Origin of the sequence: Clostridium ragsdalei P11 (assembly GCF_001675165.1) — a bacterium.
Lineage (GTDB): Bacteria > Bacillota > Clostridia > Clostridiales > Clostridiaceae > Clostridium_B > Clostridium_B ragsdalei.
Genome location: NZ_LROS01000044.1, coordinates 115,343 through 173,013, shown reverse-complemented (window position 1 = coordinate 173,013; position 57,671 = coordinate 115,343). Strand labels below are relative to the sequence as shown.

Genomic DNA, 57,671 nt, shown 5'->3' with positions numbered 1-57,671 from the left:
TTCAGATGAGGACTGGGGAATATTTTCATCGGCCCGTTCTGGCTATAAGGGAATAAGGGCAGGATATTATGATGACTGGTTTAAGAGTATACAGACAGGCTTGCAGAAAATGAAAGATGCAGGGGTAACTGCTCGGGATGTAAAGATGACGGAATGGGAGAAGTTAGTTCTGGCAATTACTGCTATAGGCTATGATCCAAGAGATATAAAAGCTTATGATTTAATAGACATAATTTCAAATAAGGAGTATGTGAAAGCATCAAATCAATATTTTACGCCGCAGTATGCAATTTATGCATTAACTTCTCGTAATTATATTAATCTTATTCCTAATGATGGAAAGCACATTACTAAAGATGATTTAGATGGATATATACATGAATGGGCCAAGGGTGCACTTGGGTCAAAAGGTGCTGATGGGTCAGCAGTAATAGGAAATACTACTCCTGATATGTGGACTATGAAATTACAACCAATTGCAGCTTATTATAATCCAGATGCAAAACCAGGAGACAAGTACTATGACGTAAAACAGGCTATGGATCATGTATTTGCACAGTTTTCAAATGCCCAGACTTATAAGGGATCTTTCTGGGGCGGCAGTGTAGATCTTGATGGCAAAATTGATTTAAATAATGCGTGGACCAATGCCCAGGTGTATATGACACTTGGAATGGCACATGCCAATATTTTTGACAAGATGTATATAAAAGACGGCAAGACTATTTTGGATGGTGTACTTGAGAAGTTTGATGTGAAAAATGGTACTACTGATTTTGATAATTCATCTTATGAATCTGCACAAATATGTAGGGGATTGGATTCGCTTGTACGTGCAGCTGAAGGCAGAGTCTCGATTTTTGATTGTACAGATGTCAAAGATTCTACAGTCCCTGTAAACAATGCCATAGCAGCACTGCCGGATGTATATAAAATTACTTCAGCTGATAAGGAAAAGGTTGATGCCGCAAGAGCTGCATATGATGAATTAAGTGATGTTAAAAAAGCTTCAATAAAACAGGAAACGATGGATAAATTGACTGACGCAGAGAAAAAGCTGTCACAATCACAGCCAGTAAAAGTAACAGGAATAGGTCTTGATAAAACGAGTGCAGATCTAATGAAAGGAGATACACTGCAGCTTACAGCGGCTATAACGCCTAAATATGCAACTAATACAAAAATAGATTGGTCAAGCAGTGATCCTACAGTGGCATCAGTGGATGAAAATGGAAAGGTAACAGCATTAAAAAAAGGAACAGCCGTAATAACAGCCGTATCTGAAGACAACAGGGATGCAAAAGCACAGTGCACAATAACAATAAAAGAAAATGTAAGTGTGACGGGAATAATTCTCGACAAAACAAGTGTTAAGTTGATACCAAAAGCTGCATTGCAGCTTACGCCAACCATAACACCAAACGATGCAACTAACCAAAAGGTGGATTGGTCAAGCAGTGATCCTGCAGTAGCAGCGGTAGATAAAAGTGGAAAAGTAACGGCAATAAAAGTAGGAACCGCAACTATAACGGCAAATACTGAAGATGGAAATAAAACGGCATCTTGTGCTGTAACAGTTGTTGATGGTCAGGGAGCTATTGTTATTAATAATGTAAAGTTGAAAAACAAACTTGCCCTAGCAGCAGGAAAAGACAGTGACTATGAGGGATATTTCACACCGGATGATCTAGCATCTATAAAAGGAACTATTGACCTTTCAAATTTAGATATTACCGATAGTGATATGGATGTAATGAAATATCTTAAAGGAGTATCAGCTATAAACCTGTCGGATAACAAAGATTTAACAAACCTTAGTTTTAAAAAACTTAAATTTGACTGGACAATACCAAAGGGTTTGGACTTTAGTGGATGTACAGGTATGAAAGACATAAAAAATAAAATGTTTGCATTTACTTCTAGTAAACTGACTTCTATTAAATTACCTGAAGGAATACCAAGTATTCCTTTTTCATGTTTTTCAAATAGTAAACTTTTAGCTTCTGTAGAAATTTCAAATACGGTTAAAAGTGTAGGCAACTTAGCTTTCAGTGGCTGCACGTCACTGGAATATATGAAAATACCAGGTAGTGTAACACAATTGGGGGGCGGTTGTTTTTCGGGTTGTACCAATCTTTCTGTATTAGACTTAACGGATACAAGTTTTACTAAGGACAATACTAAAGACACAAAATATCTTGATTCTACCACGATAATTTGTGGTAAAAGTGCTAAACTATCACCCGGTCAGATATCAATAAAAACAGGTGGAGTTAAAAAAATTGCAAATGAAATTCCATCAGATAAAGGGGTTGTATGGGGAAGTACTGATGCAAATGTGGCTAAAGTTTCAAGTGAAGGTGTAATAACAGGAGTTAATCCAGGAACGGCATATATTTATGCAAAAACAGATGATGATAGTTATGGGGGAGTTTGTGCTGTAACAGTAACTAAGGATATACCGCCACAGACAGTAAGCGTAACAGGCATGAGCCTTGACAGGACAAGTGCAAGCATGACAGAAGGAGATGTACTGCAGCTTACAGCAGCTGTAACGCCGAATAATGCAGCAAATAAAAAAGTAGATTGGTCAAGCAGTGATAAAACTATAGCAGCAGTAGATGAAAACGGAAAGGTAACAGCAGTAAAGGCAGGAACAGCAAGAATAACAGCAGTATCTGAAGACAACAAGGATGCAAAGGCACAGTGTACAGTTACTGTTACGGAAAATAATACGCCAAAACCAATACAGATAACTAATCTAACAAAGGACAGTTCATTTAAATTGGGTGATGATGCAAAGGTATCTGTAAAGGCAGAAAATAATTCCGGTAAAGACCAGGATGCATCACTTATAGTAGCACTATATAATGAGGGTGGTAAATTCATCAATTATATATGCGGTAAGCAGACGATAAAAAATGGAGCTTCATCTATCTTGACGGGCATTATGAAACTTCCAGAGGAGGGAATATATAAATTGAAGGCATTTGTATGGGACAGCCTTGAAAATATGAATCCTCTCTCAGATATTATAGACATACCTGTCCAGTTAAATAAATAAAGGACTTTTATAAGATGGGTTTTGCTAGAAATATTGGCAAAACCCATAAATTAAAGATATGAATTATTGTTATAGTAGAATATGTATTATAATACATTTTTATCTATTATATATAGAATATTATGTTGACTTTGGAAAATATATGTCTTATACTTAACATAAAAGTAATAAAAATTTAATATTTAGTATTAGGTGCTGTCAAATATGATAGTTAAAAGGAAAAGTGTAAGAAACACTGCAGCCCACCGTTACTGTATGGAGGATGAAACCCTAATTATGTCACTGGATTTATGTATCCGGGAAGACAGGGGAGTAAAATGAATCTGAGCCAGGAAACCTGCCTGATATGTTGTTAATTCTTTCGGAGGGAAAGATGTTACTATATTTAAGCTGTTTATAATTAAAAGTAAACGGTTATATTGACATGAGAGAACCCTAGCGGTTCTTTTTTAGTTTATTAGTTATATGTAGTTATCTATGTTATAAAGGGGACCTTCGAAAGAAGGTCTCTTTTGTTGTAATTCAGAAAAAGTCTTCGAAAATTTTAAGCTTATCTTTTTAAGGAGGTGGTGTACAAGCAAGAACTTAAAAATTAATAATATTAAAATTAGTTTATAGTACATAATTTTAGAATTTAGAAAGGAGAAGAAAATGAAAAAGATATGGAAAAAGGCCAGTTTTGTTATGATGCTTATATTTACATTAATGACATTTGCACCATACACGGTTATGGCAGATACTTCGTCAACAACATCATCAATGCCCTCGTTATATCAGGATACAGATGGAAATTATACTGTAAGTTCAGTAGAGGATTTGAATAAACTTAGGGGAGATATTGATAATGGAATAGACTATTGTGGTAAGAAAATTGTATTGAAAAATGATATAGATATAAGTAAATCAAATGTGCCTTTAAAATCATTTACTACTAATAAAGGATTTAATGGTACTTTTGATGGCAAATATTACACTATAAGTAATTATACAGATTCAAAGTCAGGTTTATTTGGGATTGTAGACAAAGATGGTATTGTAGAAAATGTTAGAATTGATGCTAATGTAACTACTGAAAATCCAACTATAAAATCTCATGATGCTTCAGAGTATGGATTAATTGCTAATGAAGCTGGGGGTACGATTGCTCGCTGTTCTTCAACAGGAACAATTAAAACTATAACAACAGGTGGTCATCGTGTAGCGGGAATAGTTGGCAATGATGACTTGTACAGACTAGTAGATGGGGAAAATTTAGAGACAGCAGGAACCTTGGAAGATTGTTATAGTAATGTGACTTTTGACAATGAAGTAAACGCAAAATATTCCATAATACGTTCAGGAATTTGTGGACAAACTGGTAAGAAAATAGATAATTGCTATTTCTATGGTAAATTTACTGGAAATAGTGGAGGATATTCTGGTGATACCTCCCCAATTGTGAGCAGTACTTATTATGATATGCAAACTAAAGTTACAACGATGGCAAATACATGTGCATATGATAAAGGTGTGTTAGGACCTATATATGAGACCGCTAGTGGTGCACAAGGTTATACTACCGAAGATATGAAAAATAAAGATAGTTATACTAAACTGGGATTTGATTTTAATAACACGTGGAAAATTGATCCGTCTATAAATGGAGGGTATCCTTATTTAAATACTGAAAATACAGGTACAGATAAAGTAGCAACTAAAGTACCCGTAGATATACAGGTAACAGCTAATGACAAAGTATTTGTACCTGGTTCTGAGCCTATTAAAAATATAGATGATTGTCTGAAAACCACGGCAACTTTTAAGGTAATTTCAGAGTCTGATAAAGATGCAGATTTAATAAGCAAGTATAATGTTACTGTAACTTACAGTGGAGATGTGTTTTTCAATGCACCAACTATAGGAGATGTTCCTATAAATATTGAGCCAAGCAAACTCAAAATAAATTATGATTCAACTGAAGATTATCAATTTGTACTTGGCAAAGTACTTTCATCTACTGCCAAACTTCTTGACGATGGTACAGCATTACCTACACAAGATGAAGAAAAGCAGCAGATTGAAGATGCAAAAAAGGCAGAAGATATTCTTTATACGAAATTAGGTAAAAAGCTGGGTATTGCAGGAGATGTGCCTGAATTTAGCTGGGCTGGAGATAAAGCTACTGAACCGGGAAAAGAAGGAAATGTTGTTTTTTTAGATGAGGACTGGGGAATATTTTCATCGGCCCGCTCAGGGTATACGGGAATAAGAGCAGGATATTATGATGACTGGTTTAAGAGTATACAGACAGGCTTGCAGAAAATGAAAGAAGCAGGAATAACAGCCCAGGATGTAAAAATGACAGAATGGGAAAAGTTGTTTTTAGCAATTACTTCAATAGGATATGATCCGAGAGATATAAAAGCTTATGATTTATTGGATATTATATCAAATAAAAAGTATTTAGATGTATCAGCTCAAATGTTTTCACATGAGTATGCAATTTATGCATTAACTTCTTATAATTACCTTGATTATGTTCCAAATGACGGAAATCACGTTGATAAGGATTATATTGAGAAGAGCATACATGATGCTGCTAAAAGTGCTTGCAGTGGACAAAGTAAGGATGGCTCAAAAGTAGCCGAAAATGCTTCATCTGATATGTGGACTATGGGGCTGCAGTTAATGGCACCCTACTATGATGCAAATGCAAAAGAAGGGGACAAGTACTATGATGTAAAACAGGCTATGGATTATGCACTTGCTCAAATTTCAAATTCCCAGACTTATAAAGGTTCTTTCTGGGGAGGCTTTACAGATAATGATGGCAGATTTGACTTAAACAATCCATGGACAAATGCCCAGGTATATATGACCCTTGGTATGGCACATGTCAATATTTTTGATAAGAAATACATAAAAGATGGCAAAACTATGATAGATGGTGCACTAGTTCAAAGATTTGATGTTCAAAAAGGCACTACAAGTTTTAATAGCACTGACTATGAACCAGCTCAGATATGTAGAGGATTGGATTCCCTTGTACGTGCAGCGGAAGGAAGAAACTCAATATTTGACTGTACAGATGTGAAGAATTCAACAGTGCCTGTAAATAACGCCATAGCAGCACTGCCAGATGTAGATAAGCTTATGTCAGCCGATAAAGACAAAGTTGATGGGGTAGAAAAATTGTATGATGTCTTAAGTGATGCACAAAAATCATCCATGAAGCAGGAAACAGTGGACAAGTTAACCACAGCAGAGAAAAAGGTATCAGGATCTCAGGGTGAAACAAAACCAATAAAGATAACTAACCTTACAAAGGACAGTTCATTTAAATTGGGTGATGATGCAAAGGTATCTGTAAAGGCAGAAAATAATTCTGGTAAAGACCAGGATGCATCGTTATTAGTGGCACTATATGATGAGGGCGGTAAATTTATCAATTATGTATGTGGCAAACAGATGATTAAAAATGGAGATTCATCTATTTTAACAGGCATTATGAAGCTTCCAGAAGAGGGAATATATAAAATAAAGGCATTTGTATGGGACAGTCTTGAAAATATGAACCCTCTCTCAGATATTATAGATGTACCTGTTCAGTCAAACAAGTAAAAGATTTCAAAAAGTTTTTGTTTTGAAACTTAGAAAGGAGAACAAAATGAAAAAAATATGGAAAAAAGTTAGCTTTGTTATGATGCTGACATTTACATTAATGATATTTGTACCATATACGGCTATGGCAGATACTGCCCAAATAACATCAACGCCTTCGTTATCTCAGGATGCAGGTGGAAATTACACTGTAAGTTCGGTAGATGACTTGAATAAACTTAGAAAAGATATTGATAATGGAATAGATTATTCAGGTAAGACTGTATTTTTAACCCAGGATATTGATATAAGTAAATCAACTGCTGCATTAAATTCTTTTACAACTTCAAATGAATTTAATGGAACCTTTAATGGTAACTTTCATACTATAAGTAACTATAATGATGCAAAGTCCGGTTTATTTGCAGTTATTTGTAAAAATACTATTATTGAAAATGTTAGAATTGATGCCGATGTAGTTATTAAAGATGGAAAAGAAATTATAACTACAGCAGCAGATCTTGGATGTTTGGGAGATTATGGATTAATTGCAAATGAAGGAGACGGTACAATTACCCGCTGTTCTTCAACAGGAACAATCACAACCAAGGATGGCTTTGGGTGGATAGCAGGAATAGTTGGCTGTAATACGAGGCAAAAACGGAACAGTAGCATTATATACCCAGGATGTGTAGAAGATTGTTACAGTAATGTGACTTTTAATAACCAATCATCAGGGCAGAGTAAGCGTGCAGGAATTTGTGGATATGGCGGCAAAGTATTAGATCACTGCTATTTTTATGGCAAATTTACAGGAAATTATACTTATCAAAAAGACGGAATTGATGTTTCTACTTGTAATCCAATTGTTAATTTAGCTTATTATGATTCGAATGCTCGAGTTATGACGTCTGAAGCAACCTGTGCATATGATAAAGATGTCGTAGGGGATGCATGGAATGAGAGGGACACTTCTATAGATCCAAAAGCCTATACTACAGAAGAAATGCAGAATAAAGATACTTATACTGCAATGGGCTTTGACTTTGATAAAACCTGGAAAATAGATTCTTCCATAAACGGCGGCTATCCATATTTAAACTCTGGAAATATAGTAAAACAGGCAACTAAGGTGGTACTGGATCTCCAGGTAACAGCCGCAGATAAAATGTATGACACTAGTGCTTCTGTAGCTAAAAATTTAAGAACTACAATAACAAATATAAATTTGGTTCCTGAAGATAACCAATATAATGATTTAATAGGTAAATATAATGTTAAGGTTAGCTATGGCGGAAATGCAGACTTTTCGGCACCAACTATTGGAGAAACGCCTGTAAAGCTTAGCGGCGGCGATTTTAAAATTACTTATGACACAAATGATGAATATCAATTTGTTGTAGGTAAGGTTTCAGTTTCTAATGCCAGACTTAAAGATAATGGGGCGGCAGCACCTACAGAAACTGAAGAAAAGCAGCAGATAGAAAATGCTAAAAAGGCAGAAGATATCCTCTACAGCAAATTAGCATCTAAGTTAGGTATTGATAAAGTAAATGATTTCAGCTGGAGTGGTGATAAGGCTTCAAGAGAAGGAAAAGAAGGTACAATTGTTTTTTCAGATTCAGACTGGGGGGTATTTTCATCAGCCCGTTCAGGGTATAGTGGGATAAAACCTGGTTTTTATGATGATTGGTTTAAAAGTATACAGACTGGCCTGCAGAAGATGAAAGACGCAGGCATACAGGCACAGGATGTAAAGATGACAGAATGGGAAAAGTTAGTTCTGGCGATTACTTCCATAGGATATGACCCTAGGGATATAAAGGCTTATGATTTGCTGAATATTATATCAAATAAAGCATATTTAAAAGCGTCAGTCCAGTATTTTACACCACAGTATGCAGATTTTGCATTGACTTCTTATAATTATATTGACTATGTTTCAAAAGATGGAAATCATATTACGCAGAGTGATTTAGAAGCTGATATGCATGGTTGGGCTAAAATAAGTCCAATAGCTGCAGATGGTTCTATTGGGCCAGTAAATGCTGTACCTGATATGAGAACTATGGTGTACCAGCCAATTACAGCCTATTATGATCCGGATGCAAAACCAGGAGATAAATATTATGATGTAAAGCAAGCCATAGATTATGAATTTAATCATATCTCAAACTCACAAACTTACCTGGGTTCTTTCTACGGGGGATATGACTATAACAATCCGTGGACCAATGCCCAGGTATATATAAACCTTGGTATGGCACATGTCAATATATTTGACAAGAAATATATAAAGAATGGGCAGACTATTTTAGATGGGGCACTGAAGTTTTATGACATTGAAAAAGGTACTACTACATTTGATGACTCAACTTATGATCCTTCACAGATGTGCAGGGGACTTGATTCACTTGTAAGGGCATATGAAGGAAGAAATTCAATATTTGACTGTACAGATGTGAAGAATTCTACAGTGCCTGTAAATAATGCCATAGCAGCACTTCCAGATGTAGGCAAGCTTACTTCAGCCGATAAAGACAAGGTTGATGCAGTAGAGAAATTGTATGATGCCTTAAGTGATGCACAAAAATCATCCATGAAGCAGGAAACAGTAGGCAAGTTAACTGAAGCAGAGAAAAAGGTATCAGGATCTCAAGATGAAACAAAACCAATAAAGATAACTAACCTTACAAAGGACAGTTCATTTAAATTGGGTGATGATGCAAAGGTATCTGTAAAGGCAGAAAATAATTCTGGTAAAGACCAGGATGCATCGTTATTAGTGGCACTATATGATGAGAATGGTAAATTTATCAATTATGTATGTGGCAAACAGATGATTAAAAATGGAGATTCATCTATTTTAACAGGCATTATGAAGCTTCCAGAAGAGGGAATATATAAAATAAAGGCATTTATATGGGACAGTCTTGAAAATATGAATCCCCTTTCCAATGTTATAGATGTACCTGTCCAGTCAAACAAGTAAAAGATTTCTAAATTTTATAAGTATATTTATTGGACAAGATAGATAATTAATGTTTAGGTAGAAATTTAAATTATATACATGGAGATGATAAAATGTTAAAAAAGAAAATTAAGATGCTAATCTGTGTTTCTATGGTATGTTCTACATTTGTTACAGTAGATTTATTGGGCTTGAACCATACCTATGCAGAAGCTTCAAATACAGGTACATCTGTTGCAAGTGCAACACAAGAGCCTACAACAGATAGCAGCCAGGGCATAAATATTACAAATACAACATTAAAGAGTAAACTTGGACAAGCAGCAGGAAAAGGCAGTGATTATACAGGAGACTTAACAGCAGTTGACCTGGCATCAATAAAAGGAGAAGTTGACCTGTCAAATTCTAATATTACAGATAGTGATATGGCTGTAATGAAATATCTTACAGGAGTAACATCCATAAATTTATCCAACAATACAGCTATAACATATGCAGGATTTGATCAAAAATATTTTGACTGGACGACAGCAAAGAGTTTGAACTTTAGTGGATGCAAAGGAATTGTATATTCAGTAGACAATATGGCTAGTTTAAGTACAAGGGGTCAATTTTATAACTGCGGTAATTTGAAATCAATAGTTTTACCTGAGAATATAACAAATATTATGCCATCTATGTTTGACGGGTGTACAGGACTTACTTCTATAACTATTCCAACTAAAACACTTATAGGCACAAGTGCATTTATGGGATGTACAAATCTTGCAAATGTTACTTTACAAGATGGAGTTACAGGCATAGGGAGCCGTTCTTTTATGTCATGTCCTTCGCTAAAATATATAAAACTGCCAGGTAATATTAACCAAAGTGGCCTACAAGATAGTTTTACAGGAGATACCGGTCTAGTAATAGATGCCAGGGGCACAACGCTAACATCTGCTTACGAAGATAGATGGGGAGATATTACAGGATTAACATACCTTTATGGACAGGATGGAAAATTATCATCCAGTACATTATCTTTAAAAACAGGAGAAGCACAAACAATTACTTCAGAGATACCCTCAGATAAAACTATTACATGGGGAAGTACAGATACCAGTGTGGTAACAGTTTCAGATAAAGGTGAAGTAACAGGAGTAAAACCGGGAACGGCATATGTTTATGCAAAGGCCAGTGACAGCACTTACAGTGGACTTTGCAGTGTGACTGTGACACAAGGAACATTAGTTACAAAGGTAACAAAAATAGATTTAGATAAAACAAGTGCAAGCTTAAAAGAAGGAGATACATTACAGCTTACACCAACAATAACGCCTAAAGATGCAACTAATCAAAAAGTAAATTGGACAAGCAGCGATACATCAATAGCAACAGTAGATGCAAATGGAAAGGTAACAGCGGTAAAAGCAGGAACAGCAGATATAACAGCAGCATCAGATGATAATAAAGATATTACTACTAAGTGTTCAATTACTGTAACTTCTGCTTCACAATCAGGTGATTATATAAGTACAATAAACGGACTTATAGATGGAATAAGCCCAACTTTTGAAACACGTACAGATGATGCATGGCATATGTTTGATTTAATTAAAGCAGGCAAAGCAATACCTGAAAGTTACTTGACAGACCAGGAGAATAAGATAAAACAAGATCCTAATTATTTGTTAACAGGTAGTGGTGACTATGTGAAAGATGATATTCAAAAGTGTGAAGGAATAACACTTACTGTAATAGCAGCAGGAAAAGATCCAACAAATTTTGGAGGAATAAATCTCATAGAGAAAATATACGATAGTAAAACTCTATCGCAAGATATTATGGGGTTGGGAAATGAAGTAAATTGGGCATATGCACTTATAACATTGAATTCAGGAAAATTCAATGTACCTGATACTGCACCATGGACTAGAGCAAATCTAATACAAAAGTTATTGAGTAAACAAAAAAGTGATGGAGGCTGGAATACAAATAGCTGGCCACCAACAATAGGTTCAATGTCAAGTACCACAGCAATTGTAATGACAGCACTTGCACCATATTATAGTACAAATGCTGATGTAAAAACAGCATTGGACAAAGCAATCCAGCTTTTAGAAAACAGACAAACTCCAGATGGAGGGTTCGATGCGACAAGTAATGCTTCATCAAATACTTCTATGACAGCTAGCACAATAATGGGATTATGTGCCATGGGAATAGACCCGGTAACAGATAGTAGATTTGTAAAAAACGGTAAGAATCCTGTGGATGTATTATTAAGTTCTGCTGCTAGTGATAAAACTGGCTTTATGTATAATGGATACAATGATCCAGGAACAACAGCAGCAGGCTTTACGGGAATAACTGCATATAAATTGTTTAAAGAAGGAAAAGGATCTATGTATAATTTTGTACCACAGGATGCACCAGTTACAAAGGTAACAAAAATAGATTTAGATAAAACAAGTGCAAGCGTAGAAAAGGGAAGTACGGTTCAGCTTACAGCAACAGTTGCACCGGAAGATGCCACTAATAAAAACATGAAATGGACAAGTGATAAAACAGATATAGCAGCAGTTGACAATACAGGAAAGGTAACAGGATTAGCGGCGGGAACAGCAACTATAACAGCAACTACTGAAGACGGAGGAAAAACAGCATCATGTACCGTAACGGTTACAGATAATAGCAAGGAAGATAAATCCATGCAGATAACTACTGATTTAGCGAAAGGTACAACGTTTAAACTTGGAAATGATGCTAAAATATCTATAAATGTAAAAAATAATTCTACAGAGACCCAAGAAGCTTCATTGATATTGTCATTGTTTAATAAAGATAATAATAAGTTTATAAGTTGTGTATCTGCACATAAGAATATTCCAGTAGGAGATTCAGCTGATTTAACGGGTAGTATGAAACTTCCAACACAAGGAAACTATGAAATAAGGGCATTTGTTTGGAATAATTTGGACGATATGAAACCTATTTCTGATGTTATAACCATACCAATTAGCGATACAGGTAAATAACTAATTTAAAATAGTTTTAGTTATATAGAATGGATATAGATTATGATATTAAGTAGGATTTAAAGATCTGCTACCAAATTGTGAGGTAAATTGGTAATAAAATTATATATAATAATTAGTTTACGATTAATTTAAGGAGGTCAGTATGAAAAAAATTGTCAGTAAAGTTATTACGCCTTTATTTGTATTAGGCATTGCGGTATCAGGATTTGGAGGCAGTGTAAGTGCGGAGACGGCTTCAAGCACTTCTGCGGCGAATACAGATGCTGATGCAGCTGTAACAGAAGATAGAATTTCAGGAAATAATAGAATAGAAACTTCACTTAAGATAAGTGGAAATGGATGGGAAAATGGAGCAGACACAGTAGTTATAGCACAGGGGTATGGGTATGCAGATGCCCTTTGTGCTGCACCCCTTGCTAAAAAGAACAATGCACCTATAATTCTTTCTAGTAAGGATTCACTCAGTGGAAGCACTATAGATGAGCTTAAAAGACTTAAAGCTAAAAATGCATTTGTAATAGGGGGAACAGGTTCTTTATCAGACGATGTTACAGCTCAACTTAAAAATATTGGAATAAGTAATGTTGAAAGACTTGGTGGGGCAGACAGGTATGAAACTTCTGTAAAAATAGCGCAAAAACTTGGGAGCGTAAGTAGTGTTGTAGTTACTTCGGGAGGCGGTTATGCAGATAGCCTTTCCATAGCTCCTATAGCTGCAAGCAAAGGTATGCCAATACTTTTAACTAGAAGTAACAGTATGCCAGATGTAGTTGAAAATTATATAAAGGGGCAAAGTGTAAGCAAAACTTACGTAGTAGGTGGCACTGCTGTTATTAAAGATGATGTGAAGAATTCACTACCAAATGCTGAGAGGATTGGAGGTGCTACAAGGTTTGATACAAATCTTGATATACTTCAGAATTTTAAGTCTGATCTTAACTTTGACAACGTATATGTTGCAGAAGGAGATGGCCCTAATGGAAATGAATTTGCAGATGCCCTTTCAGGTGCAGCCCTTGCAGCACAGAAGTCGGCTCCATTAGTTCTGATTTATAAAACTATGAATTCAAATAGTGCAAATTTTATAGTGTCTAATATGTCTCAAAAAACAGTTGTTACAGCACTAGGGGGCACTATGGTAGTTCCTGATACAGTTGTCAGTGGTGTTGTTAAGCAATATAACAATAAAAATTCCAACCCGAATCCAAATCCAAATCCTAACCCGATACATCAAGGAGGATCCAGTGGTGGAGGAAATACTACACCTACACAGCAAGGAGATAAACTTGTAAGCATTGATGGAAAAAGTAATGAAGGAATTAATTTGACTATTACTGAGAATACAAATAAGTCTATAACAATACAGGCTAATAGTAAGAATAATACGGATTATGTTACTATTACTTTATATGATGAAGATGGAAATCTTAAGTATATAGATCAGACTACAGGTTCTATGAATTTAAATACTATACTTGACGCTGGAAAATATAAAGGAGTTATAAAGGCTTCAAATACAGATAAAATAAACATACCCGAATTTCAAGTTAAGTAATAGTTTTAATTTTTATATAATTTACTTAATTAAATTAATAATGCATATTTCAACATTATCTTAATCATTATGAAAATAATGTTGACTTTTCAAAAAATATGTACTACACTTGATACAAAAGTAATAAAAATTTAATATTTAGTATTAGGTGCTATCAAGATGGTAGTTAAAAGGAAAAGTGTAAGAAACACTGCAGCCCACCGTTACTGTATGGAGGATGAAACCCTAATTATGTCACTGGATTTATATCTGGGAAGACAGGGAAGTAAGATGAATCCGAGCCAGGAAGCCTGCCTGATATGTTGTTAATTCTTTCGGAGGGGAAGATATATGTTGCATGTAAAAATGCATGTTTACGATGTAAGTAAATAGTTACATTCGAAATAAAAGGACCCTCAGGGGTCCTTTTTATTTATTTCGTTGTATTTTCGTCTCCTAAAACAGGAGGCCTTTTTTAATTACATCAAGATACTATAAAAAGAATATTCTAAATTGCCATAATATATAGGCAATTATAGAAATATTATATTAATTTGAAGGAGGGATAATATGCAAAAAGTTATAAGTAAATGTACTACATTTTTATTTATGATAGGTATTGCATTGTCTGGCTTTGGAAGTCAGGTGTATGCAGATACAAATATAAGTAAAAATAGAATTTGTGGAAATGACAGAATTGAAACTTCCTTAAAAATAAGTCAGAATGGCTGGAAGGATGGTTCAAGTACTGTAGTTATAGCCCAGGGTTATGGGTATGCAGATGCCCTTTGTGCAGGACCACTTGCTAAAAAATACAATGCGCCTATAATACTTTCCAAGCAAGATGGATTAAGTGATGAGACTATAAGTGAGCTAAAAAGCCTTAAAGCAAGTAAAGCTTTTGTAATTGGAGGTAAGGCCTCACTATCTGATAATGTGGAATCTGAGCTGAAGAATATTGGTATAAATGATGTGGAAAGGCTTGGAGGTGCAACAAGATATGAAACCTCTGTGAAAATAGCTGAAAGTCTAGGAAGTGTAGATAGTATTGTAGTTGCATCTGGCAGTGGTTATGCAGACAGTCTTTCTATAGCACCTATAGCATCTAAAAAAGGAATGCCAATACTTTTATCAGAAAAGGACAGCCTTCCTGATGTAGACACTGAATACATAAAAAAAGTAAATGCAAACAAAAGTTATGTAATAGGTGGAGAAAGTGTTATATCAGATAATATAAAAAATTCTCTTCCAAATGCACAGAGAATTGGAGGAAGTACTAGATTTGAAACAAACTTAGCTGTACTTGAAAATTTCAAGTCTGATCTTGACTTTAGCAATGTGTATATAGCTGAAGGAGATGGACCTAATGGAAATGAATTTGCAGATGCCCTTTCAGGGTCAGCTCTTGCAGCACAGAAATCAGCTCCTTTAGTACTTATGTATAACAGATTAAACTCAAATGTAGAGGATTTTATAAAGTCTAATATTTCTAATAAGACAGTATTTACGGCATTAGGAGGAACTAAAGTAGTTCCAGATGATGCTGTAGATAATATTATAACTGCATACAACCAAGCAAATAGTGGAAAAAACACTAATATTTCAGGTGGGTCTTCAGGAGGATCTAGTGGAGGATATACTCCAGTTCAGCCATCAGGTGATTTAAGTTTAAATTCAGCAAATCAAACTTATGATGGAAATACTTCTGGAAATAAGAACGAAATAATAGGAAATGTAAATATATCAGCAGATAAAGTTTCTCTTCAAAATGTAAAAATTGATGGCACACTTACAATAGATCCAGGTACAAGTGGAGTTAGCACTATAACAAATGTTACCGCTGGTAATATAGTAGTAAAATCTGGGGCAGATCACAGTATTTATTTGAGCAACGTGAAGTCTGATTCACTCCTGGTTAATAGCAGTAACAGCGTAAAGGTTGAGATAAGCAGTGGAACTCAAATAGTAGATACACAAATAGCAAGTAGTGCAACACTAGTGACTCTAAATGATGCTAAATCAACTTTTGGACAAGTTATTGTGGATTCAACTTCAGAGCCGCAAATAACACTTACAGGTGGATTTGAAAATGTTAATGTAAAAAATAAAGCTGACATAAATTTGACAGGAGCCAATGTATCAACAATAAATGCTTCTGAAAGCTTTACTTTAAATATAAATGATAACACATCTACTGTAGCTGCACTAAAGGTGTTAGAAGGTTGCGTTGTTGATGGAAACAAAAAAATAGCACAAACAACTGTAAAAAACATCGTAAATGTAAATAAGTCTGGAATTAACTTAAATATAATTGAAAATACTCCAGATGATATAGATATAAATGCAGTTAGCAAAAATGATAATGATAAAATTGCTTTAACTTTATATGATAGCCAGGGGAACTTGAGTTACATAAATCAATCTGAAAATGGTAACTTACAGGTTAAAACTGCTCTTAAGTCTGGAAAATATCATGGCTTTATCAAATCTTCAAGTACTGAGAAAGTTAATATAAATGAATTTGAAATTAAGTAATAAAGCTATTAGCGATTATGATGTATGAAAGGAGAGAGTATATGAAGAATTTTAAAGTCAAGTTGATGTCATTTTTTGTAACCATAATGATGATGCTTGGTATAGTAGGAACTGGTACAGCTCAAGTATTTGCAGATGGAACTGGATATTCATCTCAAATAAATAGTCTTATAAATTCAATGAGTCCATCTATTATACAAAACATGGGTGATTGGCAGACTTTGGATTTAAATAAGGCAGGAAAAGAAGTACCAGGAAGCTATTTAACAAATCTTGAAAGTAATATAAAAAGTGGTTCAGATTCCTTATCTTTACCTACAGATTATGAGAGAACTTCTTTGGGAATACTTGCAGCTGGTGGAGATCCAACAAACTTTGCTGGAATGAATTTAATAGAAAAAATATATAACAATGAGGGCATCAAAGATCAAGGCATAAATGCCTATGTATTTGCACTTATAGCTCTTGATGCGGGGAAATTTAATATACCTGATGGCTCAAAATGGACTAGAGATAGTTTGATTCAGGGAATATTAGATAATAAGACTACAGATGGGGGCTGGAGTTATAGTGGTGGTTCAGCAGATCCTGATATGACAGGAATGGCACTTTCAGCTTTAGCTCCATATTATGGCACTAAGGCAAATGTAAAATCAGCTGTGGATGGAGCAGTTGAAATACTTGCAAATATTGAGAAGAATGATGGTGGATTTGCATCATGGAGCCCTAAAGATGGCGGTGGCGATGAAAATGCAAACAGTGAAGCTATGGTAATAATAGGATTATGTGATAACAACGTAGATCCAACTACAGATAGTAGATTTACAAAGAATGGTAAAAACCCTTTGGATGCATTATTGAGCTATACAGTAAGTGACAATAGTGGATTTGGATATACAGATAATAAATCAGCTAATGGTATGGCAACAGAACAGGGATTTAGAGCACTAGCTGCATACAATCTTTTTAAAGAAGGCAAAGGATCAGTATATAAGAATTTTGCAGCAAATACTTCAGATACTAAGGTAACTGGAATAAGTCTGGATAAAACAAGTGCAAAGCTTACAGAAGGGGATTCATTACAGCTTATACCAACAATAGCACCAAAAGATGCTACTAACACGAAGGTAGATTGGTCAAGCAGTGATAAAGCTATAGCAGCAGTAGATGGAAATGGAAATGTAACAGCAGTAAAGGCAGGAACAGCAACTATAACAGCAACTACAGAAGATGGACAGAAAACAGCAGTTTGTACTATAACAGTTATTGCCAAAACCGTACCTGACAAAACCATACACGTATCAATGATTATTGATGGATATAAGGGAAATATGTTAACTGATGAAAATATAGAAGCTGCAGAAGGACAAACAGTTTATAGCATGTTTAAAAATGAACTTGCAGCCAAAGGAATAACCTATAAAAATCCTGGTGGCGATTTCTCACCATATATATCTGATATAGCAGGTGAAACGGAAAAAGACAGAGGAGCACAAAGCGGCTGGAAATACAGCGTAAATGGGGTATTCCCTAATGTAGGCTGTGGAAGCGTTAACCTTAAAGATGGAGATAAAGTGCACTGGATATATGTAGAAGGTGCCTGGGATGAAATCCAGTTTAGAGATGTAGATTCAATTAGCTTAGATAAACAAAGCTTGAACTTAAATGTAAATGGTACACAGCAGCTTACAGCTACAATTGATCCAGATAATGCTACAGATAAAGGTGTAACCTGGAAAAGCAGTGACCCTACAGTGGCCAAAGTAGATGAAAATGGAAATGTAACAGCAGTAAAAGCAGGGACAGCAACAATAACAGCAGCATCAGTGGATAATGATAGAACAGATTTTAATCAAAAAAAATATGGGCCTAAAACAGATCAATGTACAATTACAGTAAATTCACAACAACCACAGATAGTAAAGGTGACAGGAGTAAGTCTTGACAAAACAAGTGCAAACTTGACAACAGGAGATACATTGCAGCTTATACCAACGATAACACCAAAAGATGCCACTAACACGAAGATAGATTGGTCAAGCAGTGATAAAACTATAGCAGCAGTAGATGAAAATGGAAAAGTAACAGCAGTAAAGGCTGGAACAGCAGCAATAACAGTAGTATCTGAAGACAATAAAGATGCAAAAGCACAGTGTACAGTTACAGTATCAGATAAAAAGCAAGCTGTTCAGGTAGATTTAAGTGTTACAGGCTATAAGGGAAGTATATTAGATGCTAAATCTATTGAAGCAGAAGGTGGAAAAACAGTAGAACAATTTGTAAAGCAGGTATTAGATGATAAAAAAATAGAATATACTGACGATAATGGATACTTTTCTATGATAGATAATGAATCACAGCGCGATAGAGGAGCAATTAGTGGATGGATGTATGATGTTAATGGCATACAACCAACTTTAGGAATGAAAGATTATAAAGTTAAAAATGGAGATAAAATAAGATTATTTTTTACAAGCGATTTTGGAAAAACTATGTTTAGAGACATAGATAAAATTAGTTTAGACAATACAAAAATGAGCTTAAATGTAGGTGATATACAAACTATTCGAGCAAATGTATCTCCTATAACAGCTACAGAAACGGTAAATTGGTCAAGTAGTGACCCAACGATAGCGGAGGTAGACAACAATGGAAAGGTAACGGCAGTAAAGATAGGAACGGCAACTATAACGGCCTCAGGTAAATATAATAAAAATATAACGGCACAGTGTGCAGTTACAGTAGCTCAGCCATTGGTAATAACTAATTTGACAAAGGATAGTTCATTTAAATTAGGTGATGATGCAAAGATATCTGTAAAAGCTGAAAATAATTCAGGTAAAGACCAAGATGCATCATTAATAGTAGCGTTATATGATGAAGGTGGCAAATTTATCAATTATGTATGTGGAAGACAAACAATAAAAAATAATGATTCATCTATTTTAACGACTATGATGAAACTTCCAGAAGAAGGAGCATACAAATTGAAAGCATTTATTTGGGACAGTTTAGAAAGTATGAATATTATTTCTGATAGTATAGATATACCCGTCCAATCAAAATAAATAAAATTTAAAATATGTTTTAAAGGATGGCTTCTCTTACTCAGCCATTCTTTAAGCAGTTTTAAATAATTAAAACTATAAGTTCTTAAGGGGGATACTATGAAAAAAATTATAACTAAGATTATTATGTTTTTGTTTATAGTAAGTATTGGAATGTGTGGTTTTAGTGGAAGTGCATATGCAGAATCAGGTGCGAATGCAAAAACTACACAGCAAAGTGTAAATATAAGTAAAGACAGGATTTATGGAAATGATAGAATTGAAACTTCACTGAAAATAAGTCAAAGTGGTTGGAAAAATGGTTCAAGCACTGTAGTTATAGCCCAGGGTTATGGGTATGCAGATGCCCTTTGTGCAGGACCACTTGCTAAAAAATATAATGCACCTATAATACTTTCAAAGCAAGATGGATTAAGTGATGAGACTGTAAGTGAATTAAAAAGACTTAAGGTAAGTAAAGCTTTTGTAATTGGAGGTAAAGCTTCATTATCTGATAATGTGGAATCTGAACTAAAAAATATTGGTATAAATGATGTAGAGAGGCTCGAAGGTGCAACAAGATATGAAACTTCTGTGAAAATAGCTGAAAGTTTAGGAAATAGTGTAAATAGTATTGTAGTTGCATCTGGAAACGGCTATGCAGACAGTCTTTCTATAGCACCTATAGCTTCAAAAAAAGGAATGCCAATACTTTTATCACAAAAGGATATTCTTCCTGATGTAGTTAAAAATTATATAAAAAAAGTAAACGTGAACAAAAGTTATGTAATAGGTGGAATAAATTCTATATCTGATAATATAACAAATTCGCTCTCAAATGTGCAGAGAATTGGAGGAAGTAATAGATTTGAAACAAACTTAGCTGTACTTCAAAATTTTAAATCTGATTTTGATTTTAGCAATGTGTATATAGCTGAGGGAAATGGAACAAGTGGAAATGAATTTGCAGATGCTCTTTCAGGTTCAGCTCTTGCAGCTCAAAAATCTGCTCCTGTTGTACTTGTTTATAATACAATATCTACCGACACTGCAAATTTTATAAAGTCTAATATGTCCAAGGATACTGTTCTTACAGCTTTAGGTGGAACATTAGTAGTACCTGATGTAATTTTAAATGGAATTGAAGATTTATTTAATGGCAAAACCCCTGACAGTGGTATAGGAAATCCCACTACAGCAACTACAACTACAACTATAACTACAAACCCTACTTCAGATAAGTTACATGTGTCACTTGTAATTGATGGTTATAAAGGAAATGTAATCAATGAAACAAATTTAGAGGCTGCCAAAGGAGAGTCAGTTTACGACTTGCTTAAAAGTACTCTTGATAGTAAGGGAATAAAATTTGTAAATAAGGGAACTGGTGGCAGTACTACGGGTGCAGCTGTATATATATCAAGTATAGATGGAGAAACGGAATTTGATAGGCCAAGAGGAAATGGACAGACAAATCAGAGTGGATGGAAATACAGTGTGGATGGCACTTTTCCAAATCATGGCTGTGGAGTAGAATACATTAACAATGACAATGAAAAAATACACTGGATTTATGTTGTTGGAGCTTGGGATGAGACTCAATTTAGAGATGTAGATTCAATTACTCTTAACAAAACTGATTTAACTTTAAATGCAAATCAAACTGAAAATCTTACAGCTGCTGTTAGCCCTTCTAATGCTACTGATAAAGATGTAACATGGGAAAGCAGTGATAAAACTGTAGCCACAGTAGACAGTAATGGTAAAGTAACAGCCGTAAATTCAGGTACAGCAACAATAACAGCAAATTCAATAGATAATACAAAGGGATTTGTTCGTAATTATACACCACAATCTGCTTCCTGTAAGGTTACTGTTAATTCATCAAATTCAGGTGGAAATACTCCATCTTCTATTTCTGTAACAGGAATAACTTTAGATAAAACAGGAACTGTTGCAGTAGGAGGTACACTCCAGTTAAAGGCATCAGTACAACCAGATAATGCTACTGATAAAAATGTAAATTGGTCAAGTAGTGATAAGACTATAGCAGCAGTAGATGGAAAAGGATTGGTAACAGGAGTAAAAGAAGGAACAGCAACAATAACAGCAGTTACGGAAGATGGAAATAAAACAGCAGCTTGCACTATAACGGTAAAAAACTCCCAGATAAAAGATTATACATCATCTATAAATAATCTTATAAATGGAATAAGCTCAAGCATTACAAGTAATAATTGTGATGATTGGATTGCCCTTGGATTAAATAAAACAAGCAATCAGGTACCAAAAGATTATTTATCAAAATTGCAGGACAGAATAACAAGCAATACAAAAGGAGGAGTACTGGATTTAGGACAACCTACGGAGTATGAAAGAACTACACTAGCAGTACTTGTAGCTGGAGGAAACCCTACAAATATATCAGGTCAGAACCTTATAGAAAAAATGTGCAACAGTGATATGGACAGCCAGGGGATAAATGCCTATGTGTTTGGACTTATAGCCCTTGACTCAAAAAATTTCAAGGTACCGGATAATGCAAAATGGACTAGAGATACTTTAATTAAAGCTATATTAAATAATAAAACCAAAGACGGTGGCTGGAGTTATGCTGGTGATTCAGCAGATCCTGATATGACTGGTATGGCAATTTCTGCACTAGCTCCATATTACAGCACTAATTCAGATGTAAAGTCAGCTGTTGATGCGGCGGTTAATACACTTTCCAAAATACAAGAAGGTGACGGTGGATTTGTATCCTGTGGCATTGAAAATAGTGAGAGTTCAGCTCAAGTTATAATAGGTTTGTGCGCAAATGGTATAGATCCAACTACAGACAGCAGATTTATAAAAAATGGTAAAAATCCAATGGATTCACTATTGAGCTTTGCCACAAGTGACAACAAAGGTTTTGGACATACAGATACTTCATTGAATGGTATGTCTACAGAACAGGGATTGGAAGCTGTGGCAGCATATAATCTTTTTAAGAGCAAAGGAGGATCTCTATATAAATTTTAGTTAATGAATATAGATAGCTTAGAGAATGGCTTACTTTTACTAAGTCATTCTTCAGTTAATTTTAAGGAAGTGAGAATTAATATAATGAGTGAAGGAGTAAAAGCAGTACCTTTGTCAAAATCACGGAATAGGGAAAAGGTTAGACATTTTATTGACTTTAAACAGTATCATGTTCTTACTGCATCACTGGTATTTATGTCTATGATGATTATAATATTTTCTAATGATAATCCAGTAATACTTGGATCTGTGTACATATTTATTATAGGAATGATAATATTTTCAAAGGAAAAACAAAAGTTTAAAACCGGATTTTATTATTTTATTCCAATTGCTATTTTGATAATAGTTATAAATATGCTTTTTGTAAGTTCAGGAAGCACTACCCTTTTTTATCTTTTTCACAAGCGTTTTACATTAGAAGCTGTAATTTATGCAGTAGTTATGTGTTTTAAATTTTTAGCTGTCATATATCTCTTTTTAATACTTGAAATCATGATTGATACGGATAAAGCAGTTTCCTATTTTTCGTCTATAATGCCAAAGTCCACTCTCATGCTTATGATAAGTTTTAAGCTTATTCCAACTATGAAAGACAGATTTAAGAATTTAAAAGAAATATATGAAATAAGGGGAGTTATATTTAACAAGAAAAAAGCGAAGGAAAAAGCACACAGCTATATTCCCGTAATGTCGGTACTTTTAGAGGATTCTATGGAAGGTTCTTTTAGCATAGGTGAATCTGCCTATGTAAGGGGATTTTTAAGTGGCAGCAGGAGCGTTTATGATAGACAAAAATTTAAAAACAAGGACTGGGAAGTTATAGTTTTAAGTGTAGCTCTCATGATATTTTATGGTGTAGCACAATTTAAAAAATGGGTGGAGTTTAACATATATGATGGTGTGACTGCTGTTAATTTTTTTAATGTTGGTATAGCCATAATTATTGCGTTTATAGTAGTAATTACTTTAACCATAATTTTTAATAGTGAGGAGAAGGAATATGTCGTATATAGAGATTAGCAATTTAAATTTCACTTATCCCCTTGAGAAACACAAGTCGCTAAAAGACATAAATTTGTCTCTGGAGAAAAATGATTTTCTTCTCATAGCAGGTAGATCAGGCTCTGGAAAATCTACACTTGCAAGGGCTATAGTAGGAACAGTACCTAATTTTTATGGAGGTACTATAGGTGGAGAAATAAAAATAGATGGTGAATTGGTAAACAAAATGAGCCATAAGGAAAGGGCAAAAAAAATAACTATGGTTTTTCAAGATCCGGAAAAGCAGCTTGTTATGAACAAAGTACACAGGGAAATAGCTTTTGGACTTGAAAATATAGGAGCAGATGAAGAAGTGATAAAAAGGAGAGTTTATGAAGCTCTTCAGTTTTCTGGTATACTTCATTTGGCAGAAAGGGATGTAACTTCTCTCTCAGGAGGAGAAAAACAAAAAGTGGCAGTAGCCTCTGCCCTTGTATATATGCCAAGCTGCATAATATTAGATGAACCTACCTCTCAGCTTGATCCTTCATCTGCAGAGGAAATGTTAAATTTAGTAAAAAAGATAAATCAAGAGCTTGGAATAACGGTTATAGTTATTGAGCAGAGAGTAAACAGATGGTTTGATACTGTTGACTCTATAGCAATTATGAACGATGGAACTTTAAAATTGTTTAAAGATAAAAAGGATTTTTATGATAATTGCAATGAAAGACAGTACATGTTTATGCCAGATTATCTTAAGTTTTTTAAAAAATTGGATTTTAATACTATGCCCCAGGATTTTAAAGATGCAAGGGTTAAGATTTTAAACAGTTCTTTGAAATTAAAAGAAAAGGATAAAAGTATTTTTAAGGAAAACGATGAAGCCGAGGTACTTTCTGTAAAGAAAATGGGCTGCAAATATGGCTCAAAAAAGGTTTTGAAGAATTTAAATTTTAATGTAAAAAAAGGTGAATTTATAAGCATAATGGGAGCTAATGGCGCAGGAAAAAGTACTCTTTTAAAATGTGTTATGGGGCTTAAGAATTACGAAGGAACAATAAAGCTTTATGGGAAAGACACATCTAAGATGAATATACGTCAAATAGCAAAGCATATAGGATATGTATCTCAAAATCCTAATGACTATTTGTCTAAGGAAAGTGTATATGAAGAAGTAAAATTTACTATGGATAACTATGGTATATATGATGAGAAGGTTATAAAAAATATCTTAAAAGAACTTGAAATATATGACTTGAGAGAAAAAAATCCAAGAGATTTAAGTGGTGGACAGCGTCAAAGGGTAGCAATTGCCACTATACTTGTTTTGCAGCCGGATATAATCTTACTTGATGAACCTACCAGGGGACTGGAAAGTGGACTTAAATATAAGTTAGGCAAATTACTGGAAAGATTAAATAAAAAAGGCACATCTATTGTACTCATAACCCATGATACTGATTTTGCCAGTAATTTTTGCAAAAGGTATATGATTATGTTTAACGGTGCCATAGTAGCGGATGGGGATAAAAAACAGGTACTAGGAGATGGAATATTTTATACTACTTCCATGAATAAACTGCTTAGAGATAGGGAAGACAGTATATTTACATTGGAAGAAGCGCTTGGAAGGTGTGAGGTATGAAAAGATTAATAATTGCAATTACAGCTGCCATAATTATAGTATTAATGGCGCTTACAGTAAAGAGTGATTTTCAAACCGGAGTTTCAGTTATGTGCATGGTTGGTGTTTTTGCAATACTGTTTATGAGTTATTTCTATTTTGAAAAAAGTAATGCAGGAACAAAAGAAATAGCAATTATAGCTACGTTGAGTGCTTTTGCCACCGTTGGCAGAATAGCTTTTGCGCCTATTCCAAATGTAAAACCTGTTACATTTTTAGTTGCTTTAACTGGATTTGTGTTTGGACCTTATGAGGGATTTTTAGTTGGAAGTACTACAGCTTTTTTATCCAATATATTCTTTGGACAGGGTCCCTGGACACCATGGCAGATGTTTTGCTGGGGACTTGTGGGAATTATAGCAGGCTTTTGGGGTAAAAAAGGAAAAAAAGTATCAGCTTTTAATTTTTCAGTAGTATGCTTCTTATTTGGCTTTATGTTTGATTGGATTATGGATCTTCAATATATAATTGGATTTGTAAAGCCTTTAAATTTCTGGACGTTTATAGGAGGATATGTATCAGGCCTTACTTTTGATGTTTTACATGGAGGAAGTTCATTTATATTTTCAATTATATTTTATGATAGCTTTTTACCTGTATTCAAGCGGTATAAGCGAAAACTCATTATAAGTTATATCCAGCAATAAATAAAGGAGGTAATGTGTATTTATGAATATTAAGAAGAACAAAAAGAAGTATGTTATAGCAATTACTGCCTTTGCTATATTTGTAATTATGTTTACTTTTGGCTTAAAAGCTGAAAGAATGTATGCTAATACGCTGACAAATAAGCAGATGAGTGCTGAAAATTCTCAAAGCAAATCCAGCCATAAAAATGCTGCAGGTAATGCTGCAGAAAATAAAAATGATTCTACTTCAAAGTCTTCTGAAAACGGTAGTAAATCTTCTGGTTCTGGTGGATCTTCTTCTGCAAGTAGTAAGTCTTCTTTAGATTATCCATCAAACACTGAATCTAAAAATGGATCAAAATCAAGTAATCCTTCTACTGTTACCTCAAAAGGAAGTGTAAAGGTTACTTCTACAGATCCAGAGAGCAAGTGTACTTTTCAGGTTATCGATACAGTCCACGGCAATAAAATGGTTGTTTCAAAAGATGTGGACAAAAGTATGGAGGGTGAAACTGTAGGATATATAACGGAAAGAATTTTGGATGATGCTAAGATAAATTATAGATGTACAGGTTCTGTTTCTACACTTTATTTTGCAGCTATAGATGGACTTGAAGAGAAAAAAGCTGGAAAACTTTCAGGATGGTGCTATTATATCAGAAAAAATGGAGACAACGTATTTCACAAACCTAATATAGGCAGTGGACAGTGGACATGGCACAATGGTGATGTAATAGTTTGGAAGTATCTTGCTGATGGAATTCATGATGGCTATGAAGGTGACTGGGGAAAGAGCAGTTTCTAAAATAAAAGAGAAGGGAATGAAAGTAATATGAAAAAGAATATTAATAAGTTTATTGTATTTTTATGTACACTGGGTATTACAATATCTGGGTTTGAAGCAAATGTAAATGCTGATGCAGGAAGTAAAAATTCTGCTGCTAAAACTATAACTAGAGATAGAATTTATGGAAGCGATAGAATTGGAACTTCACTTAAAATAAGTCAAAATGGGTGGAAAGATGGGTCCAGTACTGTAGTTATAGCACAGGGATATGGTTATGCAGATGCTCTTTGTGCAGCTCCTCTTGCAAAAAAATTCAATGCACCTATAATTCTTTCAAGGCAGGATGCCTTAAATGATAATACTATAAGTGAAATTAAAAGACTTAAAGCAAGTAAGGTGTTTTTAATTGGAGGAACAGCTTCATTATCTGACAATATAGTAACTCAACTAAAAGGTCTTGGGATAAGTGATATACAAAGACTTGGAGGTACAAATAGATATGAAACTTCAGTGAAGGTAGCCCAGAATATTGGTAATGTAGATAGTGCCGTAGTTGCATCAGGAAATGGTTATGCAGATAGCCTCTCTATAGCACCAATAGCTGCAAGTAAAGGCATGCCAATACTTTTATCAGGAAGTGGAAGCCTACCAGATGTAGTAAGTAACTATATAAAAGGCAGTAACGTAAAAAAGACTTATGTAGTAGGGGGAACTGCTTCTATAGGAGATAACGTAAAAAATGTACTTCCAAATGCTGAAAGGTTAGGAGGTTCTACTAGATTTGAAACAAATCTTTCTATACTTCAAAATTTTAAATCAGATCTTAAATTTGACAATGTTTATATAGCAGAAGGAGACGGACCAAGTGGAAATGAATTTGCAGATGCACTTTCAGGTTCAGATCTTGCAGCAGAAAAATCTGCTCCTATGGTACTTGTTTATAAAACTATTTCTACTAATACTTCAAATTTTATAAAATCTAATATGTCAGATAATACTGTACTTACAGCTTTAGGCAGCAATTTAGTTGTACCTGATTCAATTTTAGATGAAATTGAAGGTATATCTAGTGGAGTTTCTTCTTCTGTAGACAATTCCTTAAATTCAGCTGTAAGCAAAATACTAAGTAATGCAGAAAAAGAAGGATTAGATGATTGGCAGGCATTAGCAATATCGAGATATAGGGCAGCAGTTCCTGCAAGTTATCTGAGTAATCTTCAAAATAGCATAAGTTCTGTAAATGGAGAATTAACACAACCTACTGATTATGAGAGGACTACTTTAGCACTTATGGCCATAGGACAGGATCCTACAAATTTTCAGGCTGGTGATAAAAGTTATAATCTCATAGAAAAGATATATAATAACAAAGATATATCGGAACAGGGAATAAATGCAGAAGTATTTGCACTTATAGCTCTGGATTCTGGAAACTTTAACATACCACAAGATTCTGCATGGACAAGAGATAAATTAATAAGTGAAGTCTTAAAGAATAGAACAAATGATAAAGGTTGGGATTATGCTGGGGAGAAAGCTGATCCGGATATGACTGGTATGGCACTTACGGCTTTAGCACCTTATAAAGATAAAGAAGATGTGAAGGATGCTGTTAGTACAGCTTTTGATAAACTTTCTTCTATGCAAGATGCAGATGGTGGTTATTCTTCCTGGGGAGTATCTAATAGTGAGAGTATATCACAGGTCATAATAGCTCTCTGTGCCAACGGAATAGATCCTACAAGTGAATCTTTTACTAAAAATGGGAAGACCACAATAGATGCCCTTTTAAGTTATGAAGTAGCAGGTGGAGGATTCTGCCATGTAAAAGGAACAGGATACAATGCTATGGCAACGGAACAGGCAACTCAAGCACTTGAGGCATATAAGATGTTTAAGGGAAATGCAGGGAGAGGTATATATAAATTTAAATAGACTATTAATGTATTAAAAATATTGGAAGGTGTAAAATGATAAAAAAAATAGTAATTCCATTTACGGCTGTTATTATTATAGCTCTTATGGCTCTTACATTTAAAAATGATGTTCAAACAGGAGCTTCTCTTATGTCTACAATTGGGGTATTTGCCATACTTTTTTTAAGCTATTTTTATTTTGAAAAAAGCAATGCAGGTACAAAGGAAATAGCAATTATAGCTACATTAAGTGCTTTTGCAGCTGTTTCAAGAGTAGCTTTTGCACCTGTTCCAAATGTAAAGCCGGTAACTTTTTTAGTAGCACTAACTGGTTTTGTGTTCGGTCCTTATGAAGGTTTCTTAGTGGGAAGCAGCACAGCTTTTTTATCTAATATATTTTTTGGACAAGGACCTTGGACTCCATGGCAGATGTTTTCCTGGGGACTTGTAGGAATTATAGCGGGTTTTTGGGGTAGAAAGGGAACTAAAGTTTCAGCTATAAAGTTTTCTCTTGTATGCTTTTTGTTTGGATTTATGTTCGATTGGATTATGAATATATGGTATGTATCTGCATTTATAAAACCTATAAATATAGCAAGTATTATAGGAGCATATATATCAGGACTTACCTTTGATATTTTGCATGGAGGGGGTTCTTTCATATTTTCAATTATATTTTACGATAGTTTTTTTCCTGTCCTACAGAGGTATAAGAAAAAGCTTAGCATAACTTATATAAATGGCGAAAATATAGTAGATTAAGGGAAAAGGAGATGATTGTGATTGAATAAAAAGAAAAAATATATTATAGCTGTAGTAGCATTTGTGGTCTGTGCCATCTTATTTACATTTGCTATAAAGGCTGAGAGAATGTATAGTGATAGCCTTACAAATAAGCAGACAAGTTCTCAAGATACAAATAGTAAATCAAAGGCACTTAGTCAGTCACAGGGTGCTAAAGATAAAGAAAATGGAAAATCAAAAGATTCATCTAAAAGCTCCAGTGGAGCACCTTCTTCTGAAACTCAAAAAAATGATAAATCCTCATATATAAGTTCTGCGGGAAGTGGCTCAGGGAGTAATTCCAGCCAGAAAGAAAATAATCCTGAAGCTTCCCAATCTTCAGGTGAAAATATAGTGGTTAAGTCGGGTGATCCAGAAGAAAATAATTCTTTTCAGTTTATTGATACAGTTAATGGTAATAGTGTTTTTTTAAGAAAAGATGTAAACAACATGGACGGTGAAACGGTAGGTTACATAACGGAAAGAATTTTGGATGATGCTAAAATAAATTACAAATGTACGGGATCTGCTTCTACAGTATATTTTGCAGCTATAAAAGGGCTGGAAGAGAAAAAGGCAGGAAGGCTTTCTGGATGGTGTTATTATGTTAGAAAAAAGGGACAAAGCAAGTTTGTAAAACCAAACGTTGGAAGTGGTCAGTGGATATATCATACTGGGGATATAGTTGTATGGAAATACTTAGCTGATGGCATACATGACGGTTATTCAGATGATTGGAAATAATATGATTCATGGGAGGATGCAGATGAAAAAAGCTATTTTATTTTGTTTAGCTATTGGAATATTTTTTAGTGGATGCAGTTCTACAAATAGTATAAGTAATACTAAATCTACAAACTTAGCTATATCAAATTCTGATACTAACTTTATAATGGGTGGAAAGATTGCAACAAATGACAATGTAGATATAACTTCTAATATTTCCGGAAGAGTTTCTGAAATATCCACAGAATTAGGTAAAAAGGTAAATTCGGGAGATGTTGTTATTAAATTAGATACATCAGATTTACAGAGCAAAGTTGATCAGGCTAAGTCAGCAGTAAATGCAGCACAGGCAAACCTATCTAGTGCAACTATTTCAACTGCATCTAATATTTCTGAATATCAATCTGAGCTGGCTCAGGCTCAAGCTCAATTAAAAACTTCAGAGGCATCTTTAAAAGATGCCTCTATTACAGCACCTATTTCAGGTACAGTAAGTTCACAAAACATTAATGTAGGAGACATGGTTATTCCAGGTAAACCACTTGTTTCAATAGTTAATGCAGAGAATCTCTATGTAAATGTATATGCACCAATAAACATTTTAAATCAAATTCAAGTTGGGCAGAGTGTAGTGATAAAAGTACCAGATATCTCAGATAATGAGTTTTCGGGAAAGATAGCTGTCATAAATTCAAAAGTGAATTTACAGAGCCAGGATGTTCTTGTAAAGGTAACTTTAAATAGTAAAAATGGACTTTTAAAACCAGGTATGTTTGCAGAGGTTGGATTGAAATAATGAAAAAGGTGGGTTAATATGAAACTTGGTACAGTCATTAATATAATTAAAAATCGTAAAAAAGTGGTTATAGGAATATTAGCATCAGTTTTAATGATAGCTATTGGTTGGGTTTCCTATTATGTATATGAACACGTGTATTATGTAGCTGCTGATGATGCAAAAGTTACTGCTGATGTGATTAAAGTAGGTTCACAAATTCAAGGAAAAGTACTACAATTTAATGTAAACGAAGGAGATTTAGTTAGCAAAGATGAAATATTGGCACGTCAGGATATGGGTAATCTTCCGGACTCTAGTATAGAACAATCTTTAATAAAATCACCTATTGACGGTATTGTTGTAAAAAAGGAAGTGAATGCAGGGGAAGTTTTATCTCCAGGAAAAACTGCAGCACTTTTAGCAGATCCTGAAAATTTTTATGTTACTGCAAAGATAGATGAAACAAAAATAAGAAGATTAAAGGTTGGACAACCTGTTCAGATAACTATAGATGAATATGGTTCACAAAAATTTCAAGGAAAAATAAAATCTATAGGTGAAATGACAGAAGATGCGTTAAATCCCACAGCATATTCAACTGACGGAAAGCATAACAGAAAAGTTGAAAAAATACCTGTAAAAATTGTATTTGACAATTCTAAAAAATTAAAAAGTCAACTTACTATGGGTACCAATGCGTCTGTAAAAATTTGTGTAGTAAACGAAAATACTAAAAGTAAATAGGAGATATAAAAAATGCTAAAGTTAATGAATTTGTCTACATATAATTATGATGTTGAAAGATTTGATTGTAATAAAAATAATATCATAAAATTTTTAAAAAAACATAAAATGAATGGTATTGAGCTTTTGCATCCCATAGGGTTAGATGAAAATATTATTCCATGTAACCTTGTTAAAGGCGTCCATTTAAAGTATTATCCTACATGGCTAGATTTTTGGAATAATAATACACAGGAACTTTTAAAACAATTCAAAAGTTTGGATGTTATTGAAAAATATTATGGTGGTACTAACAGAGAAATTATGATAGAGCACTACAGAAAAGAGATTAAAATGGCTGATAAGATTGGTGCAGAATATGCTGTTCTTCATGTAGCTCATGTACAAGAAAAGCATGTTTTCAATTATGATTTTACATATACTGATAAAGAAATTATAGATGCTGCTAGTGATCTAATAAATGAAGTTTTTAAAGGCATGGATACAAACATAAAATTACTATTTGAAAATGAGTGGTGGCCTGGATTTACCATGTTAAGTTATGAAAATGCGTATAGGTTATTAGATAAAGTTAATTATTCAAATAAAGGATTTGTATTGGATACATCACATTTAATGAATACAAATTTGCATCTTAAAAGTGAAAAACAGGGAATTGAATATATAATAAATACTGTAAAAAATTTAGGAGAATTAAAAAAAATAATAAAGGGTATACATCTTAATTGTTCTTTATCAGGTGAATACGTAATGGAAAAAATAAGTAGCACAAGAGGAAAAGAGTTTACGTTACCTCCAATGAGTGAAGAAATGTATATGCATGTTTTTAATATAGACAGCCATAAGCCTTTTACAGACACTTGTGTAAAAAAGCTGCTGGATTTTGTAAAACCGGAGTATCTTGTCTACGAGCTTGTTGGAAACTCTATTGGAGAGCTAGAACAATATATCGACACTCAAGATGCAGCTTGTTTACTATAATAGGCACATTAAAGATCATACTTGACATAAAAGAGAAATTGTGAGAAAATTAACGTAAATAATTACATAATGCAATTTTACAGTAATTATCATAAAAGAATATAAAAAAGATATAGGTGCATTATTATGCTGAAAAGGGAAGCCAGATGAAAAGTCTGCACGGTCCCGCCGCTGTGAGAAAAGGAGTCCTTATTTATATGTCACTGGGAAACTGGGAAGGCTATAAGGATGATGATCTTAAGTCAGAAGACCTGCCTATATTGTTTAGAAACCATTAAGCTCTACGAGTGATAGGGAGGTGACTTAATTTTAGTATACTAATTTATTTATTATACATTTAACCCTCTTAGTTTAGTCTAGGAGGGTTAAAATCGTTTACGATGCGTAAGAAGAAGTAACTTATTAAAATTGGAGGTCTTATAAAAATGCATATTGAAGATGGAATTTTATCACCACAGGCCTGGGGTACATGGTATGTAATAAGTGCCATGTTTATTGTACCGGGTATTAAAGAGATTAAAAGAAGAGTTAAGGAGAATTTATATTATAAACCTTTTCTTGCTATGATGGGAGTGGCAGTATTTGTTATTTCTTGCATGCACTTTCCTGTACCTGTAACCGGTTCCTGCTCTCATCCTTGTGGCACACCACTGGCAGCTATTGTAGTAGGACCACTGGCTACTGCTGTAATTTCAGCTATTGGATTGTTTTTTCAAGCCATATTTTTGGGACATGGTGGTATTACAACTATAGGTGCCAATGATTTTTCCATGGGTATTGCAGGAGGAATTTCAGGATATTTTTGCTGGAAGGTTTTAAGACATTTTAAAAGCCCTATATGGCTTGCAGCTGGAGTGGCAGGTTTTGTTGGAGATATAGTTACATATTTAGTAGCAGCTTTGGAACTTGCAATAAGTTTGCATGGACATATCCCTATAGTCAAGCAGTGGATGATATTTTTTGCAGGGTTTGGACCTACTCAAATACCTCTAGCTATAGGCGAAGCAGTATTTACAGCTGTAATTCTGCAGGTTATGGTAAGCAGGCGTCCTGATTTAATGCCAGATGTACTTGGACGGAAATATAAGGAGGCAAGATAGTGATGAAATCAACTACAAATGCAGTAGATGTAGAAAATAAGAAAGGTACAAGCATTAAGTTTATAGATGGATTTACTAAATCTATTCTAACAGTATTGTTAATTTTGTTGGTTCTTATATTTGGAGCAGGTAAGTATATGAGCAGTCATAACATGGAGGCAGGTGGCACTGATGACAAGGTAAACACCATGGCTTCAAGCAAAATTAAAGCAGATCATCATCCATTTATTGAATTGCCTGGTGATGCAGAAGTAGGAGCTTTTTCTGTGGCAAATTTTTGTGCAGGATTGATAGTTGGACATCATTGGGAGAAAATATTTGGCAAATCAAAGTCAAATAAAAAATCTTTAGAGGAAGAGTAGAGTATAAATAAGTCATTATTACAGAATTTTTTTATAATTAAAATATTTAATGCATTTTACTTGACAAATGAATGACATAAGTATATAATGTAAACATAATCAAATAGTAAAGTATGTGGTTTACGTAGGTAATTAAAAGGGAAAATGGTGAAATTCCATTACAGCCCCCGCTACTGTATTGGGTGACGATTTTAAATTTCCACTGGAGTATTCTGGGAAGGAATTAAAGAGGATGATCCTATAGTCAGGAGACCTGCCTATACTTTTGAAATAATCTTTCGGAGGGAAAGATTAATGCATTGGTAATTTTTAAGCTATGTTTTTACAAAATTGATATAGCTACATAATGTGTTAATTAGGGACTTCCAAAAGAAGTCCCTTTTTATATATTGGTGTTAACTTAAACATATCTAATCCCTTTAATACTGCTGTTGCAATGGTGTGCAACAGCAGTTTTTTTAGATCATTACTTAAACTTTAAATGTAACTACTTAGATAATCTATAATTAATGATGAAATAATCTTAAATTTGAAAATGCCATTACCATATTATAATCGTTACAAGCTTTTATTACAATGTCATCTCTTATAGAACCACCTGGCTGAACAATGTACTTCACACCGCTTTTAGAAGCTCTATCTATATTATCTCTAAATGGGAAAAATGCGTCAGATCCTAAAGATACACCTTGAAGTTTTGAAAGCCAATCCGTTTTTTCATCTAAAGTAAGTCTTTTAGGAATTTCAGTAAATACATCTTTCCATCCCATAGTTTCTTCAGGAGTTACGTCATCACGGAGATACTGGTCTATTACATTATCCATTTCAGGTCTTTTAAGTCCTTCTTTAAAAGGAAGGGATAGTACCGTCGGATGTTGTCTTAAAAACCATATATCTGCCTTTGATGCAGCAAGTCTTGTACAGTGAACTCTTGACTGTTGGCCTGCTCCAACTCCAATTACCTGACCGTCTACTGCAAAACAAACTGAGTTAGATTGTGTGTATTTTAGGGTGACCATTGAAATTAGAAGATCTCTTTTAGCGTTTTCTGGCATATTACTATTATCTGTTACTATGTTTTTTAAAAGATCATCTGTTATAACTGCATCATCCCTTTTTTGTTCAAAAGTTACTCCAAATATCTCTCTTTTTTCCATTTCTTCTGGTTCATAATTTGGATCAATTTGAATTATACAGTAGTTTCCTTTTTTCTTTGTCTTTAGAAGCTCTAGTGCTTCCTTGCTATAGGATGGGGCAATTATTCCATCTGAAACCGATGCTTTAAGTATTTTAGCAGCAGATAAGTCAACTTCATCACTTATAGCTGCAAAATCTCCGTAGGAGGACATCCTGTCTGCTCCTCTTGCTCTTGAATAGGCAACAGCTGCAGGGGAGAGTTTCATATCTGAAACTGCATATGCCTTTTTTAATACATCATTTAGAGGCACTGCAACTGCAGCACCTGCAGGACTTACATGCTTAAAAGAAGCAGCACTACAAAGTCCTGTGGCATTTCTAAGTTCCTTTACAAGTTGCCAGGAATTAAAAGCGTCCATAAGATTGATATATCCGGGTCTTCCGTTTAAGATCTTAAATGGAAGAGTACCTTCTTTCATATAAACTCTTGCAGGTTTTTGATGTGGGTTACACCCATATTTAAGTACAAATTCATTCATTTCCATTTATAAAATACCTCCATTTTAAATTTAAGCATAAAAAACCTGGGCAAATTATATAATTTACCCAGGCGGTCGATATCTTTTTTAATCATGCTCCCTATGGTAAACTCCATTTCCGCCAGTTACATGATTATTTTATGCAATTTATTAAATTATATTATATTGAAAAAGTCATGTCAAACAAATTGTTGAAGAATTTATTTTAAGCTGTTATAAATCATTTGCAAATTATATTTCATATTTTGTATGTAATTTTTATTATCTTCATTTCCCTCTATTGTATATATTTTTTCTACTTTTGCTCCAACTTCCTTTGCAAGGGTATTTGATACTTTAGGGCTTACCATGTCTTCCACAAAGATAGTTTTTATTCTATTTTGCTTGCAGTAGTTTACAAGTCCCTCTAATTTTTTAGGTGAGGGTTCTCCTTCTGCAAATACATCTTCTACACTATTTTGTTTTAAACCAAAATCTCTACAGAGATATGCAAAAGCAGCATGGCCTGTTACAAAACTTTTATTTGAAACTGTCTGAAATTTTTTGTTATATTCGTTGTATAAATCATCAAGTTGTTTTGAAAAATCATTGTAATTTTTTTCGTAAAATTTTTTGTTTGATGGATCTGCTTTGATTAAGGCATCTTTTATGTTTTTAGATTGATTCTTGGCATTTTTTAGACTTAGCCACATATGAGGGTCATATTGCCCATGCTCTTTTGTTTCATCACTATCAGTATTTTTAATTGGAACTGAACCTTTTGAAGTATCTACTGCAATCAAATCTTTATTATTTATAGATTTTAAAACCTTGTCTTTCCAGGATTCCATACCCAATCCATTATATATAAACACATTAGCATCACTCAAGTTTTTGAAATCTTTTGCAGTTGGTTGAAAATCGTGAGGCTCTGTGCCAGTAGGTATCATTGTAATAATATCAATTTTATTCTTTCCAATAGCTGAAGTAAATTCTCTCATTGCGTTAAAGGATACAACTACTTTTATTTTGGATTTGGATTCTTTAGTATTATTTGAAGCTGTTCCCGCAGCACAACCTCCCAAAATGAAAATAATGCAGGTAAAAATAAGGGCTAGTATTGTAAACTTAATTGGCGTATTTCTTTTAAGCATAAACTTCCTCCTAAAATATTATATATGCAAATGCAAACAAATTGCATTTGCATATATAATATTACTAGCTGAAAAGGAATTTGTCAATAAATACTAGAAACTTAAGATTTTTATCTTTGGGAATATGATGGTAAAGTTAACATTGACAAGTTATGTTTGAATAGTTTACAGTAAAATTAAGTAATTTGTAAAATGTTATCTGATGGCTACCTACTGTAACACTCCCACGCACACAGCGAAAGCGACTATACCAAATCAAAGATTTGGAATATCTGCTTTTCTATCAAAGTGGGAGATAACAGTAGCTACGCCCCTAGATAATTCATCTAAACTTAGTGGGAGAAACAAAACTCTAAAGAGAAAGCGACTATCACCAAATCAAAGATTTGGGATATCTGCTTTTCCCACTAAGTAAGATTCATTGATAAAGGGGATAATTAAAAATGATAATGTTTGATATACCTGGGAGCAGTAGTATTACAATAAAAAATGTTATTTTTGATTTTAATGGTACTCTTGGACAAGACGGGATTTTAATTGACTCTGTAGGGGATAAATTAAAGGAGTTGGCAGGCAAAGACGTTAATATTTATGTGATTACAGCAGATACTTACGGAACTGTAAAAAATCAGTGCCAGGGTCTTCCAGTTAAAGTTAAAGTATTTAATAAAGAAGATTCATCTAAAGATAAAAAGTATATGGTTGAAAAACTGGGATGTGATGTTACCGCATCTGTTGGCAATGGAAGAAATGATCTGGAAATGTTTAAAAGTAGTATTATATCTATTTGTGTTATTGGGAGAGAAGGATGTTTTACTAAATCTTTGATAGAATCTGATATAGCAGTTACAAATATTTTAGATGCTGTAGATTTATTGTTAAACAATGATAGAATTAGAGCTACACTTAGAACTTAAGCAAAAGTAAAAAACATATAAATTTGTAGGGCTTCTAAGTAGAAAGTTTACTTATACCAGCCATATACTAACAAATTTTATCACACGAAAAACTTTTAATAAGTCTGAAGTTCGGTATTTTGAAAATCTAAAGAAACTTATATAAACTCGTACCTCAGACATATATAAGCTTCTAAGATTTTCTAAAATACCTCACTAAGACTTATAAAAAAAGTTTTTAAGTGTGATTTCAATTTTGTTAGTATATTTTATGTATAAGCTAAAATTTCAATTAGAATCACTATATTTCAATAGATTTGTATATTTTTTTATTTGTAGTATAATTTTTAATTATTCGTTGATAAAATAAAAGGAGGAATAAATATGTGGGTTGTACTCGGATACATAGCTGCTATTATATTAGTAAGTATATTAATATCAATATTTTCAAACATTAAGTCAAATAATGAAATTAGGAGAAGAATAGAAAATGCTTGGGGTGCAGAGGATGAAGAAAAATATACGGAAGATGACCTAAAGAGTACAGCTGAATACTTTAGTAATAGAAAAGAAGCGGAAAAAGAAACAGTTTTTATTGATGAAATTACCTGGAAAGATCTTGATATGGACAGTATTTTTAAAAAAATAAACAATACAGAAAGTAGTCCTGGAGAACAGTACTTATATAATATGTTAAGAGAACCCATATATGATGAGGAGAAACTTAAACATAGAGATGAATTGATAAAATTTTTTCAGAATAATGATAAAGAGAGAAAAAGTATACAATATATACTTGCCAAACTAGGCAAAAATAGGGCTTGTTTTATAACTGATTACTTTTACAATAAGGGCAATAAGAGAAAATCATTACTGCTTTACTATAGAATTTTGTCTTTGATCCCCTTTGCAGGTGTAGGATTAATATTTTTAAATCCATATATTGGGCTGACTACTATTGTATTGTCCTTTTCCTACAATATATTTGTATATTACAAAGAAAAAAATAAGATAAAGCATAAATTTGAGTCCTTTATGTACATACTTAAAATAGTAAAATATGCTGGAGATATTTTGAAACAAGATGTAAAAGAGTTTAAAGATTACAATGAAAAATTAAAGGGGGCTCTTAAAGAGCTAAGATCTATAAAAAGACTTTCTTTTACTTCAAGAAATAATGGTACGGATGTAGGGATAATAGCTGAGTATACTAGTATGTTTTTACTCACGGATTTAATTAATTATGAAAAGATGTCAAATGCCCTTATGGAAAGAAACAGTGAGTTTAAAGTAATATTTGAAGTAATTGGAGTAATAGACAGCTGTATGTCTATTGCAGCTTACAGGAGAAGAATAAAAAATTATGTTACTCCAGAGCTTACGAAATGCAGAAGAAAGCAGGAAAATGTGAATGTGTTTAAAGATATAAGGCATCCCCTTATGAAAAAATCTGTGCCGAACTCCATAGAGATTTCGGATTCCATTTTAATTACAGGGTCCAATGCATCGGGTAAATCAACTTTTTTAAAAACTGTAGCTATAAATATTATTTTAGCTGAGACAATATATACATGTCTTGCTTCAAAATTTAAATGCAGTTATTTCAAAATATATACATCTATGGCTTTGAAAGACGATATATTTAGCAATGAAAGCTATTATATAGTAGAAACTAAATCTTTAAAGAGAATTATAGATAATTTAAATGAGGATATACCTACTATATGTTTTGTAGATGAAATTTTAAGGGGAACTAATACTGTAGAGAGAATTTCAGCTTCTTCTCAAGTGCTGAAATATTTAACTTTAAATAATTGTATATGCATTGCAGCTACCCATGATGTGGAGCTTACTCATATACTTGAAAAATATTTTGAGAATTATCATTTTCAAGAAAGTATTGAAAACAATGAAATAAAGTTTGATTATACAATCCATGAAGGAAGGTCTACCACTCAAAATGCAATAAAACTTTTAGGTATTTTAGGATATAATGATACTATTGTAAAAAAGGCGCAGGATAAGGCAAACAAATTTTTAACTGAAGGTATATGGGAAGTAGAATAAATATAAAAACTTTGCGAAGCAAAGTTTTTGAGAGGACAGAGGACAATTGCCAGAGGACAGTGAAGGATGATTTTTCTCCGCTATGCTACGAAAAATCTTCAATATTAAAAGAACATAAGTTTCTTTTACTTTTCATGGGTACTCTTTTAGTAAGTAATTATCTGAAAATCATAGATTTTAGATACCTACTTAAGTGATGTTTTCCTTTAGTAAAACAAGCTTAAAAATAAATTAGTTTTCTGACGTAAGGAGGAAAACTTACCTTCATTGTCCTTTGTACTCTGTCAATTGTCCTCTGAAAAGTTGGTTATATAATTATAATAGTGAGCATTCAATTTACAATTGAATGCTTTTTGTATGAATTAATGCTTTTATGTTAAGTATTATTATAATACTTTTATGATAATGTTTACAAACGGGTTGAATAATTGCTTAAGTAGATGATATAATAAATATATCATAATAAAACACTATATTATGAAATAAAATGTTGTTTTACATAACTCTATATAATGTTATGTTATGATTAACTGAAAAATAATATAAGTCTTAAACACTGGGGGTATTTTAATGAAAAAACTAAAAAAAAGTTTAGTACTTATTCTCGTTTTAATTGTCACAACCATGGCAGCAGGCTGCGGCGGTAGTCAGAGTTCAAGTGAGAAAAAATCAGATTCATCTGCAAAACAAGAGAAAGCAGTGACTTTAACTGTATCTGCTGCTGCAAGTTTAAAGGATTCTATGAATGAAATCAAACAGTTATATGCAAAAGATCATCCTAATGTTACCATTACATATAATTTTGGAGCATCAGGAACTCTTCAACAGCAAATTGAACAAGGGGCACCGGCAGACATATTTATTTCTGCAGCAACAAAACAGATGAATGCATTAAAAGATAAAAATTTACTAGTAAATGATACTATAGCTAATCTTTTGAAAAATGATGTAGTACTTATAGTACCTAAAAATTCATCTTCTAACGTTAAGAGTTTTAACGATTTAGCAAGTGATAAAGTTAAAAAAGTAGCTCTTGGAGAAGTAAAAAGTGTACCAGTAGGACAATATTCCCAGGAAATACTTACAAATTTAAAAATAATGGATAAGGTTCAACCAAAGGCTATTTATGGTAAAGATGTAAAAGAAGTTTTGACCTGGGTTGAAACAGGAAATGTAGATGCTGGTATTGTTTATAAGACAGATGCATTAGTATCAAAGAAAGTAAATATTGTAGCTACGGCGCCAGAAAGCTCTCATAAGGCTGTAGTATATCCAGCAGCTGTAATTAAAGCTAGTAAAAATCCTACTCAAGCTAAAGATTTTCTTAAATTTTTATCAAGTGATAAAGCTAAAGCCGTATTTCAAAAGTATGGATTTAAACTTGGAAAATAATTTATTATAAATAGAGAGGATAAGTTTATGAATTTTGATGTTTCACCTGTATGGATTTCATTAAAAACTACATTTACAGCTACATTTATAACTTTTTTTATAGGAATTGCAGTAGCTTATTTAATGGTAAGTTATAATGGAAAGTTAAGAAATATTTTGGATACTATACTTACCCTCCCACTTGTTCTGCCACCTACGGTGGCAGGATTCTTTCTACTCCTTATATTTGGAATAAATAGTCCTATAGGTAAGTTACTTTCTAAGATTGGAATCAATATAATTTTTTCTTGGCCTGCTACGGTAATAGCAGCAGCTGTTATAGCTTTTCCTCTTATGTATAAAACTACAAAGGCAGCTTTTGAGCAGATAGATAGGAATATTGTAAGTGCAGCAAGAACATTAGGTGTTTCTGAATGGAAAGTTTTTTGGAAAGTTGTACTTCCTCTTGCCTGGCCCGGTATAGGGGCCGCTACAGTTCTTTCCTTTGCAAGGGCTCTTGGAGAATTTGGAGCTACTTTAATGATAGCAGGTAATATACCTAACAAAACTGAAACTATTCCTATAGCTATTTATTTTGCAGCTGAAAATGGAGAGATGGATAAAGCTTTTATGTGGGTGCTGTTAATAGTTGCAATTTCAACTATAGTAATTTTGCTTATGAATTATTGGAATGACTATCAACAGAAAAATATATACGGTGTTAGGAGAAGTTAAAAATGGGACTGTATGTAGATATTGAAAAGAAGTTACCAGGGTTTACTTTAAAAGTAAAGTTTAACAATGAAAAAAATATAATAGGACTTTTAGGGGCTTCGGGATCTGGTAAAAGTATGACACTTAAGTTTATTGCTGGGTTAGATACGCCTGATAGGGGAAAAATAGTATTAAATGAAAAAGTACTATATGATTCTGATAAAAAAATAAATATTCCAAGTAGAAAACGAAAAGTGGGTTTTTTATTTCAAAATTATGCCCTATTTCCAAACATGACTGTAGAGCAAAATATAGGGTTTGGATTGCAAAACATGGATAAAGACAAGAAAAATAAGATAATTTCTGAAAAAATAAATATGATGAACCTTAAAGAATTGGAGAGAAGATTCCCAAGTCAGCTTTCAGGAGGACAGCAGCAGAGGGTTGCTATTGCCAGGGCTCTTGCAATAGAGCCTGAAATACTTCTATTAGATGAACCTTTCTCTGCATTAGATACTCATCTGAGAAGTAAAATGGAAGAACAACTTATACATATATTATCAAGTTATAATGGACATACGGTATTTGTGTCTCATAATAGAGATGAGATATATCGTATTTGCAAAAATATAGCGGTAATTAATAAAGGTAAAGTAGAAGCTTTTGGAGATAGAGACTATATATTTAAAAATCCTCCCACTGTTTCAGCAGCACAGCTTACAGGATGTAAAAACATATCTAAGGTTGAGGTAATAGATGAACATACTATAGAAGCTGTAGATTGGGGATGTACTCTTAAAGTTAAGAATAAAATTGAAGGTAAGGTATCTTATGTAGGAATTAGAGCACATTACGTTGAATTAGCAGATGATAATAAAAATGAAAACATATTTAAATGCTGTGTAAACCATGTAAATGAAAGTCCTTTTACTGTTTCAATTTATTTGGACAGTGTAGAGGAGAAAACATATACTAAGACTAAAAGTTTACTGTGGGAAATTCCAAAGGAAAATTGGACTGCACTGAAAAAAATTAGCCAGCCCTGGAATATATATATAGACAAAGACAATTTCTTTTTAATTGAATAAAAACCACAAGATAGGGGGAAACTACAACTATCTTGTGGTTTTTATTTTATTTAAAGTAAAAACACTACAAAATAAATTAAGGGAAGGTAATTTAATATGAAAATCAGTGCAAGAAATCAATTAAAAGGAAAAGTTTCTGAAATTAAAGAAGGAGCTGTAAATGGTGAGGTTATAGTAGACTTAGGAAATGGAACAACTATATGCTCAATTATTACAATGGAATCTATTAAAAATTTAGGAATTAAAGTTGGTTCTGAAGTTACAGCACTTGTTAAAGCTTCTTCAGTAATTATTATGGCTTAAGGCACTTTCAAGTAAACAACCAAATTATTTACTAAATTAGCAAGTAGTGTTTATTACATAACTTGCTAATTTTTTATGCATTTCTATTTAGGAATGTAACTTCCCGCATTGTTATATACGATGAATTGTATAATAATAGTCCAAATTTTAATATATTTATATTTTCTATAATAAAAAAACAAAAAATAAAAGGAAAATAGACATAGATGTAGAATTTATAAACAAATGGAGATAATATAGAAAAATATAGTTAATAATTAAATTGATTTTAAAATTTAATTATAAGGGGGACAAATTTATGTCAAAAGTACTTATTGTTGATGATGCATCTTTTATGAGAATATCTCTAAAAACTATGCTTGCTAAAAATGGATTTGAGGTTGTTGGAGAAGCTGAAAATGGAGGTTCGGCAATTTTTAAATATAAGCAATATAATCCTGATATTGTAACAATGGATATTACAATGCCTGATATGGATGGAATTGAGGCACTTAAAAAAATCCGAGAATATGATAATAAAGCTAAGGTTGTTATGATAACTGCAATGGGACAAGAAGCTATGGTTAAAAGGGCAATAGTTAGTGGTGCTAGGTCATTTATTGTTAAACCATTTAAGGAAGATCAATTGGTTAAAGCACTTAATAAAGTATTATCAGTCTAAATATTAAAACTGGGGGTGGTAGATTGTGTCAGATAAAAGCTCAGATGATGTCATACTTGAATCCTATATATTTGAAACATCCCAGCTTATTGATCAACTTGAAACATTGATATTAGAAAATGAAAGTGGAAATTGCTATTCGGAAGAAACTATCAATGAGATATTTCGCATTATGCATACAATTAAAGGATCTTCAGCTATGATGTCCTATGAATATATTTCAAAGTTGGCTCACTCTATAGAAGATTTGTTTTATTTTCTCAGAGAAGAGAAATCTAAAGATGTAGATTACGAAAGTTTATCAGACTTGATTTTAAAATGTGTGGATTTTATAAAAGTGGAACTTGAAAAAATAAAGAATGGAGACAAAGTTGATGGCAGCTGTGATTCTATAATAGATAATAATAGAAATTTCCTTATAAAATTAAAAGATAGGAACTCTCAGGAGGACGTTAATAAGGAAAATGTAAGTGAAGCCAAATTAGCCATTAATGTGTATGAGGCAGTTGTATTTTTTGAAGATGACTGTGAGATGGAAAATTTAAGGGCTTATACTGTAGTGGAAACTTTGAGAGAGTTTTCAGAAGAGATTAACTATATACCTAAGGATATAATGGAAAATGATGATACCTGTAAAACAATACATGAAATCGGTTTCAAAATATTTATAAAATCTCATAAATCTTATGATGGGCTTTCTGAAATTTTAAACCATACAGTTTTCTTAAAAACCTTTAAACTTAAAAAACTGGAAGATACTGAACAGCTTCAGCAATCTACTGAACTCAATCAGAGCAAAAACGTATGCGGTGAAAATACAAAGGATAAATCAATTATACAAGATTTTATAAATGTAAAAGTGGACAAACTAGATAAATTGATGTATTTAGTAGAGGAAATGGTTATTGCTGAAGCTATGGTTACCCAAAATCCTGATTTGAGAGGAATGAAACTGAGTAATTTTGAAAAATCCTCAAGGCAGCTTCATAAAATTACAAGTGAGCTTCAGGATGTGATAATGTCTGTAAGGATGGTGCCTATATCTATAGTATTTCACAAAATGAATCGTATAGTGCGGGATATGAGTAAAAAATTAAAAAAACAAGTTCACTTAAAATTAATTGGAGAGGATACTGAAGTAGATAAAAATATAATTGAACATATATCAGATCCCCTTATGCATTTAGTACGTAATTCTATTGATCACGGAATAGAATCGGTAGAAGATAGAAAATGTCTTGGAAAAAGTGAAAATGGAGCCGTTACATTAGAAGCGAAAAATGAAGGAAATGACATTGTTATAACTGTAAAAGACGATGGTAGTGGATTAGATAAAAAAATCATATTGGAAAAAGCCATTTCAAATGGGATACTTAAGAAAAATCCAGAGGAAATGAGCGACCAAGAAATTTATAATTTAATCTTTATTCCAGGGTTTTCCACTAACGAAAATGTTACAGAATTTAGCGGCAGAGGGGTTGGCATGGATGTGGTAGTTAAAAACATTCAAAATGTAGGTGGATCAGTTTCAATAGATAGTTTGGAGAATAGTGGATCTATTACAACTATGAAAATACCTCGAACCCTTGCAATTATAGATGGTATGAATATACGGGTAGGAAATTCATATTATACTATTCCTATTACGTCTATAAAAGAACTTTTTAGTGTGGAAAAAAATAATGTAATTTCTAATATGAATGATGATGAAATGATAATGGTAAGAGGTGAGTGCTATCCTATCGTGCGTATACACAAATTATACAATATAACTACTAATGTTAAAAATTTAAAAGATGGAGTAATTGTTATGGTAGAAAAAGACAATAGGGGACTATGTATATTTGCAGATGAATTAATTGGACAGCAGCAGGTTGTAGTAAAGTGTTTACCTAATTATATAAAAAAAATAAGAAATATAGATGGAATTGAAGGGTGTACCCTCCTTGGAGATGGGAGTATTAGTTTAATACTTGACGTAGGTGAACTTGTAAATATGCTTGGCGAATAAAAACTCATAGTGAAAGGAGAATGTAAATATGTCGGAAGTTGTAGTAGATGATTTAATTGAAGAAGAAGATACGCAAAAGAATAAATATCTTACCTTTACTCTTGAGAATGAATTTTATGGTATAGAAATTAAATACGTTATTGAAATAATAGGAATCCAGCCCATAAGCGAAATACCTGAGCTTCCTGAATACATAAAGGGAATTATAAATTTAAGAGGCAAAATAATACCTGTAATGGATGTTAGGTTAAGATTTAAAAAGGAACCACTTGAATATAACGACAGAACATGTATTATTGTAATTCAGATTGAAGATATTTGTGTAGGACTTATTGTAGACGGTGTCTCTGAGGTAATAGATATACCTGACTGTCAAATTGTAGAACCTCCAGAGATCAGCAAAATCAAAAATAAGTTTATAAAAGGTATAGGAAAGGTTGAAGATAATGTAAAACTACTTTTAGATTGTGACATGTTGCTAAATCATGAGGACGCAGACAGTTTAAGTAATATTTAATATCAAAGGAGTGGATAGATGTGAAATTATTTAATAATTTAAAAATAAGTATAAGATTATTTATAGGTTTTACTTTAATTACAGTTATTGCATGTATAATTGGAATATTTGGATTAACAAGTATAAATAAGATAGATAATTTGGACACTCAATTGTATGAAAATAGGACAGTTCCACTAGGAAAGTTGACTGAAATTACTCTATCTTCTGGGGATATAAGATCAAATTTAAAGGATGTAATCTTAGAAGATAACCAATCGGATATAAATCAATCTATAAATAAGGTAAATTCTTTTAGCTCTAATTTTGATAGACAATTAGATGAATTTTCAAAGTCAACTTTGACTGATTCTGGGAAAGAGGCAGTTGATAATCTTAAATCCTCTAAAGCAAAGTATATGGAAATAGCTAATGAAATCATGGAAAAGTCAAAAAACGGAAATAACAAAAGCGAAATAAATTTACTTAATAGTAAGCTTGCTGCGGCACAGAATGATGTGGCAAATAGCTTAAAAGTGATTATAAATTTAGAGGAAAGTAGTGCCAAAAGTTTTTCAGAGAGTAATGATAAAACGGCAAGTGCAAGTGGAAAATTAATTATAATTTTTATAATTATAGGAATGGCCGCTGCTGCATTACTAGGAACAATTATTTCATTATCTATAATAAGGCCTATTAAAGAACTCATGGTATCTGCAAATAAAATTGCAAGTGGGGATTTAAATGTACATATAAATACTAGTGGAAAAGATGAAGTGGGAATACTTTCAAAGTCATTTAAAAAGATGTCAGATAGTTTAAATGAAGTTATAACCAATATTGAAGCTGCAGCAAACCAGGTAGCTGCTGGGGCTAAACAAGTATCAGATTCAGGTATAGCTCTTTCAGAAGGTTCTACGGAACAAGCAAGTTCTGTGGAGGAACTGACAGCTTCTGTGGAAGAGATTTCTTCACAAATAAAACTCAATGCAGATAATGCAGGCAAGGCAAATAAGCTTACTGAACACGTGAAAGTTAATGCAGTTAAGGGAAATTCACATATGAAGGAAATGCTTAAAAGTATGGATGATATAAATGCAGCTTCAGGCAATATATCTAAAGTTATAAAGGCTATAGATGATATTGCTTTTCAAACAAACATTTTAGCTTTAAATGCTGCGGTTGAGGCTGCAAGGGCAGGTAAATATGGTAAAGGATTTGCAGTAGTTGCTGAAGAAGTAAGAAATTTAGCTGCAAAATCACGGGATGCTGCAAAAGAAACTACTGCATTAATAGAAGATTCCATTAAAAAAGTGGATACAGGTACTAAAATTGCAAATGAAACGGCTGAAGCTCTTGGTGAAATTGTAGAAGGAGTTACAAAAGTAGCAGATTTTGTGGAAAGCATAGCAGAAGCTTCTAATGAACAGGCGACTGGTGCAGAACAGATTAATAGCGGAATAATGGAGGTATCCCAGGTGATTCAAGAAAATTCTGCTACAGCTGAAGAAAGTGCATCAGCAAGTGAAGAACTTTCAAGTCAGGCAGATATTATGCTAGAACAGGTTAAAAAATTTAAAATAAGAAGAGCAAATTCTAGTTATGATAAAATGGAAAATATAAATCCAGAAGTGCTTAACATGTTAAAAGATATGAAGTCAAAAAAGAAATATCATGGAAAAATTGATTTAGGTGACGAAGAATATTAAATAGTTCCAATAGGCAGTTAGCTGCATGCCTATTGGTCATTTTAAATCATTCTATTTACAGAAAGGAAAAGACAAAATGGAGGCAAAAAAAATAAGGGTTCTAATTGTCGATGACAGTTTAGTGTTTAGAGAAGTTATATCCATGGGCATTTCTTCTGAACCATATATAGAAGTAGTAGCTAAAGCAGTTGATCCTTTTGATGCCAGGGATAAAATACTTGAATTTCATCCTGATGTGATGATATGTGATGTGCAGATGCCAAAGATGAATGGCATTGAGTTTATAAAAAGATTGCTTCCACAGTATCCACTTCCTATAATAGTTGTAAGTTCTATAAATAAATCATTAGTAGATGCAATGGAAGCAGGTGCTGTAGATTTTGTTTCAAAGCCAGATGTACAATCTACAAATAGTGTAAAAGATTTTATAGGCACTTTGATAGAAAAGATCAATACGTGCTATGGTGTAAATGTAGTATCTGGCAAAAAAAAGAAATCAGTTTCATTTAATATAAGTCAGCAAATTAACACAAATAAGATAATTGCAATAGGATCATCTACAGGAGGTACTGAAGCTGTATACAATATACTTAAAACATTTCCTGAAAACATGCCTGGTATTTTAATTGTACAGCATATACCACCTGTCTTTTCAAGAATGTTTGCAGAAAGACTTAATAGTCAAACAAAATTACAAGTAAGAGAGGCACAAGGTGGGGAGTATGTTGAAACGGGAAAGGTATTAATTGCCCCTGGTGATAAACATATGACCATTAAAAGGATTGGAAATAAGTATAAGATTCAACTATTTCGTGGTGAAAAAGTCAATGGACATTGCCCTTCTGTTGATGTACTTTTTGAATCGGTAGCAAAGGAAGCCTCTAAAAATGCAATTGGTATTATACTTACTGGTATGGGCTATGATGGGGCTAAGGGACTTCGTTATATGAGGAGAAAAGGAGCTCAAACTATTGGACAAGATGAGAAATCATCTGTAGTATATGGCATGCCAAAAGTTGCCTACGAAATAGGAGCTGTAGAAAAACAAGTATCTCTTGATAATATACCTGAGGTGCTGTTTGGTATGCTGCGCTAACTATGAGTTCTATGCTTTTTTGCCCATATTTTAAATACTAGTGCGTTTATAATATCATATATACCATAAATGAATGGAAAAACACGATTTATAGTGTAATAACTAAGGGCATATAAAGGTGAAGGGTAAACGGAATGAAAGTTAAACTTTATACCTATGAGCATACAGAAGGCTACCCATTTAGGTGGATGAATAGGGAATGGAATGGGTGCTTTTTCACCTGCATTCTTAAAAAAATTTGATGCAGTTGCTACTGGATAAACAAGAGTGAGTTTCCCTCTGTCATTTTTTTCAAAACGGTATGTGTGAGCAAAGTGGTCTATAGCTGCTTTTGTTGAACAATAAAGGGCATAACCGGGAAGGGGCACATGGCTTACTGCAGAACAGGTTATTACTACAGTATAACGCCTTCCCTTATTTAGCTCTTTCATTTTTTCAAAGGAGTATATTGGTGAAATTACGTTTGTTTTAAAAATATTTTCTATATGATCCCAATCAGCTTTGTTTAGTTCTTCACAATAGGCAAAACCTGCATTTCCAATGAATAGATCTATTCCTCCCATCTTTTTTAGAGCAAAGTCAAATAATTTATCTATGTTTTCTTTCTGAGATACATCACATTTATAGGGAGTTATTTTATTATTTATATCAGGTATGTTTTCTATATTTCGTCCCACTGCAATAATTGTAGTATTATATTTTGCCAGCATTTTTAGGAGTTCTCCTCCAATACCAGAAGAAGCACCTGTAATTATAATTCGTTTTCCATTTAAGTTCATAGTATCCTCCTTTAACTAATTCAACTTTCGAACATATAAAATTTGGACTTAATATAAAAAATTACGAAGCAAAGCTTTTGAAAATAATAAAGTTCAAATAGCAAAGAACAAATAAAGATGATTTCCATCGTATCTCAGGAAATCCATAATTTTAATATTTTCTGACGTTAGGAAGAAAATTATCCTTATTTAATATTTGAACTTTGGACTTTATTCTTTAAGAAAATTACATCGTAATTTTTTTAAACTGCAAAAGTTGATTTACTAATATTATACTATTTTCAAAAGGTATTAAGACAAAAACATAAACAGAGTTCTTGGTATCAGATGGAGTTTTGACTCCACCTGATGCTTATTAACAGGATTCTTAGTGCTTCAGCACTTAGAAGGCGTTATCCTTTAGGGAAAATCGTTATCCAGGGACGTAGCTGCTCTTTACGCCCACTTGGAGAAGTGGGCGTATTAGAGCAGGTAGTCATCGGATAAAAAATAGGTATACAATAAATGGTATAAAAATAATGCAAATTTTAATACAATTATATTTTTTATAATAAAAAGCAAAAAATAAAGGAATATGTATATAGATGTAGATGTTATAAACGAATATAAGTAATATAAATAATATTTTTAATTTTAATGCCAGTAAATTTAAGTCAACGATTACCAAATTAATACTTTTTATCAATAGTTTACCTTACAAAATCTTTTATAAAAACAGTCAATGCGTTAATATAAGGAGGACAAATTTATGCCTAAAATACTTATTGTTGATGATGCATCTTTTATGAGAATATCTCTAAAGGCTATGCTTGCTAGAAATGGATTTGAGGTTGTTGGAGAAGCTGAAAATGGAGCTTCAGCAATTTTTAAATATAAGCAATATAATCCTGATATTGTAACAATGGATATTACAATGCCTGATATGGATGGAATTGAGGCACTTAAAAAAATCAGAGAACATGATAATAAAGCTAAGGTTGTTATGATAACTTCAATGGGACAAGAAGCTATGGTTAAAAGGGCAATAGTCAGTGGTGCTAGGTCATTTATTGTTAAACCTTTTAAGGAGGATCAATTGGTTAAAGCACTTAATAAAGTATTATCAGTCTAAATATTAAAACTGGTGGTGGTAAATTGTGTCAGATAAAAGTTCAGATGATGTCATACTTGAATCCTATATATTTGAAACATCCCAGCTTATTGATCAACTTGAAACGTTGATATTAGAAAATGAAAGTGGAAATTGCTATTCGGAAGAAATTATCAATGAGATATTTCGCATTATGCATACAATTAAAGGATCTTCTGCTATGATGTCCTATGAATATATTTCAAAGTCGGCTCATTCTATAGAAGATTTGTTTTATTTTCTCAGAGAAGAGAAACCTAAAGATGTAGATTACGAAAGTTTATCAGACTTGATTTTAAAATGTGTGGATTTTATAAAGGTAGAACTTGAAAAAATAAAAAAAGGGGATAAAGTGGACGGAAACTGTGATTTTATAATAGAGTACAATAAAAATTTTCTTATAGAGTTACAAGATCAAAGCCCTAAAGAGAATATTAGTAGAGAGAATATAAATGAAGAAGTCAAATTGACTAATAGATATGAGACACTTATATTTTTTGAAGATGACTGTGAAATGGAAAACTTAAGAGCATATACTGTAGTAGAAACTTTGAAAGAATTTGCAGAGAAAGTTAATTATATACCTAAGGATATAATGGAAAATGATGATACCTGTAAAACAATACATGAGAGCGGTTTTAAAGTATTTATAAAATCCAGTAAGTCTTATGATGAAGTTTCTGAAATTTTAAACCAGACAGTTTTTTTGAAAACCTTTAAACTTGAAAAACTAGAAGATGCTGAACAGTTTCATCAATCTACTAAACCCAATCAGAGCACAAACGTATATGGTGAAAATACGAAGGATAAATCAATTATACAAGATTTTATAAATGTAAAAGTGGACAAGTTAGATAAATTGATGTATTTAGTAGAGGAAATGGTTATTGCTGAAGCTATGGTTACCCAAAATCCTGATTTGAGAGGAATGAAATTAAGTAATTTTGAAAAATCCTCAAGGCAGCTTCATAAAATTACAAGTGAGCTTCAGGATGTGATAATGTCTGTAAGGATGGTTCCTATATCCGTGATATTTCACAAAATGAATCGTATAGTACATGATATGAGTAAAAAGTTAAAAAAACAAGTTCACTTAAAATTAATTGGAGAGGATACTGAGGTAGATAAAAATATAATTGAACATATATCAGATCCTCTTATGCATTTAGTACGTAATTCTATTGATCATGGAATAGAATCAATAGAAGATAGAAAAAGCTTTGGGAAAAGTGAAAACGGAACTGTTATCTTAGAAGCAAAAAATGAAGGAAATGATGTTGTTGTAATTGTGAAAGACGATGGTAGGGGATTAGATAAGAAAAGCATATTAGAAAAAGCCATTTCAAATGGGATACTTAAGAAAAGTCAAGAAGAAATGAGTGACAAAGAAATCTATAATTTAATCTTTATTCCTGGCTTTTCTACCAATGAAAATGTTACAGAATTTAGCGGAAGAGGGGTTGGTATGGATGTAGTAGTTAAAAATATTCAAAATGTAGGTGGATCAGTTTCAATAGATAGTTTGGAGAATTGCGGGTCTACCATAACTATGAAAATACCTCGAACCCTTGCAATTATAGATGGTATGAATATAAAGGTAGGGAATTCATACTATACTATTCCTATTACATCTATAAAAGAACTTTTTAGTGTGGAAAAAAATAATTTAATTTCTAATATGGATAGCGGCGAAATGATAATGGTGAGGGGTAAGTGTTATCCTCTTATCCGTATACACAAATTATATAATATAAAAACTAGTGTTAAAAATTTAGAAGATGGAATAATTGTCGTGGTGGAAAAAGACAATAGTGGATTATGCATATTTGCAGATGAATTAGCTGGACAACAGCAGGTTGTGGTAAAGTGCTTACCTACCTATATAAAAAAAACAAAAAATATAGATGGACTTTCAGGATGTACTCTTCTTGGAGATGGAAGTATTAGTTTAATACTTGATATAGGTGAACTTGTAAATATGCTTGGAAAATAAAAACTTGCAGTGAAAGGAGAATATAAATATGTCAGAAATTGTAGTAGATGATAGCTTAATTGAAGAAGAAGATACGCAAAAGAATAAATATCTTACTTTTACTCTTGAAGAAGAATTTTATGGTATAGAAATTAAATATGTCATTGAAATAATAGGAGTTCAGCCTATAAGTGAAATACCTGAACTTCCTGAATACATAAAGGGAATTATAAACCTAAGAGGTAAAATAATACCTGTAATGGATATTAGGTTAAGATTTAAAAAGAAACCAATAGAGTATAATGACAGAACATGTATTATTGTAATTCAGATTGAAGAGATTTATGTAGGACTTATTGTAGATGGTGTATCTGAGGTAATAGATATACCTGATTGTGAAATTGTAGACCCTCCTGAAATCAGCAAAATCAAAAATAAGTTTATAAAGGGTATAGGAAAAGTTCAAAATAATGTAAAACTACTTTTGGATTGTGACGAACTGTTAAACCACGAAGATGTAGATAGTTTAAGTAATATTTAATGCAAAAGGAGTGGATGGATGTGAAATTATTTAATAATTTAAAAATAGGTATAAGGCTATTTGTAGGATTTTTTTTAATTGTACTTATAGCGTGTATAATTGGAATATTTGGATTAATCAATATGAATAAAATCAATAATTTAGACACTCAATTATATGAAAATATGACAGTTCCGCTGGGAAAATTGACTGAAGTTACTTTATCTTCTGGGGATATAAGAGCAAATTTAAGGGATGTTGTTTTAGCAGATAACCAATCGGATATAAATCAAATTGTAAATAAGATAAATTCTTTTAGCACTGATTTTGATAGACAATTAGATGAATTTTCAAAGTCAACTTTGACTGATTCCGGGAAAGAGGCAGTTGATAATCTTAAATCCTCTAAAGCAAAGTATATGGAAATATCCAATGACGTTATTGATATGGCAAAAAAAGGCGATAACAAAAGTGCAATAAGTTTAATTCATACTAAGATTACTGCAGTACAGAACGATGTTCGAACTAGTTTAAAAAAGATTATAAATTTAGAGGAGACTAATGGAAGAAACTTATCGGTAAGCAATAATAAAACAGCAAGTGCAAGTGGAAAACTTATTTTAATTTTTATAATTATAGGAGTGATTGCTGCTGCATTACTAGGAACAATTATTTCACTATCTATAATAAGACCAATTAGGGAGCTTATGATTTCTACAGATAAAGTTGCAGATGGAGATCTAAATGTAAATATAGATACTAGTAGAAAAGATGAAATAGGAATACTTGCCAGGTCATTTAAAAAGATGAATGATAATTTAAATGAAGTTGTAACAAATATTCAAGCTGCGGCAAACCAGGTGGCTGTCAGTGCAAAACAGGTATCAGATTCGGGTATAGCTCTTTCTCAAGGATCTACGGAACAAGCAAGTTCTGTAGAGGAATTGACGGCTTCTGTAGAAGAGATTTCTTCACAAATAAGGCTTAATGCGGGTAATGCAGGTAAGGCAAATGAATTGACTGAACAGGTGAAAGATAATGCAGTTAAGGGAAATTCACATATGGATGAAATGCTTAAAAGTATGGATGATATAAATTCAGCTTCAGGTAATATATCTAAGGTTATAAAGGCTATAGATGATATTGCTTTTCAGACAAATATTCTGGCTCTAAACGCTGCTGTTGAAGCTGCGAGGGCAGGCAGGTATGGTAAAGGTTTTGCAGTAGTTGCTGAAGAAGTAAGAAATTTAGCTGCAAAGTCACGGGATGCTGCAAAAGAAACTACTGCATTAATAGAAGATTCCATTAAAAAGGTGGACACAGGTACTAAAATTGCAAATAAAACGGCCGAAGCTCTTGGTGAAATTGTAGAAGGAGTTGCAAAAGTAGCAGATTTTGTAGAAAGCATAGCAGTAGCTTCTAATGAACAGGCGACCGGTGCAGAGCAGATTAACAGCGGAATAATGGAGGTATCCCAGGTGATTCAAGAAAATTGTGCTACATCTGAAGAAAGTGCAGCAGCAAGTGAAGAACTTTCAAGTCAGGCGGATATTATGCTGGAACAAGTTAAGAAATTTAAAATAAGAAGAGAAAATTCTAGTTATGATAAAGTGGGAAATATAAATTCAGAAGTACTTAATATGTTAAAAGATATGGAAGCAAAAAAGAAATATCATGGAATTGATTTAGGAGAGTAAGAATAAAAAACATAAAAAATTGTAAAATTACCATTGACAATAGAAAAAAATAGGTATATATTGAAAGCATAATAAAACTTAATAAAGTTAAACTTTCGGGGCAGGGTGAAATTCCCGATCGGCGGTATAGTCCGCGAGCTTTTATAGCATGAACTGGTTTGATTCCAGTACCGACAGTAAAGTCTGGATAAAAGAAAGTAAAGATATAGTTTAAGCTATGTTTTTATGTGTTTTGTAATTTTATTCCCTGAAGGTTGCTTCAGGGAATTTTTATATGCAAAATTTCAATAAAAGTGGGGGTTCTATAAATAGGCAATGTTATATTTTTATAAAAAAGTAAATAAATATATAATTTAAATTATGGAAGTGAATCTTATGGAAAAAGAAAATACAGATGAAAAGTATATGAAAGAAGCTTTAAAACTAGCTTTATTGGGAAAAGGATTTGTTAATCCAAACCCCCTTGTGGGAGCTGTGATAGTTAAAAATGGAAAGATAATAGGAAAAGGTTATCATAGGTTTTTTGGAGGGCCTCATGCAGAAGTATATGCACTTAGAGAAGCAGGAGATAATGCAAAAGGTGCAGATTTGTATGTAACTTTAGAACCTTGTTCACATTATGGAAAAACTCCGCCTTGTGCAAAAGCTATAGTAGAAGCTGGAATAAAAAGGGTAGTAATAGGAAGTGTAGATCCAAATCCTCTTGTATCAGGAAGAGGTGTAAAAATTTTAAGAGATAAAAATATAGAAGTAGTTACCGGGGTTATGGAAAGAGAAGCTGTAAAAATAAATGAGATATTTATGAATTATATAAAGTCAAAGTTACCTTTTGTAATTTTAAAAGCGGGAGTCACTTTAGATGGGAAAATAGCTACAGTTAGTGGTGAATCCAAATGGATAACAGGTGAAAAATCAAGGTTAAAAGTTCACCAGATGCGAAATAGAGTTATGGCAATTATGGTTGGAGTAGGTACTATGATTTTAGATGACCCTCTTTTAACTACAAGGCTTGAAGAAAAGTGCAAAAGTCCTAAGGCTGTAATTGTAGACTCAAAGCTGAGAGTACCTGTTGAATCTCAAATTTTTAAAACCTCTCATGAAAGGGAAATAATAATAGCATGTACAGAAAAGTTTGATAAGGACAAGGCAGAGTCTTTAAAATCTATGGGAGTAAATATAGTTGTCTGTCCAGAAAATAAAGAAGGAAGGGTGGATTTAAAATATTTAACTAAAGAACTTGGAGAAATGGGTATAGATAGTGTACTTATTGAGGGAGGCGCAGAACTTAATTTTTCTGCACTTAAGTCTGGAATTGTAAATAAAGTTATTTATTTTATTGCACCTAAAATACTTGGAGGTAAGAATGCTAAAACTTCAGTTGAAGGATATGGAATTGAAAACCTCTCAGACAGTATAAAATTAAGAGATATATGCGCAGAAAATGTGGGAGAGGATATTATGATACAAGCCTATGTAATGAATGCTGAAAATTAGAAAGAAGGGATAAACTTGTTTACTGGTCTGGTAGAAGAAATAGGAGAAATATTAAAAGTATCAAAGAGAAGAAATTCTTCAAAAGTGTCCATAAAAGTAGGAAATTTACTAGATGGAGTTAAACTGGGAGACAGCATTGCTGTAAATGGAACTTGTGTTACTGTAGTTGATTTAAAAAAGGATTCTTTTACTGTAGATATTATGGCTGAAACCTTGAGAATGAGCAGTTTAAAAGATTTAAAAATAGGAAGCAAAGTTAACCTGGAAAGGGCTCTAAGGCTTGGAGATAGATTAGGTGGACATATAGTAAGTGGACATATAGATGGTACTGGAAAAATTATAGATGTGAGAGAAGAGGACATCTCAACCTGGATAGACATAGAGGCGTCTTCTGATTTACTTAGATATATAGTACGAAAAGGTTCTGTGACTATAGATGGTGTGAGCCTTACTGTAGCAGAATTAAATAAAAATTGTTTTAGTGTGTCCCTTATACCCCATACTAAGATGGAAACTATTTTAGATTATAAAAAAATAGGGGATTTAGTAAATATAGAGTGTGATTTAATAGGAAAATATGTAGAAAAAATGGTTTTGAATCCAAA

General features: G+C 32.9%; 40 protein-coding genes and 6 riboswitches (2 of these 46 running past the window's edge). Of the genes, 37 read left to right on the top strand and 3 right to left on the bottom strand.

The window, feature by feature from the left end:
* The 20 genes from CLRAG_RS21150 to CLRAG_RS15780 all read left to right on the top strand — a co-directional run.
* Positions 1-3,064: the 3' portion of an Ig-like domain-containing protein gene (locus CLRAG_RS21150; protein WP_065079287.1), read on the top strand. Its footprint begins 1,505 nt before the window's first position; 3,064 of the gene's 4,569 nt are visible here — the last part of the coding sequence; its start codon lies off the left edge, out of view; it ends in the stop codon at positions 3,062-3,064.
* Between the two features lie 173 nt (positions 3,065-3,237).
* Positions 3,238-3,423: riboswitch (cobalamin riboswitch) on the top strand.
* A gap of 292 nt (positions 3,424-3,715) precedes the next feature.
* The gene (locus tag CLRAG_RS15870; RefSeq protein WP_065079286.1) at positions 3,716-6,664 is read left to right on the top strand and encodes a hypothetical protein; all 2,949 of its coding nucleotides are present in this window, start codon (positions 3,716-3,718) and stop codon (positions 6,662-6,664) included.
* A gap of 46 nt (positions 6,665-6,710) precedes the next feature.
* Positions 6,711-9,635, top strand: a complete 2,925-nt coding sequence (locus CLRAG_RS15865) for a hypothetical protein (RefSeq protein WP_065079285.1) — start codon at positions 6,711-6,713, stop codon at positions 9,633-9,635.
* A gap of 92 nt (positions 9,636-9,727) precedes the next feature.
* Positions 9,728-12,634: an Ig-like domain-containing protein gene (locus CLRAG_RS15860; protein WP_065079284.1), complete on the top strand. Its 2,907-nt coding sequence runs from the start codon at positions 9,728-9,730 to the stop codon at positions 12,632-12,634.
* A 145-nt stretch (positions 12,635-12,779) separates the two neighbouring features.
* On the top strand, positions 12,780-14,192 hold the full coding sequence (locus tag CLRAG_RS15855) for a cell wall-binding repeat-containing protein (protein WP_065079283.1): 1,413 nt from the start codon (positions 12,780-12,782) through the stop codon (positions 14,190-14,192).
* A 129-nt stretch (positions 14,193-14,321) separates the two neighbouring features.
* Positions 14,322-14,504, top strand: a riboswitch (cobalamin riboswitch).
* Positions 14,505-14,741: 237 nt separating this feature from the next.
* Entirely contained in the window at positions 14,742-16,706 is a 1,965-nt protein-coding gene (locus CLRAG_RS15850; RefSeq protein ID WP_065079282.1) for a cell wall-binding repeat-containing protein, read from the top strand.
* A 41-nt stretch (positions 16,707-16,747) separates the two neighbouring features.
* Positions 16,748-19,774: an Ig-like domain-containing protein gene (locus CLRAG_RS21145; protein WP_065079281.1), complete on the top strand. Its 3,027-nt coding sequence runs from the start codon at positions 16,748-16,750 to the stop codon at positions 19,772-19,774.
* Positions 19,775-19,873: 99 nt separating this feature from the next.
* Positions 19,874-22,777 (top strand): cell wall-binding repeat-containing protein, encoded by a 2,904-nt coding sequence (locus tag CLRAG_RS15840; protein ID WP_065079280.1) that lies wholly within the window; start codon positions 19,874-19,876, stop codon positions 22,775-22,777.
* An 84-nt stretch (positions 22,778-22,861) separates the two neighbouring features.
* Complete coding sequence (locus CLRAG_RS15835; protein ID WP_065079312.1) at positions 22,862-23,800, top strand: energy-coupling factor transporter transmembrane component T; 939 nt, start codon at positions 22,862-22,864, stop codon at positions 23,798-23,800.
* On the top strand, positions 23,781-25,409 hold the full coding sequence (locus CLRAG_RS15830; protein ID WP_065079279.1) for an ABC transporter ATP-binding protein: 1,629 nt from the start codon (positions 23,781-23,783) through the stop codon (positions 25,407-25,409). Before CLRAG_RS15835 ends, CLRAG_RS15830 begins: the two co-directional genes overlap by 20 nt.
* Positions 25,406-26,095: an ECF transporter S component gene (locus CLRAG_RS15825; RefSeq protein WP_013238880.1), complete on the top strand. Its 690-nt coding sequence runs from the start codon at positions 25,406-25,408 to the stop codon at positions 26,093-26,095. The genes CLRAG_RS15830 and CLRAG_RS15825 overlap by 4 nt, the downstream gene beginning before the upstream one ends.
* Before the next feature lie 22 nt (positions 26,096-26,117).
* Positions 26,118-26,882: a DUF4430 domain-containing protein gene (locus tag CLRAG_RS15820; RefSeq protein WP_083985757.1), complete on the top strand. Its 765-nt coding sequence runs from the start codon at positions 26,118-26,120 to the stop codon at positions 26,880-26,882.
* A gap of 27 nt (positions 26,883-26,909) precedes the next feature.
* A complete protein-coding gene (locus CLRAG_RS15815) occupies positions 26,910-28,799 on the top strand; it encodes a cell wall-binding repeat-containing protein (RefSeq protein ID WP_065079278.1) in 1,890 nt (629 codons plus the stop codon).
* Positions 28,800-28,834: 35 nt separating this feature from the next.
* A complete protein-coding gene (locus CLRAG_RS15810; RefSeq protein ID WP_242872159.1) occupies positions 28,835-29,542 on the top strand; it encodes an ECF transporter S component in 708 nt (235 codons plus the stop codon).
* A 21-nt stretch (positions 29,543-29,563) separates the two neighbouring features.
* The gene (locus CLRAG_RS15805) at positions 29,564-30,307 is read left to right on the top strand and encodes a DUF4430 domain-containing protein (RefSeq protein WP_065079277.1); all 744 of its coding nucleotides are present in this window, start codon (positions 29,564-29,566) and stop codon (positions 30,305-30,307) included.
* A 22-nt stretch (positions 30,308-30,329) separates the two neighbouring features.
* Positions 30,330-31,085, top strand: a complete 756-nt coding sequence (locus CLRAG_RS15800) for an efflux RND transporter periplasmic adaptor subunit (RefSeq protein WP_065079276.1) — start codon at positions 30,330-30,332, stop codon at positions 31,083-31,085.
* An 18-nt stretch (positions 31,086-31,103) separates the two neighbouring features.
* Positions 31,104-31,811: an HlyD family efflux transporter periplasmic adaptor subunit gene (locus CLRAG_RS15795; protein ID WP_083985755.1), complete on the top strand. Its 708-nt coding sequence runs from the start codon at positions 31,104-31,106 to the stop codon at positions 31,809-31,811.
* A gap of 12 nt (positions 31,812-31,823) precedes the next feature.
* Positions 31,824-32,792: a TIM barrel protein gene (locus CLRAG_RS15790; RefSeq protein ID WP_065079275.1), complete on the top strand. Its 969-nt coding sequence runs from the start codon at positions 31,824-31,826 to the stop codon at positions 32,790-32,792.
* A gap of 97 nt (positions 32,793-32,889) precedes the next feature.
* Positions 32,890-33,065: riboswitch (cobalamin riboswitch) on the top strand.
* 152 nt (positions 33,066-33,217) lie between these two features.
* Positions 33,218-33,892 carry an energy-coupling factor ABC transporter permease gene (locus tag CLRAG_RS15785; protein WP_065079274.1) on the top strand — a complete coding sequence of 225 codons (675 nt, stop codon included), beginning with the start codon at positions 33,218-33,220 and terminating at the stop codon, positions 33,890-33,892.
* A gap of 2 nt (positions 33,893-33,894) precedes the next feature.
* The gene (locus CLRAG_RS15780) at positions 33,895-34,254 is read left to right on the top strand and encodes a hypothetical protein (RefSeq protein ID WP_065079273.1); all 360 of its coding nucleotides are present in this window, start codon (positions 33,895-33,897) and stop codon (positions 34,252-34,254) included.
* A gap of 98 nt (positions 34,255-34,352) precedes the next feature.
* Positions 34,353-34,529: riboswitch (cobalamin riboswitch) on the top strand.
* Between the two features lie 231 nt (positions 34,530-34,760).
* Here the strand turns inward: CLRAG_RS15780 and CLRAG_RS15775 are convergent.
* A complete protein-coding gene (locus tag CLRAG_RS15775; RefSeq protein ID WP_420808100.1) occupies positions 34,761-35,930 on the bottom strand; it encodes a phosphoribosylaminoimidazolecarboxamide formyltransferase in 1,170 nt (389 codons plus the stop codon).
* Between the two features lie 58 nt (positions 35,931-35,988).
* Positions 35,989-36,069: riboswitch (ZMP/ZTP riboswitch) on the bottom strand.
* A 61-nt stretch (positions 36,070-36,130) separates the two neighbouring features.
* Complete coding sequence (locus CLRAG_RS15770; protein ID WP_065079271.1) at positions 36,131-37,063, bottom strand: metal ABC transporter substrate-binding protein; 933 nt, start codon at positions 37,061-37,063, stop codon at positions 36,131-36,133.
* 443 nt (positions 37,064-37,506) lie between these two features.
* Between CLRAG_RS15770 and CLRAG_RS15765 the strand changes: the two genes are divergently transcribed.
* The 11 genes from CLRAG_RS15765 to CLRAG_RS15710 all read left to right on the top strand — a co-directional run bounded on the left by CLRAG_RS15765 (position 37,507) and on the right by CLRAG_RS15710 (position 49,475).
* Positions 37,507-37,980, top strand: a complete 474-nt coding sequence (locus tag CLRAG_RS15765; RefSeq protein WP_065079270.1) for an HAD family hydrolase — start codon at positions 37,507-37,509, stop codon at positions 37,978-37,980.
* Between the two features lie 363 nt (positions 37,981-38,343).
* A complete protein-coding gene (locus tag CLRAG_RS15760; protein ID WP_065079269.1) occupies positions 38,344-40,026 on the top strand; it encodes a MutS-related protein in 1,683 nt (560 codons plus the stop codon).
* A gap of 570 nt (positions 40,027-40,596) precedes the next feature.
* A complete protein-coding gene (gene modA / locus CLRAG_RS15750; protein WP_065079267.1) occupies positions 40,597-41,418 on the top strand; it encodes a molybdate ABC transporter substrate-binding protein in 822 nt (273 codons plus the stop codon).
* A gap of 27 nt (positions 41,419-41,445) precedes the next feature.
* Entirely contained in the window at positions 41,446-42,132 is a 687-nt protein-coding gene (modB, locus tag CLRAG_RS15745; RefSeq protein WP_065079266.1) for a molybdate ABC transporter permease subunit, read from the top strand.
* 2 nt (positions 42,133-42,134) lie between these two features.
* The gene (locus tag CLRAG_RS15740) at positions 42,135-43,199 is read left to right on the top strand and encodes a sulfate/molybdate ABC transporter ATP-binding protein (protein ID WP_065079265.1); all 1,065 of its coding nucleotides are present in this window, start codon (positions 42,135-42,137) and stop codon (positions 43,197-43,199) included.
* Between the two features lie 96 nt (positions 43,200-43,295).
* The gene (locus tag CLRAG_RS15735; protein ID WP_013238864.1) at positions 43,296-43,502 is read left to right on the top strand and encodes a TOBE domain-containing protein; all 207 of its coding nucleotides are present in this window, start codon (positions 43,296-43,298) and stop codon (positions 43,500-43,502) included.
* A gap of 298 nt (positions 43,503-43,800) precedes the next feature.
* A complete protein-coding gene (locus CLRAG_RS15730) occupies positions 43,801-44,163 on the top strand; it encodes a response regulator (RefSeq protein ID WP_065079264.1) in 363 nt (120 codons plus the stop codon).
* A 25-nt stretch (positions 44,164-44,188) separates the two neighbouring features.
* The gene (locus CLRAG_RS15725; RefSeq protein WP_065079263.1) at positions 44,189-46,174 is read left to right on the top strand and encodes a chemotaxis protein CheA; all 1,986 of its coding nucleotides are present in this window, start codon (positions 44,189-44,191) and stop codon (positions 46,172-46,174) included.
* 28 nt (positions 46,175-46,202) lie between these two features.
* Positions 46,203-46,691, top strand: coding sequence for a chemotaxis protein CheW (locus tag CLRAG_RS15720; protein WP_065079262.1), 489 nt, complete (start codon positions 46,203-46,205; stop codon positions 46,689-46,691).
* A 20-nt stretch (positions 46,692-46,711) separates the two neighbouring features.
* The gene (locus CLRAG_RS15715; RefSeq protein WP_065079261.1) at positions 46,712-48,379 is read left to right on the top strand and encodes a methyl-accepting chemotaxis protein; all 1,668 of its coding nucleotides are present in this window, start codon (positions 46,712-46,714) and stop codon (positions 48,377-48,379) included.
* A 76-nt stretch (positions 48,380-48,455) separates the two neighbouring features.
* Entirely contained in the window at positions 48,456-49,475 is a 1,020-nt protein-coding gene (locus tag CLRAG_RS15710; protein WP_065079308.1) for a protein-glutamate methylesterase/protein-glutamine glutaminase, read from the top strand.
* Here the strand turns inward: CLRAG_RS15710 and CLRAG_RS15705 are convergent.
* Positions 49,472-50,254, bottom strand: a complete 783-nt coding sequence (locus CLRAG_RS15705; RefSeq protein ID WP_065079260.1) for an SDR family NAD(P)-dependent oxidoreductase — start codon at positions 50,252-50,254, stop codon at positions 49,472-49,474. The two genes, CLRAG_RS15710 and CLRAG_RS15705, sit on opposite strands and share 4 nt — an antisense overlap.
* Before the next feature lie 748 nt (positions 50,255-51,002).
* Here CLRAG_RS15705 and CLRAG_RS15700 point away from each other — a divergent pair.
* The 6 genes from CLRAG_RS15700 to CLRAG_RS15675 all read left to right on the top strand — a co-directional run.
* Positions 51,003-51,365, top strand: coding sequence for a response regulator (locus tag CLRAG_RS15700; protein ID WP_065079259.1), 363 nt, complete (start codon positions 51,003-51,005; stop codon positions 51,363-51,365).
* Positions 51,366-51,390: 25 nt separating this feature from the next.
* Positions 51,391-53,376 carry a chemotaxis protein CheA gene (locus CLRAG_RS15695; RefSeq protein ID WP_065079258.1) on the top strand — a complete coding sequence of 662 codons (1,986 nt, stop codon included), beginning with the start codon at positions 51,391-51,393 and terminating at the stop codon, positions 53,374-53,376.
* A gap of 28 nt (positions 53,377-53,404) precedes the next feature.
* Entirely contained in the window at positions 53,405-53,896 is a 492-nt protein-coding gene (locus tag CLRAG_RS15690; protein ID WP_065079257.1) for a chemotaxis protein CheW, read from the top strand.
* 20 nt (positions 53,897-53,916) lie between these two features.
* Positions 53,917-55,572, top strand: a complete 1,656-nt coding sequence (locus tag CLRAG_RS15685) for a methyl-accepting chemotaxis protein (RefSeq protein WP_065079256.1) — start codon at positions 53,917-53,919, stop codon at positions 55,570-55,572.
* A gap of 87 nt (positions 55,573-55,659) precedes the next feature.
* A riboswitch (FMN riboswitch) is annotated at positions 55,660-55,775 on the top strand.
* A 172-nt stretch (positions 55,776-55,947) separates the two neighbouring features.
* On the top strand, positions 55,948-57,066 hold the full coding sequence (gene ribD, locus CLRAG_RS15680; RefSeq protein WP_065079255.1) for a bifunctional diaminohydroxyphosphoribosylaminopyrimidine deaminase/5-amino-6-(5-phosphoribosylamino)uracil reductase RibD: 1,119 nt from the start codon (positions 55,948-55,950) through the stop codon (positions 57,064-57,066).
* A 15-nt stretch (positions 57,067-57,081) separates the two neighbouring features.
* Positions 57,082-57,671, top strand: partial view of a riboflavin synthase gene (locus CLRAG_RS15675; protein WP_065079254.1) — the 5' portion only. It continues 67 nt past the right edge of the window; only the first 590 of its 657 coding nucleotides appear in the window; its start codon is at positions 57,082-57,084; its stop codon lies beyond the right edge, outside the window.

Bases quoted from the DNA above. Each gene is read 5' to 3' on its own strand.
- CLRAG_RS15870 (WP_065079286.1), top strand. From the start codon at position 3,716: ATGAAAAAGATATGGAAAAAGGCCAGTTTTGTTATGATGCTTATATTT.
- CLRAG_RS15865 (WP_065079285.1), top strand. From the start codon at position 6,711: ATGAAAAAAATATGGAAAAAAGTTAGCTTTGTTATGATGCTGACATTT.
- CLRAG_RS15860 (WP_065079284.1), top strand. From the start codon at position 9,728: ATGTTAAAAAAGAAAATTAAGATGCTAATCTGTGTTTCTATGGTATGT.
- CLRAG_RS15855 (WP_065079283.1), top strand. From the start codon at position 12,780: ATGAAAAAAATTGTCAGTAAAGTTATTACGCCTTTATTTGTATTAGGC.
- CLRAG_RS15850 (WP_065079282.1), top strand. From the start codon at position 14,742: ATGCAAAAAGTTATAAGTAAATGTACTACATTTTTATTTATGATAGGT.
- CLRAG_RS21145 (WP_065079281.1), top strand. From the start codon at position 16,748: ATGAAGAATTTTAAAGTCAAGTTGATGTCATTTTTTGTAACCATAATG.
- CLRAG_RS15840 (WP_065079280.1), top strand. From the start codon at position 19,874: ATGAAAAAAATTATAACTAAGATTATTATGTTTTTGTTTATAGTAAGT.
- CLRAG_RS15835 (WP_065079312.1), top strand. From the start codon at position 22,862: ATGAGTGAAGGAGTAAAAGCAGTACCTTTGTCAAAATCACGGAATAGG.
- CLRAG_RS15830 (WP_065079279.1), top strand. From the start codon at position 23,781: ATGTCGTATATAGAGATTAGCAATTTAAATTTCACTTATCCCCTTGAG.
- CLRAG_RS15825 (WP_013238880.1), top strand. From the start codon at position 25,406: ATGAAAAGATTAATAATTGCAATTACAGCTGCCATAATTATAGTATTA.
- CLRAG_RS15820 (WP_083985757.1), top strand. From the start codon at position 26,118: ATGAATATTAAGAAGAACAAAAAGAAGTATGTTATAGCAATTACTGCC.
- CLRAG_RS15815 (WP_065079278.1), top strand. From the start codon at position 26,910: ATGAAAAAGAATATTAATAAGTTTATTGTATTTTTATGTACACTGGGT.
- CLRAG_RS15810 (WP_242872159.1), top strand. From the start codon at position 28,835: ATGATAAAAAAAATAGTAATTCCATTTACGGCTGTTATTATTATAGCT.
- CLRAG_RS15800 (WP_065079276.1), top strand. From the start codon at position 30,330: ATGAAAAAAGCTATTTTATTTTGTTTAGCTATTGGAATATTTTTTAGT.
- CLRAG_RS15795 (WP_083985755.1), top strand. From the start codon at position 31,104: ATGAAACTTGGTACAGTCATTAATATAATTAAAAATCGTAAAAAAGTG.
- CLRAG_RS15790 (WP_065079275.1), top strand. From the start codon at position 31,824: ATGCTAAAGTTAATGAATTTGTCTACATATAATTATGATGTTGAAAGA.
- CLRAG_RS15785 (WP_065079274.1), top strand. From the start codon at position 33,218: ATGCATATTGAAGATGGAATTTTATCACCACAGGCCTGGGGTACATGG.
- CLRAG_RS15780 (WP_065079273.1), top strand. From the start codon at position 33,895: ATGAAATCAACTACAAATGCAGTAGATGTAGAAAATAAGAAAGGTACA.
- CLRAG_RS15775 (WP_420808100.1), bottom strand. From the start codon at position 35,930: ATGAATGAATTTGTACTTAAATATGGGTGTAACCCACATCAAAAACCT.
- CLRAG_RS15770 (WP_065079271.1), bottom strand. From the start codon at position 37,063: ATGCTTAAAAGAAATACGCCAATTAAGTTTACAATACTAGCCCTTATT.
- CLRAG_RS15765 (WP_065079270.1), top strand. From the start codon at position 37,507: ATGATAATGTTTGATATACCTGGGAGCAGTAGTATTACAATAAAAAAT.
- CLRAG_RS15760 (WP_065079269.1), top strand. From the start codon at position 38,344: ATGTGGGTTGTACTCGGATACATAGCTGCTATTATATTAGTAAGTATA.
- modA (WP_065079267.1), top strand. From the start codon at position 40,597: ATGAAAAAACTAAAAAAAAGTTTAGTACTTATTCTCGTTTTAATTGTC.
- modB (WP_065079266.1), top strand. From the start codon at position 41,446: ATGAATTTTGATGTTTCACCTGTATGGATTTCATTAAAAACTACATTT.
- CLRAG_RS15740 (WP_065079265.1), top strand. From the start codon at position 42,135: ATGGGACTGTATGTAGATATTGAAAAGAAGTTACCAGGGTTTACTTTA.
- CLRAG_RS15735 (WP_013238864.1), top strand. From the start codon at position 43,296: ATGAAAATCAGTGCAAGAAATCAATTAAAAGGAAAAGTTTCTGAAATT.
- CLRAG_RS15730 (WP_065079264.1), top strand. From the start codon at position 43,801: ATGTCAAAAGTACTTATTGTTGATGATGCATCTTTTATGAGAATATCT.
- CLRAG_RS15720 (WP_065079262.1), top strand. From the start codon at position 46,203: ATGTCGGAAGTTGTAGTAGATGATTTAATTGAAGAAGAAGATACGCAA.
- CLRAG_RS15710 (WP_065079308.1), top strand. From the start codon at position 48,456: ATGGAGGCAAAAAAAATAAGGGTTCTAATTGTCGATGACAGTTTAGTG.
- CLRAG_RS15705 (WP_065079260.1), bottom strand. From the start codon at position 50,254: ATGAACTTAAATGGAAAACGAATTATAATTACAGGTGCTTCTTCTGGT.
- CLRAG_RS15700 (WP_065079259.1), top strand. From the start codon at position 51,003: ATGCCTAAAATACTTATTGTTGATGATGCATCTTTTATGAGAATATCT.
- CLRAG_RS15690 (WP_065079257.1), top strand. From the start codon at position 53,405: ATGTCAGAAATTGTAGTAGATGATAGCTTAATTGAAGAAGAAGATACG.
- ribD (WP_065079255.1), top strand. From the start codon at position 55,948: ATGGAAAAAGAAAATACAGATGAAAAGTATATGAAAGAAGCTTTAAAA.